Genomic DNA, 54,744 nt, shown 5'->3' on the forward strand with positions numbered 1-54,744 from the left:
AGCCGCCATCTTCCTCTTCTTCAATGGCGTCATCCTGCTCAGGCTCCGGGGCCGAGGTTTCTGCCGCGGAAGAAGCCGACTCCTGAGCCGGCGCGCTGCTGGCTGCGGCGGACTGTGACGGTGCCGAAGCGGCAACCTGAACCGATATCATACCCAAGGCTTCCTTGGTCGGATCGTCCAGATTTCCCGTGGCCTGAAGACCATTATCCTGCTGGAACCGGGTTAGGGCGGACCGGGTTGAGTCATCCATCTGCGGGCTGACATTGGTAATGTCGTATCCTGCTCCGTAGAGCGCGTTCTTGAGTGCAACGATCTCATCCGCGAAGGCTGCAGGGGCAAAGCCCAGTGTGACCGCCAATCCGGCCGCTGCGGCCAGGCGTCCCAATCGGGTTGTTGCGTTTCTCATGGTACTCACCTGCTAACTCCTGATATCTCATCGATATCCGTTTCTTTCTTGTTGTGTGGTGCCTATCTCCACAGGCTGGGGCAAACGGTTAAAAGACTACCATACTTTTGTCGCATGTCGCCTTACGGGACATCATGTCCCGTTTTCTTGCTTTGCGCAGGGGTCTCTTCGTCCGCAGAAGCGGCTGGGCGGTGGGCTTCTTCGCTGAATTCGCGGATGAAAATGCCCCAGAACGCCATAAACAGTGCAGCTACCAGCGGTCCCATTACGAATCCGTTGATGCCGAACATGACAATGCCCCCAAGGGTCGACAACAGAACAATGTAGTCCGGCAGTTTGGTATCACGACCAACCAGTACCGGGCGCAGCAGGTTGTCTGCCAACCCGATGACCACCACGCCAAAGGCTGTCAGCACCACCGCTTCGACAACATCGCCCACGGCCGCCAGGTAGATGGCTGCCGGCACCCAGACCAACGCCGCACCCACAGCCGGCAACAGCGATACGATCGCCATAACCACACCCCAGAGCAACGCACCGCTGATGCCCAGGATCCAGAAAATCAGCCCGCCCAGAGCCCCCTGGATGATGGCAATCAGCAGGTTGCCCTTGACGGTCGCGCGGGTCACCTCCGCAAACTTGGCAAACAGCAACCGCTCCCGCTCATCGCCCAGCGGCAGAGCCCGAATCATCAGCTCGACCAGCGCACGGCCATCCCGAAGCAGAAAGAACGCCAGATACACCATCAAGGCCAGGCCCAGGAAAAACTGGAAGGTATTCTGGCCCACGCCCAGCGCCTGCCTGCCCAGGAACTGGCTTCCTCCGACAAAGATACTCACGGCCCGGTCCCTCAGCTCGGCAAAGCTGATATCAAACTGTGCCAGAAAGGCCTGGATGGCGGGGAACGACTGGTTGACCCGATCTATGTATTCCCCGGGGCGTATTTCACCACTCTGGATCTGCTGATAAAGCGCGACGCCCTCGGCAACCAATGAGGTCACCAGTACCAGAACCGGGATAACCACGATGAACATGCAGATACACAGGGTAATCAGTGCATTTACATTGGGCCTGTCCCCGAGTTTCCGCTCCAGCAGTTGCTGCACCGGGTGGAAAATCAGGGCGATGGCGACCGCCCAGAATATGGGCCCGAAAAAGGGCTTCATAAGAAAAACAAAGGCAAGGGAAACGCCGACCAGCAACGCCAGAAAAGTCCGTGTTTCAAGTTTTGCGTACATAGATTATGCGATTCCCTGATGTTGGTTCTGCGATATAACGAGTCATTCTACCCTACCACGCTGGCGTGGCCACTGTAGCTGTCTTCGGGTTATAGTGGACGGTTGTTGATCAACTAATAGACAGGTCATGTTGTTGGAACTGGAAACCTTCACCATCGAAACAGCCCTGGATGCGGCCACCGAGTTGCGCAAGGTTCTGGCCGCCCGAACGCACCGGCGCAAAGTGATGGGTCAGGAAGTCATGGTGCCGGGTCAGCTAGGCGAGGCCCTGCAGCTACCACGCATTATCAACCGGCTCCAGAGCAAGCAGATGAAGCAGAGGGAGCTGGGCCTTGAGGACTTCCAGGAGCTGTGGCCTACCCTGTCGCCACAGACTCGGGAGAGAGTGCTGGGGGCAATCGGCTGGTATGACCCCAAGGAGCTTGACTGGGATGACAAGCGCTCCAACCGTCGGCCACTGGTCGATCCTGACAGTTAAGCCGTATAACACCGGCATCCCGACTTTGAAATGTCATACTTGGCCCATATGTTGGGCAGTATCAGGAGGATATTTATGACTGAACAACATCAATACACAGCACTTCTCGCTGAAGGCAGCGCGGTTCCCACACTCCTTTGTGGCCACTGCCACTCGATTCTCTCCAGGGCCCGGATTTTCCGGAATGAGGGCGACCAGCACCCGAACACGGAGTGCCAAACCATTGGCCTTTGCTCAGCCGACGATTGCGGCGCCGTCAATTGTTGCGATGACGCTCTGGCCCACGTTGACAACCCTGAACGCCTGTTTGGCATTGCGTCCTGATTCAAAGCCACAACGCTCTGTTACGCAACTCAAACACACAAAATTTCCATCTGCTTTATCCTGATATTCGACGATTGTAGTAGGGCACTATGAGCACCGGATGCCGCCCGGCAATCACGCAACCAATCAGTCAGGACAGTCGATGGCATGCGTATTCTGAGAACCGATGAAGCCCGCTTCGCAGGTCTTCCGGATTACCCCTTTGCTCCAAACCACGTTGACGTAGAACCGGGTCTCCGGATGCACTACGTTGACGAAGGCCCGAGAAACGCCTCGCCGGTTCTCATGCTCCACGGCGAGCCATCCTGGTCCTACCTGTACCGGCACATGATCCCTCTGGTGGCCGAGGCCGGTCACCGCGTGCTGGCCCCGGATCTGATCGGCTTCGGCAAATCCGACAAGCCTGCGTCGGTTGCAGACTACAGTTACAGCCGCCATCTCACCTGGCTGGCCAGTTGGCTTGAACAGCTCAACCTGACCAATATCACCCTTGTGTGCCAGAACTGGGGATCGTTGCTGGGCTTGCGACTGGCCGCGGAACACCGTCAGCGATTCAGCCGAATCATCGTCGGAAACGGCATGCTGCCGACCGGCGAAACGCCTGTTCCAGCGGTATTTTCCATGTGGAAGGCATTTGCCACCCACAGCCCCTGGTTCCCGGTCGGTCGTATCGTGCAATTGGGCACCGATCGAACCCTGAGCAAAGCTGAAATTGCCGCCTACGAAGCCCCATTCCCGTCAGCAGAGTTCAAGGCCGGAGCGAGGGCGTTTCCAAAACTGGTTCCGACTGAACCGGACACACCGGACAGCGACGCCAATAAGGCGGCCTGGCAGGTCCTGGAGAAGTGGAATAAGCCCTTCATTACCTGCTTCAGCAGTGGCGACCCGATTACCCGGGGCGGCGACAGACACATGCAGCGCCGGATTCCCGGTGCCCACGGACAACCTCATATCACACTCAGAGGCGGGCACTTTCTCCAGGAAGATTCACCGGAAGATTTCGCCCGCATCATCATCGATGCTTTGAAATCGGAAATGGCGGCCTGAGCCGCCATTTCCGTCAACCGAAGACCGTTACCGTCTGGCGACTCAGCGCCACCAGCTCGCCTCTAGCGGTCCAGATTCTGGCCTGGGTGTGGCCGTAACCGGCGCCCGCCTGATCAATGGAAACCTTGTACAGGAGCCAGTCACCCGGCTCCATAACCGGCCTCGGATGTACAATATCCAACGCCCAGCTCAGGGAGCTGGTCCTCACCCGCTGTTTTACATAGGGCAGAACCGCCGGTGGCCAGGCGTCCACCAGAGCAATAATGTGGGCATCGGAGAACGTTTCCGGCGGTGACCGGAACTGCATCCAGCCGCCAAGCTCCCGGCCTCCCTTACCGCTGAATGGCAGGTTACCGAAGGCCCAGCGCATCTCGATCTGCCGAATGAATTCCGGGGTAACACCCTCAATGTAGTCCAGCCCCGGGCACTGGCTGACCGGGTTTGCCTCGGGCGCCGGCAGGGCATCCACCTGCACCTGCGAGTCCCGGTCTCCGCCAAAGCTGGCCAGGCAGACCAGCCGGGTTTCACCCTTCTGGACAATGTGGCCCTGCACCTGACTGACCGCTTTTCCCTCGCGCAGAATCTCGGCCTCGAAACTCGCGGGGACTTCCGGCTCCACCGGCCCCACGAACGATACCTGCAATGACCGCATGGCACGGCCCTCGGCAACAAGCTTCTCCATCCGCTCGAACATCAACGCAGCCGTGAGACCACCAAATGTGGCTCTTCCCTGGGACCAGCCCCCGGGCATCACCAGTTCCTTGCTGCTACGCGCCGCCTGCAATAATTCATCAAAGGTCATTTTAAATTCCTGTTAGCAACCTATCGGGATAAATACGAAGCCTGCCCAAGATCGGACGGCAACGCAACGGCACGTCCCCGGCAACTACCTACAGCCCTGCCCGGGTTTTTGCGTATTAAAGCAGCAATAAAACCGCTATAATGCCCCCACACAATGCATTGCCCGGCAATGCTCTACCTCCCGAATTCCGAGTGAATCAATGTCTGAATTGTCCTTTGCCGAACTGGGGCTGGATCCAGCCGTACTTGAAGCTGTGTCCGCCGTTGGCTACGAAACCCCGTCACCCATCCAGGCCCAGTCTATCCCCGCGCTGCTGGCCGGTAACCATCTGCTGGGCGTTGCCCAGACCGGAACCGGTAAGACCGCGGCATTTGCGTTGCCCCTGCTGAGCCGGATTGACGCCTCTGTTACCGACCCCCAGATTCTGGTTCTGGCCCCAACACGGGAACTTGCCATCCAGGTGGCGGAAGCGTTTACCACCTACGCCAGTAAGTTCCGGAATTTCCACGTTCTGCCCATTTACGGTGGCCAGGACTTTTACCCCCAGATCAAGGGCCTGCGCCGCGGTGCCCAGGTAATCGTGGGCACACCGGGCCGGATGCTCGACCACCTGCGCAAAGGCACCCTGAAGCTGGACAGCCTGAAAGCGCTGGTTCTTGATGAAGCCGACGAAATGCTGCGCATGGGCTTTATCGACGACGTGGAAGCGATCCTGGCGAAGACGCCGGAGAACTGCCAACGGGCATTGTTCTCGGCCACCATGCCGCCGCAAATCAAGAAAGTGGCCCAGACCTACTTGCGCAACGCCACAGAAGTTCGCATTGAAAGCGAAACCCGCACTGTCGAGCGTATCTCGCAATTCGTTCTGCCGGTCTACGCTGAGCGCAAGCTGGATGCCCTGACCCGCATTCTGGAAGTTGAGCCGATTGACGCCGCCATTATTTTTGTGCGCACCAAAGCGGAAACCACCATGCTGGCCGAAAAGCTCTCTGCCCGGGGCCATGCGGTCGCGCCCCTGAGCGGCGACCTGAACCAACGCCAACGTGAACAAACGGTTGAAGACCTGAAGCGCGGGAAGAAAGACATTATCATTGCCACCGACGTGGCAGCACGCGGTCTGGACGTGTCCCGTATCACGCACGTCATCAACTACGACGTTCCCTACGACACTGAAGCGTACATCCATCGGGTTGGCCGCACTGGTCGTGCCGGTCGCGAAGGCAAGGCGATCCTGCTGGTAACACCCCGCGAGCGTAGTTGGCTGCGAACGCTTGAACGCGCAACAAACTCGCCGATGGAAGCTTACGAGTTGCCGTCTCCCGTCGAGCTCAAGAAAATGAGGGAACAGCAGTTCGAATCCCAACTGCTAGGCTTTGCGGAAGACAAGAAGTTGGCAAAGGCGATGTCGCTGCTGGACGAAATTGCCGAGCGCAATGACATGGACATGGCCATGGTAGCCGGCGCCCTCGCCTGCTGGATGGAAGCAGCTCAGCCAGGTTCTCTGCCCCTCGAGCAGCCAGAGGCCTTGCCAACCGTGTCGGCAACACCTCCCCGCCGTGATCGTAAAGGTGGCGGCGGCCGTCCCGGCGAGAATCGCAAGGGCCCGAAAGGCGGTTTCAAGAAAGGCGGTCCGAAGGGTCGTGGCGGCCCCGGTGGTCGAGGCAAACCGCCCGGCAAGAGCGGCAAGCCCGCAGGCAAGCGCCCGCCTCGTCAGGCCTAAGCCTGACGCTGATAGACCACGAAACTGTAGTCGTAAGGGTTGTTATCGGACGCGGAGAAATCCTCCCGTCCGATTTCTTCCCACTCATCCCAGTTTACTTCCGGAAAAAACGCATCGCCGTCCACCTCAGAGTGCACCTGGGTGATGTACATCCGATCAACCATCGGCAATGCCTCGGCGTAGATCTGCCCGCCACCGATAATCATCACTTCGTCACCACCTTCCAGCTCCGCCTGCGCCTCGGCCTTCACCAGCGCTTCGGGCAAAGACTTCGCAGCCACTGTTCCGGTTGGCGCTTCCCAGGCTTCATTGCGCGAGATCACCACGTTCATCCGCCCCGGCAGCGGCCGACCGATGGAATCCCAGGTCTTCCGACCCATGATGATGGGCTTGCCCATGGTGGCCTGCTTGAAATAACGAAGGTCACCCGGCAGATACCAGGGCAGATTGTTATTGCGGCCGATTACCCGGTTACGGGACATGGCAACGATCAGGGCTTTTCTCATGTACTGGCCTCTTCGGGGTTCGGTCAGATGGCAATCGGCGCCTTGATGCCCGGGTAGGGGTCATAGCCCTCAAAGTCGAAGTCTTCCAGTTCGTACTCGAAGATACTCGCGGGTTTGCGTTTGATCACCAACGTCGGCAACGCGCGGGGCTCGCGCTTCAACTGTTCGAAGACGATGTCATCGGTCAGATGGTTCTGGTAGAGGTGACAGTCGCCGAAGGTATGCACAAACTCACCGACATCCAGGTCACACTGATGGGCAATCATGTGCGTCAGCAAGGCGTACGAGGCAATATTAAAAGGCACGCCCAGGAACAGATCGGCGCTTCGCTGGTAAAGCTGGCAGGACAGCTTGCCGTCCACCACGTAGAACTGAAAAAGGCAGTGACAGGGCGCCAGCGCCATTCGGCCCTCGCGAACGTTATCCTGGGGACCGATGGATTCGTCCGGAAGCTCAGCGGGGTTCCAGGCGGACACGATCAGCCTGCGGGAATTCGGTTTGGTGCGAATCTGTTCGATCACGTCACTGATCTGGTCAACCACCTCGCCATTGGGGCACTGCCAGCTGCGCCATTGTTTGCCATAGATCGGCCCGAGATCACCATTTTCCAATGCCCACTCGTTCCAGATCGAGACTTTGCGCTCCTGAAGCCAGGTGTTGTCAGTGGAGCCACGGAGAAACCAGAGCAATTCGTAGATGATACTGCGCAGGTGGACCTTTTTGGTGGTTACCAGAGGGAAGCCCTCCTGCAGGTTGAAGCGAATCTGACGGCCAAACACCGACCGGGTTCCGACACCGGTGCGGTCTCCCTTGTCGAATCCGTTATCAACAACGTCTTGCATAAGGTCGAGATAGGCTTTCATCGGGCTTGTCTCCGGTAGGCAATAAACATCAGGGCGGCGCCGGCAATGATCATCGGGAAGGACAGTACCTGTCCCATGGTAAGCCAGTCAAAGGCAAGATAGCCCAGCTGCGGATCCGGCTGACGCACGAATTCCACCAGGAAGCGGAACACGCCGTAGCAGATGAGGAACAGACCGGAAACCGCCATGGTCGGGCGCTGCCGGGATGAGAACCACCACAGGATCACGAACAGGGCAACGCCTTCCAGGGCAAACTGGTAAAGCTGGGAGGGATGACGGGCGAGAGAATCCGGAGCCGTTCGAAACACCATACCCCAGGCAACGTCAGTGGGCTTGCCCCACAACTCGCCGTTAATAAAGTTGCCGATCCGCCCTGCACCGAGTCCAAGGGGCACCAGCGGCGCCACGAAGTCGGCCAGGCGCCAGAATCCGCTGCCCACCTTGCGGCCATACCACCACATGGCAAACATCACGCCCAGCAAACCGCCGTGGAAAGACATGCCCCCTTCCCAGACCCGCAGCAGCCAGAGCGGGTCCGCCAGGAAGGCGTCAAAGTTGTAGAACAGGACATAGCCGAAGCGGCCGCCCAGGATGACCCCCAGGGCCAGGTAAAACAGAAGGTCGCCCATCTGCTCTTCATTGATAGGCGACCAGGGCTTGCGGGTGCGAATGCGTCCAAGCCACCAGCCGGCTAGAAAACCGAACAGATAAGTCAGACCGTACCAGTGGATCTTGAGTGGGCCGATGGCAATGGCCACCGGATCAATCTGGGGATGCTGCAGCATCAACTACCTCTCAGCTCAGGAGAAAACGGAGACCCACCAGCAGGAGCATGATGGAGAACGTACGCTTGAGAATCCGCGGGTTCAGCCGATGGGCCAGATTGGCGCCAACCCGGGCAAAGAAAACGCTGGTGAGAATGATACCTATGAGCGCAGGCAGATAAATGAAGCCGGCGCTCAGTTCCGGCACTGCGGGATGATGCCACCCGGTCCAGATGTTACCCAGCGCACCGGACACGGCGATGGGCAGGCCACAGGCGGCAGATGTACCGACCGCCTGCTGCATCCGCACGTTACACCAGCTCAGGTAAGGCACTGTAAGGGTTCCCCCGCCGATTCCGAAAATCGCCGACCCCCAGCCGATAAAACCACCGGCGACGCCGAGGCCTGCCACCCCGGGAACGTCGCGACCCGGCTTGGGGTCAACCTGGAAAAACATTTTCAGCCCCACCAGAATGACAAAAATGCCGATGACCAGTTCGAGCGCGCGCCCGCTCATCAGGGATGCCGTCCAGGCACCAACCAGGGCACCGCCAATAATCCCGACCGTCATGGGCCGGAACAGATCCCAGCGCACGGCGCCGTGCTTGTTATGGGAGCGAATGGAGCTGACCGAGGTGAACACGATGGTCGCGAGCGAGGTGCCTACGGCCAGATGGGGAATGATATCCGGATCGATTCCCTGCAGACCAAAGGTGAACATCAACACGGGCACGATGATCAGCCCGCCACCAATGCCGAACAGCCCCGCCACGGTGCCTGCCAGGGCACCGAGGGCCAGATAAGAAGCTATTACGTAAAACAGAGTCATTGTTTGAGCCGCACCCGGGAAACCAAGGCTGGTATGATACACAGCGCAAGAGTCAACTTCATTAAATCCGGGAGCCCACACCTACACCATGTGCCTGATCGCTTTCGCCGTTGGCCAGAACCCTCATTTCCCATTGGTGGTTGCCGCCAATCGGGATGAATTTTTCCGCCGCCCGACGGCCGCCATGGACTGGTGGACCACCGAATCCGGTACCCGGGTGCTTGCCGGCCGTGACCTGCTCTCCGGTGGCACCTGGCTTGCGATTAATACCGCGGGCGAGGTCAGCGCCGTGACCAACGTCCGGGAAGGGGCACCGGAAACCGGCCGTATCAGTCGTGGTGAACTGCCTTTGCGGGCACTCACTGATTCCCGGGAGCATCTTGAACGCTATCTGCTCGACACCGCCGACCAGTTTTCCGGCTTCAACCTGGTGCAGCTCACCACAGCAGACGGATGGTATTTCAGCAATCGGGATGCCCATCCGGGCCGACAAATCCACCGTGGGGTTTACGGACTGAGCAATCATCTTTTGCAGACACCCTGGCCCAAGCTTCTACGCCTCCGGCAGGCTGCGGGAGATACCATTGCCGCCGCCGGACGGGATGCAGCAACACTGCACAACGAGCTGATTCCGCTGCTCCAGGACAGCACGCCCGCGCCAGACCATATGCTGCCCGATACAGGCGTTGGCCTGGAGACGGAACGCTTTCTGTCGTCGCCATTCATCGTGGGTTCGGACTACGGCACCCGGGCAACCACCGTGGTGACCGTTTCAGCCAGCGGTGAAATCGAGGTGACGGAACAGAACTGGGGTCCGGATGCCCGGACCGGTAAACGACGTCACTTCCACTGGCGGCGATAGCGATCTGGCTCTGGTATAATCCGCGAAATTCTGCCACCCGATCGGAGGGCCCCTGATGGCCGGTGAACAAGGCGCCACATCGATAGCTGATTTTGAGAAGTCTCTTGATGAACTGGAAAAGCTGGTTCGCGATCTGGAGCAGGGCGAGCTGTCCCTGGAACAGTCCCTGACGGCGTTCGAGCGGGGTGTAAAGCTGACCCGGGAATGCCAGCAGGCGTTGAAGAGCGCCGAGCAACGGGTCGAACAACTGGTCCAGAACAGCGACGGCACCCTGGAAACCCGCCCGTTCTCACCGGATGATGCTGACTGATGTCCGGAAAGAACCTGCTTGCCTCTGATTTTCTGGAAACCTGCCGGGCCCGTGTCGATGCGGAACTGGACCGGTGCATTACCCGTGATTCCGCCTCTGGCCGGCTGCAGGAAGCCATGCGCTACAGCGTGCTGGGCGGTGGCAAGCGAATCCGGCCGGCACTGTGTCTTGCAGCGGCAAAGGCAATGGGACAGACCGGTGACGAGGCCCTGATCCCGGCCTGCTCAGTGGAACTGATCCACGCTTACTCGCTGATCCACGATGACCTGCCGGCCATGGATGACGATGAATTGCGCCGCGGACGGCCCACTACCCACATTGCCTTCGACGAAGCCACCGCCATCCTTGCTGGCGATGCCCTGCAGGCACTGGCTTTTGGCTGGCTTGCCGAAGCGCCGGGACTGTCTGAGTCGGTGCGTCTGATCATGGTCCGGGAACTGGCCCGGGCCAGTGGCCACGGAGGAATGGTTGGTGGCCAGGCCATCGATCTGGAGTCCGTCGGCAAAACCCTGGCCCTGGCGCAACTTGAAACCATGCACCGCCACAAGACTGGCGCCCTTATCGAAACCAGCGTGCGAATTGGCGCCCTGACTGCGCCGTCGGTCGACGAACAGGCCCTGGCGTCCCTGACCCAGTATGCCAAAGCCCTGGGCCTGGCCTTCCAGGTTCAGGATGACCTTCTGGACATCGAAGGCGATACAACGGTCATTGGCAAACCCCAGGGCTCGGATGCCGCCCGCGCCAAACCCACCTACCCCGCCCTGCTTGGCCTGGAAGGCGCCAGGGAGCACCTGGCCAATCTGCTGGAACAGGCCCAGCAAAGTTTGCAGGCGTTTGGTCCCGAAGCAGACCTCCTGCGGGCAATGGCCGATTACGTGGTGGCAAGAACCCATTGAATCCCGGCGCTCCGAAGGCGCACACTGGCCGTAAATATTTTCGTAACAACTGGCCCGCTTTGTGTGAAACAGCTTCCCCTGTTCCCTTATAATGTCAGTCAGTTACTGAACGTACCGGAAAAGACCCGAGCAGATGCAGGACACTTATATTTTCAAGGAAATCCCGTCACAGCGGCCCAATACGCCGCTTCTGGACCGGATTGACGAACCGGCCCAGCTCAGAGAGCTGGCCCCGGAACAGCTGACCCGGCTGGCCCGGGAGCTCAGGGCCTTTCTGTTATGGTCAGTGGGCCAGACTGGCGGTCATTTCGGGGCCGGCCTGGGCGTGCTTGAGCTTACCGTCGCCCTTCACTACGTCTTTGATACGCCGAGCGACCGCCTTGTGTGGGACGTCGGCCATCAGGCCTACCCCCACAAGATCCTGACCGGACGGAAAGAGTCCATGGGAAGCATCCGCCGCAAAGGCGGTCTGGCCGGCTTCCCGAAACGAGCCGAAAGCGAGTACGACACCTTTGGCGTTGGCCATTCCAGCACCTCCATCAGTGCAGCGCTGGGCATGGCGATCGCAGCACGCTTGCAGCAGACCGGTCGAAAGAGCATTGCCGTCATTGGTGACGGCGCCATGACCGCCGGCATGGCGTTCGAGGCACTGAACCACGCCGGTCACCTGCACGCCGACATGCTGGTGATCCTCAACGACAATGACATGTCGATTTCCCGGAACGTTGGCGGGCTGTCCAACTACTTTGCCAAACTGCTGTCCAGTCGGACCTACAATCAGGTCCGCGATAGCAGCAAGAAGGTTCTGCAGGGAGCGCCACACCTGATGGCGCTGGCCAAGAAGACCGAGGAACACTTCAAGGGCATGATTGCCCCTGGCACACTGTTCGAGGAACTGGGGTTCAACTACATCGGCCCGATCGATGGCCACGATCTGCCCCTGCTGGTGGAAACCCTGGAGAACATCCGCGAACTTGAAGGTCCGCAGTTCCTGCATGTGGTGACCACCAAGGGCAAGGGTTTTGCCCCGGCCGAAGCGGATCCGATCGGCTATCACGCCATCAACAAGATCGAGCCGGTTCCACCCAGTAAACCCGAACCGGTCAAGCCGAAACCGAAGAAGCCCAAATATGCCAACGTCTTCGGGCAATGGCTGTGCGATTCCGCCGAACAGGATGAGCGCGTGGTGGGCATCACCCCGGCCATGTGTGAAGGCTCGGATCTGCTGGCATTCTCACAGCGCTTCCCGGAACGCTACTTCGATGTCGCCATCGCCGAACAGCACGCAGTCACGCTGGCCGCAGGGCTCGCCTGTGACGGCGCCAAGCCAGTGGTCGCCATCTACTCGACGTTCCTGCAGCGGGCTTACGATCAACTGATTCACGATGTCGCTATCCAGAACCTGGATGTGCTGTTCGCGATTGATCGCGCAGGCCTCGTCGGTGAAGACGGCCCGACCCACGCTGGCGCTTTCGACATCAGCTACCTGCGCTGCGTGCCGAACATGGTGGTGATGACACCGTCGGACGAAAATGAAACCCGCCAGATGCTCCAGACCGGCATGCTCTACGAAGGACCGGCATCGGTGCGCTACCCGCGTGGCACAGGCCCCGGTGCCGAAATTCAGCAGCAACTGACGCCGCTTGAGATTGGCAAGGGCCGCCGGATTCGCAACGGCAAAGGTGTTGCCATCCTCAACTTTGGCACCCTGCTGGCGCCTGCTCTGGAGGCCGCAGAAGCCATAGGCGCGACGGTCGCAGACATGCGTTTCGTCAAACCCCTGGATGAAGAACTGGTGCTGGAGCTGGCCGAGCAGCATGAACTGCTGGTGACCCTGGAAGAAAACGCCATTGCCGGTGGTGCAGGCAGCGCCGTGACCGAATTCCTGAACAGCCGCCTGGTTACCATGCCGGTACTTCAACTGGGCCTGCCCGATACCTTTATGGACCACGGCAAGCACGGGGAGCTGCTGGAAGAATGTGGTCTGGACGCCGCAGGTATTGAATCGTCTATCCGCACGCGGATCGAGACCCTGCGCCACCAGAACCTGAAAGCCGTCAAATAGACGGAACACAAACCTGAGAATGCAAAAAGCCCGCGGAGTTCGCGGGCTTTTTCGTATGTGGCAACAAACCCAGCTCAAATTTCGGGATCATCGTCCTGATGGGTCTCCAGCCAGTGGCCGAGCTTGCTCTGCTTGGTATCGAGGTAGTGTTCATTGTGCGGATTGCGGCCCACGTGCAGAGGCACCCTTTCCGTAATGTCGATGCCGTAGGAGGAGAGCGCTTTGACCTTGCGTGGATTATTGGTCATCAGCCTCAGGCTCCTGATACCGAGATGCTCCAGCATGTCCTTGCACATGCTGTAGTCACGAAGATCCGCCGCGAAACCCAAGCGCTCATTGGCCTCTACCGTATCAGCGCCCTGATCCTGCAGATGGTAGGCGCGGATCTTGTTCAACAGACCGATTCCCCGACCCTCCTGACGCAGATACATGAGGATACCCCGACCTTCCCGGGCAATGCTGCGCAGCGCCTCTTCCAGCTGGTAGCCGCAATCACACCGCATGCTATAGAGGGCGTCGCCGGTCAGACATTCGGAATGCGTGCGGGCCAGCATGGGTTCGTCGCTATCCAGGTCGCCGAGAGTCAGGGCAACGTGTTCCTTTCCGGTGTCCGGTTCTTCAAAGCCGTGCATATCAAATACCCCGAACGGGGTCGGCAACCGGCAGGTCTGGATGTAACGAACAGCCACAGTGTTTCCTCGTGGTTCAGTCAATCGGGCCGCGCATTCTATCACGGGCCCGCCCGCTTGGCGTAGTCTCGGCACTGTCGCTCCTCCGGAGTGGTCTTGGTAACCAACACTTACGAGCGCGGCGGTCCGCCAGATCAGGCTTTATCGGCGACCCAGTGGCCACTGCGGCCGCCTTTCTTCTCCAGCAGACGCACGGAATCAATCTCCATGCCACGATCGACCGCCTTGCACATGTCGTACAGCGTCAGTGCCGCCACGCTTGCCGCGGTTAACGCCTCCATCTCGACACCGGTCTGGCCGGAAAGTTTGCAGCGGGTCAGGATATGTACAGATGCCCCGTCGTCGCCCGGAGTCAGTTCAACTTTCACAGACGTCAGGTTCAGCGCATGACACAAGGGAATCAGATCATGGGTTTTCTTTGCGGCCATGATACCGGCGATGCGGGCAACAGCCAGGACATCCCCTTTGGGATGCTCACCCTCAATAATCATGTTCAGGGTTTCCGGCGCCATGCGGATGGTAGCTTCAGCGCGGGCCTCGCGTTCGGTGGCCGCCTTGTCGGTCACGTCCACCATGCGGGCTTCGCCCTTGTCGTCGAGATGGGTCAGTTTACTCACGGTCTCTCCCGGAATCGGTTGTGCAAGATGGTGAAAAATGCAGGAACGACAGCATAACAGACATGGCCACGGCGTCGCTGACAAGTATCAGCTTTGCGGCCACCAGAAGCGGATTCCGGCGATGCCCTGACCTCCCCGCTGGCGAGCCTCGCGGAGATCGCCGGGCGACAAACCGCCCAGGGCAAATACCGGAAGCACCGCTTCCGACACCAGGTCGGCAAAGACCGACCATCCCAGGGTCGGCGCACCCGGATGGCTTTCGGTCGGCTGAACTGGCCCCAGGGTCACGTAGTCCGCTCCGATAGCCGTCGCATGCTCGATCTCCTGCCTGTCATGGCAGGAAACCCCCAGCCAGACATCTTCCGGAACCGGTCTGGCCGAGAGCTTGGCCGCCTCGCGCCAGGGCAGGTGCAGCCCATGGGCGCCGGGTATGGCGCGGAATACCTCCGGTCCACCGTGCACAATCAGGGCAGCTCCGGTCTTTTCACAAACCGGCAACGCGTTCGCCGCCAACTCCCGATAGGCCAGCGGACTCAACGCCGGAGCCCGGAGCAGTACCAGCGGTGGTCGAGCGGCGCTCAGACCCTCCTGAAGGTTCGCAAGGGCTGGCTCCGGGCCATTCTCGGAACCGGTGATTGCCAACTGCCGGGGCAGACGCAGGGCGCGAATGATCGGCCGGTTGGCGGCGGGAAAATCCTCATCCCGAAGCTGCTCCGGGGTCAGCCATTCCACGGGCTGCCCCTCACATCCCCTTGCTTCGCCCTCGGCAGCGCTGGTTTCCCAGACGTCCAGGAAAACCCGCTTGTCGCCATAATCGTGCCGAATACCGATAACAGGCTCCAGGGAACCCTCCGGCACGTGAAGACCGGTTTCCTCGGCAATTTCGCGCACAAGCGCCACCTGAACCGTCTCGCCAGGCTCCACCTTGCCACCGGGAAACTCCAGTAAGCCCCCCTGGTGAACGTGGTCTGGCCGTCGGGCGATCAGCACCCGGCCATCACGGACGATGACCGCCACGGCAACGTGAACCTCTTTGACCGACGTCTCTCTGGCAGACATGCTCAGGTACGATACTCGGCGTTGATAGTCACGTAATCGTGGGAGAAATCACAGGTCCACACGGTTTCCCGAACATCACCCCGCTTGAGGTCGATGGCAATGGTGATCTCTTCCCGGTCCATCACGGCCTGCCCGCGGGCTTCCGAGTAATCCTCGGCCCGGCCACCGTTGCGGACCAGGCAGACATCGCCCAGATAGATTTCAAGGGCATTGAGGTCCAGTCCTTCGACACCGGCGCGACCAACCGCCGCCAGAATCCGGCCCCAATTCGGGTCCGAGGCGAACAGTGCGGTCTTGACCAACGGCGAATGCGCCACGGTATAGGCAACGTCCAGAGCCTCCTGCTGACCGGCCGCTCCGCTGACGTCGATGGTGACAAACTTGGTTGCTCCTTCGCCGTCGCGGACAATGGCGTGGGCCAGTTCCAGATAGATTGCCTGCAGGGCTTCCCGCAGCTTCGGCAGCGCCGCGCTGGAGGCCGTGATCTCGGGGCCGGAATACTGGCCGCTGGCCATCAGCATGCAGGCGTCATTGGTAGAGGTGTCGCCATCGATAGTGATGCGGTTGAAGGACTTTTCCCCCAGTTCCGAGGCAAGCGTCTGCAGCAGTGCCGGCGCAATCCGGGCATCGGTGGCAATAAAACCGAGCATCGTCGCCATGTTGGGACGAATCATGCCCGCACCCTTGCTGATGCCCGAGATGGTTACCGTGTGACCATCCAGCTCAATCTGACAGGAAGCGCCCTTGGGGCGGGTGTCCGTGGTCATGATGCCACTGGCCGCTTCAGCCCAGCGATTCTCTGCAGTGTTCGCCAAAGCCTCCGGAAGCGCGCCAACGATCTTCTGGACCGGCAACGGCTCGCCAATCACCCCCGTGGAAAACGGCAGAATTTCGGCTTCCGTGACGCCCGCCTGCTTTGCCAGGGCTTGGCAACAGGCCATAGCATCCCGCATACCTTGCTCACCCGTACCGGCGTTGGCATTGCCCGTGTTGATCAAGAGGTACCGGGGCGAGGTCTCGGCCAGATGCCGGCGGCTGAGGGTAACCGGCGCTGCACAGAACTGGTTTTTCGTGAAGATACCGGCAACCCGGCTTTCCGGGGCCAGCTCGAAAACAACCACGTCCTTACGTCCCGGCTTCTTTATACCGGCACTGGCTATGCCGACCTTGATTCCGGCTACCGGATAAAACTCAGGTAAGGTTCCCGGACCTACCGCCATTCTGCCACTCCTCTTGTCTGGGGGTGCGCTCGAGGTAACACACGACCCGCTGAAAACGAAAAAACCCGCATCCCACCAGTTGTGGCTGGCAGAGTGCGGGTTCCGATGGTGCGGTCAGTGCTCTGAATCAGCTGACCTTGCCATGACACTGCTTGTACTTCTTGCCGGACCCGCAGGGGCAGGGTTCGTTTCGACCCACCTTGCGCTCCTGTCGAACGAAGGTTTCCGGAGTCGACTGCCGGGCTTCGTCAGCCTCACCCTCACCCTGGCTCTGGGCCGTGGCGCTGGTTTCGTCGTGGCGCAGACGGGCCTTTGCGAGCTCTTCTTCCAGCTCCTGTTTGCGACGGCGCTCGACTTCTTCCATCTCCTCACGGCTCTGGACACGCACGTGGCAAAGTACCCGGGTAACATCCCGCTTCATGGTATCAAGCATGGTTTCAAACAGGTTGAACGCCTCGCGCTTGTACTCCTGCTTGGGGTTCTTCTGGGCATAACCCCGCAGATGGATACCACGGCGCAGATGGTCCATGTTGGAAAGATGCTCTTTCCAGAGGGTATCGAGCACCTGCAGGAACACCTGCTTCTCGAACTTGCGCATGGCCTCGGAACCGGCAATCTCTTCCTTGGCCTGGTAGGCAGCCACGATCTCGTCGAGAATCTTCTGGCGCAGGTTTTCTTCGTACAGCTTGTTGTCTTCTTCCAGCCACTTCTGAACCGGCAGATCAATCGCCATCTCCGACTGGAGCTGTGCTTCCAGCCCGGCGACGTCCCATTGTTCCGGCATACTCTGGGGCGGAATGTATTCACTGATCAGCGAGTCGACAACGTCTTCCCGAATGGTCGTCACCATGTCCGAAATGTCGTCGGAAGACATGACTTCGTTGCGCTGGTCGTAGATAACCGTGCGCTGGTCGTTGGCCACGTCATCGTATTCCAGCAGGGTCTTACGCATGTCGAAGTTGCGACCTTCCACCTTGCGCTGGGATTTCTCGATTGCGTTGGTCACCATCCGGTGCTCGATGGCCTCCCCCTTCTTCATGCCCATGGCCTGCATCAGGCTCTTCACCCGGTCTGGGGCAAAGATGCGCATGAGGTTGTCTTCCAGAGACAGGAAGAACCTTGAGGAGCCAGGATCACCCTGACGCCCGGCACGACCGCGAAGCTGGTTGTCAATTCGACGGGATTCGTGACGCTCGGTACCAATGATGTGCAGACCACCGGCCTCCAGCACCTGATTGTGACGCTCGGTCCACTCGGCCTTGGCCCGGGCAATCTCCTCTTCTGAGGGATTGTCCATGGCGGCAACTTCGTGTTCCCAGTTACCGCCCAGCACGATATCGGTACCACGGCCGGCCATGTTGGTGGCGATGGTGACCGCCCCGGGGCGGCCCGCCTGGGCAATGATATGGGCTTCGGATTCGTGCTGCTTGGCGTTCAGGATCTTGTGTTCGATCCGCGCCTTCTTGAGCAGCATGGAGAGCAGTTCGGAGGCCTCGATGGAGGCGGTACCGACGAGAATCGGACGTCCTTCGGCAGTGACATCCTTGATCTCGTCAATAATGGCGTGGAATTTCTCTTCCTGGGTCAGGTAGACCAGGTCGTTGTAATCGGTCCGCTGGATCGGTTTGTTGGGAGGAATGACCACCACATCGAGGCCGTAGATCTGGCGAAACTCGAAGGCTTCGGTATCTGCCGTACCGGTCATGCCGGCCAGTTTGTCGTACAGCCGGAAATAATTCTGGAAGGTGGTCGATGCCAGCGTCTGGCTTTCGGCCTGAATCTTGACGCCCTCTTTGGCCTCAACGGCCTGGTGCAGACCTTCACTCCAGCGACGACCCGGCATGGTACGACCGGTATGCTCGTCGACGATGACCACCTGGCCGCCCTGGACGATATAATCCACGTCTTTCTGGAACAGGTGGTGGGCCCGCAATGCTGAGTGCACATGGTGCAACAGGCTGAGGTTGGCGGCGGAATAGAGGCTTTCACCTTCCTTCAGAAGGCCACGCTCAAGCAGCAGCTCTTCAACCTTCTCGTGACCGCTCTCTGTCAGCTCGACCTGGCGGGATTTCTCATCGATGGTGAAGTCACCGGTCGGCTCTCCTTCCTCAGGCACTTCGCCCTTTTCGAGGTTGGGGATCAGTTCATTGATGGCCTGGTACAGCTTTGAACTGTCCTCGGCTGCCCCGGAGATAATCAGCGGCGTTCTGGCTTCGTCGATCAGGATGGAGTCCACCTCGTCCACGATCGCATAGTTCAGCCCGCGCTGGACCTTGTCTTCGGTACTGAACGCCATGTTGTCGCGCAGGTAGTCGAAGCCGAATTCGTTGTTGGTACCGTAGGTAATATCGGCCTGGTAGGCTGCCCGCTTTTCCTCCGCTGGCTGGCCCGAGGCCACGACACCCACCTGCATGCCCAGGAACCGATAGAGCTTGCCCATCCAGTCGGCATCACGACGGGCCAGGTAATCGTTCACGGTAACCACGTGGACACCCTTGCCGGACAACGCGTTGAGGTACACGGAAGCGGTAGCAACCAGCGTCTTGCCCTCACCGGTCTTCATTTCCGCGATCCGGCCTTCGTGCAGGGTGATACCACCGATCAGCTGGACGTCGTAATGACGCATGCCCATAACCCGGCGGCCCGCTTCACGCACGGTTGCGAAGGCTTCCGCAAGAAGCGCATCCAGGGATTCGCCTTCGTCGATCCGACGACGGAACTCCGCGGTCTTGCCCTGCAACTCGGAGTCGGACAGATTGCCATATTGCTCTTCAAGCTCGTTAATGCGCATGACCGTCTTGCGCATTCTCTTGATTTCTCTGGCGTTTTTACTGCCGAACATCTTGGTTGCAAGCTTTGTGAACATAGACCACTGCTTCTTTGATTAAACGGAGGAAGCCGGCATTCTAACCTTATTTTGTAACAGGACAAAAGGTAGGCCTCACACAGGCGCAATAAGTCGCTGATGAGGCACCGGATTCACGGATAAAAACTGGCCGGAGGCCGACTGGCGGGAAAGTGCTGACAACGGCTTGCGGGCCGGAACCGGATTAGCGGCTCGCCCGCTTGATATAGGTTTCCGGGTTTTCAGACTTGCCATTCCGGATGACTTCAAAGTGCACGTGAGGCCCGGTGGAACGCCCTGTGCTGCCCATCAGCGCGACTACCTGGCCTTTCTGGACAACATCGCCCACCTTCACCTTGATAGTCTTGCAGTGGGCATAGCGGGTTATCAGACCATCACCATGGTCGACTTCCACGAGGTTACCGTAGCCATAGCGCTCTCCGGCATAGGTAACGACACCGCCGGCGACCGAAATAATGTCGCTGCCATCCTTGCCGGCCAGATCAACACCGGCATGCCAGGTCCGCTTGCCGGTAAACGGATCGGACCGGTAACCGTACTTCGAAGACAGCCAGCCCCAGGTGATCGGGCGGCCTTCCAGGTACAGCTCATCTTCGAGCCGCTTGCTGGAGGCCAGCTGATCGAGCAACCGCAGTTGCTGCTCGCGGTCTTCGATTCGCCATTCCATTTCCTCAATCATCCGGGTCAGCTCAGGTGCGGAGAAGGAATCCCCGGACAAGGCATCTTCTGGCCCGCCGACTGCAGCCGGCTGATCGAAGTTGAATTCGTCACTGGCCACCAGGCCGGATTCCACAAACCGCTGGCCCAGCGCATCCAGCCGCAGGAGACGGCCCTGGATCTCGCCGAGACGAAGAGTCAGCGCATCCACCTGTTGCTGGACGTTCTCCTCGATACTGGCCAGTTCTGCCTTCTGGTCTGCCAGCTTCTGCTTCCACTCGGCGACCAGCTCGGAGTTGGTGGGCTCTCTGGCCTCTACCTGCTGCACAGCCATTTGATACCCTGCCCAGCCGGCCGCGACCAGCAGGGAGAGTACGAGGAACAGCAAGCCGGCAGCAAGCGTGCTGTTAATCGACAGCACACGGGACTTTCCGTGGCGTTTGCCAACGAGAATAATGTTCATATCATCATCTGGTTTCATCGTTGAGCCGCAACCGCATCCTGTAGTGTTGCGCCCCGGAAAAATCCGAAGGGGGTCTGCCATCCTTTGGCAACAGCTACATACTGAAAAAATTGCAGCGCCCGGTAGACATACTCATTTATCACAATGTAAAACGAGTGTAATACAGGCACTACGCATAAACCGTGCCGAAGTGTAACCAATCGTAAACGCAGCCGTCGAGTAAAAACGCCGCCATGAAACGCAAAAGCGAGCAAAAAATGACCTTCGACAAGCTTGGCAGAACCCCGGTACTGAAGGATCTTGTGGCAAAGGCCGAGCTCCATCGACAGGCGGAAGGAGAAGTCCTGGCCGCCCTGCCGAGTGAGCTGGTCAACGGGACACGCTTTGTCAGCTGCAAGGACGGAGAGCTGGTCCTGACCACGGAAACCGCGGGTAAAGCCAGTCAGATCCGGTTCCGCCAGCACGAAATTATGGAAAAGCTGCGAGAGAACGAACTGTTCCGGTTCGTCTGGAAACTGAAGGTCAAGGTTGCACCGCCCAGATTTCGGGAAAAACCGGTGTTCAAAAAAGAACCCTTGAGCAAAGAAAATGCCCGGCTCCTCAAAGAGGAGGCCGGGCACACGAAGGATAAAGCATTACGCGAGGTTCTCGAAAAACTCGCTAGCCACGTCCGGGATTAAAGCGTCCTGCTTCAGCCCGCCGCCAGCACAGGCTTCATGTAGGAAATCGGGGCAGTGGCCTCGTCATCAAAGGTAACCACTTCCCAGGCATCCTCTTCTGCCCTGAGCTTGCGCAACAGCTTATTGTTCAGATCGTGGCCGGATTTGATCCCCCGGAACTCACCAATCAGGCTGTTGCCCAACTGATAGAGATCGCCGATGGCATCAAGCAGCTTGTGCTTCACAAATTCGTCGTCATAGCGCAGACCGTCTTCGTTGAGGATCTTGTAGTCATCAACAACGATGGCGTTGTCCACACTGCCGCCGAGAGCAAGGTTCATGGCACGCAATTTTTCGATGTCACGCATGAACCCGAAAGTCCGAGCGCGACTCACTTCCTTTACAAAGGAGGTGCTGGAAAAATCGACGGTTGCTGTCTGGGCGCGACCCTTGAACACGGGGTGATCAAAGTCGATACCGAAGCTCACCTTGAAGCCTTCGAAAGGCAGCAGGGTAGCCTTCTTGTCACCTTCCTCAACCGTTACCTCACGCTTGATGCGGATGAAACGCTTGGCTGCATCCTGCTCGGCAATGCCGGCGGACTGCAGAAGGAACACAAAAGGACCGGCAGAGCCGTCCATGATGGGCACTTCCGCGGCACTTAGTTCGACGAAACAGTTATCAATCCCGAGACCAGCCATGGCCGAGAGCAAATGCTCCACAGTCGCCACACGGACACCGTTTTTTACCAGCGTCGTGGACAGCATGGTCTCACCTACATTCTCCGCGCAGGCACGAATCTCAACCATCGGGTCAAGATCGGTACGGCGGAAGATGATACCGGAGTCCACCGGGGCAGGCTTGAGGGTCAGGTAGACCTTCTCACCCGAGTGCAAGCCAACACCGGTGGCACGGATGGTGTTTTTAAGTGTCCGTTGTCTGATCATCGGTACATAATTCCGTCACAAAAAGGCGATATTCTAGGCAAAAATCTGCCCGGAGAATATCAGAAAATAAGACTGAATACCATTTAACCAATCCGTTGTTGCTGAATGTTCATCCAGCATCCAACCCATGGCAATCAGTGCACGTATTTACCGGATACCGGGTTCCATGTTTCGCACAAGAACCACAACCGGATCACAATTGCACCAGATTATCAGTCAGCCTGGCGACGGAGGAATGCGGGAATATCGAGATAGTCGACACCCTGCTCCTCGCTATCCTTGCTCTGGTCGATAGCCACGTTTCCATGGGAAACGGCCCGGCGACGCAGAACAGCGGGACGATCCAGCTGGTTGTAATCGGTTTTTCCATCCAGAGTGCGGGTATTGTCCACCACCTTGGTCGGCTTCTCACGATCACCACCCAGGCCGGTCGCAACAACCGTTACCTTCAGTTCGTCGGTCATTTCCGGATCAATAACGGTACCGACAACAACGGTGGCAGAGTCAGAAGCAAACTCACGCACAATGTCGCCAACCTCGGAGAATTCGCCCAGGTTGAGATCCATGCCCGCGGTAATGTTGACCAGAATACCCTTGGCACCCTGCAGGTTGATGTCTTCGAGCAGCGGGCTGCGAACGGCCGCTTCGGCGGCTTCCCGCGCACGATTTTCACCCGTGGCACGGGCGGTGCCCATCATCGCCATACCCATTTCGGACATGACCGTCTTCACGTCGGCGAAGTCGACGTTGATCATACCGTTGCGGGTAATCAGATCAGCGATGCCCTGAACTGCGCCCAGAAGCACATCGTTAGCTGCGGCAAATGCGTCCAGCAGGCTGGTTTTCTTGCCCATGACCGCCAGCAGCTTTTCATTGGGAATGGTAATCAGGGAGTCGACGCTTTCTTCCAGCTCTTTCAGACCGGATTCAGCAACGCTCATGCGCTTGCCGCCTTCGAACATGAAAGGCTTGGTGACCACGGCAACGGTCAGGATGCCCAGTTCGCGGGCTACTTCCGCTACGATCGGCGCGGCACCGGTACCGGTACCACCGCCCATGCCCGCGGTAATGAAGACCATATCCGCGCCCTTGATGGCTTCGGCGATACGATCGCGGTCTTCCAGGGCAGACTGGCGACCGACTTCCGGATTGGCGCCGGCACCCAGCCCCTTGGTGATGTTGCCACCGAGCTGGATGATCTGACGCGCGTCCATATCGGTCAGCGCCTGGGCGTCCGTGTTGGCGCAGATGAATTCCACACCTTCGATGTCGCTGTTAAGCATATGGCGAACGGCGTTGCCGCCACCACCGCCTACACCGACGACTTTAATGACAGCGTTTTGCTGGACATTATCGACGAGTTCAAACATTTCCCCTACTCCTTCGTGCTGTTTTCAGCCCTTGTTCCGGGCTGTTTGTTCGAGATTGTGTTTTCGAGATACCTTCGTGTACTGCCCGCCCGGCCCCGTCAGAAATGACCGGTGAACCAGGCTTTCATGCGCTCAAACAGCGAGGGTGCATCTTCACCCTTGAGCACCGGTGCCCGCCCCAGATCCATCTGGCGGAAACCATGAATCAACAACCCAACGCCAGTGGCGTAGATCGGATTGTTGACCACCTCCGTCATGCCGGAAACCGCCTGCGGACAGGCCAGCCTTACCGGCATGTGGAAGATCTCTTCGGCCAGCTCCACCACGCCTTCCATGGTGGAGGAACCGCCGGTTATCACGATGCCTGCCGGAATGAGGTCTTCAAAGCCGGACCGGCGCAACTCTGACTGAACCAGGGTGAACAGCTCCTCGTAGCGCGGTTCCACCACCTCGGCCAGGGCCTGCCTGGAAAGGTCCCGTGGCGCGCGATCGCCAACACTGGGCACCTTGATGGTTTCATCCGCACCGGCCAGCTGGGTCAGTGCACAGGCATACTTGATCTTGATTTCTTCGGCATTCTGGGTCGGTGTGCGCAGCGCCATGGCAATGTCGTTGGTCACCTGGTCGCCGGCGATCGGAATCACCGCCGTGTGCCGGATAGCACCGCCGGTAAACACCGCAATATCCGTGGTGCCACCACCGATATCCACCACGCAGACACCCAGCTCTTTCTCATCCTCGGTGAGAATGGCGTGGCTGGATGCCAGCTGCTCCAGGATGATGTCATCCACCTCAAGCCCGCAGCGCTTCACGCATTTCTCTATGTTCTGGGCAGCATTGACCGCGCAGGTCACCAGATGCACCTTTGCTTCGAGGCGCACACCGGACATGCCCATGGGTTCCTTGATGCCTTCCTGGCTGTCGATCACGAACTCCTGGGGCAGAATATGGAGAATCTTCTGGTCTGCAGGGATCGCAACCGCCTGGGCGGCGTCAATGACCCGGTCTATGTCGGCCTGGGTGACCTCACGGTCACGGATTGCAACAATGCCGTGGGAATTCAGGCTCTTGATGTGGCTGCCGGCAATACCCGCATACACCGAGTGAATGCGGCACCCGGCCATCAATTCCGCCTCTTCCACCGCGCGCTGAATTGCCTGGACGGTGGTTTCAATATTCACCACCACTCCACGCTTTAGGCCCCGGGAAGGATGGGAACCGATGCCCACCACTTCGATGGTGCCGTCCATCTTGCGCTTGCCGACAATCGCAACCACCTTCGAGGTTCCGATATCGAGGCCGACAATCATGTTTTCCGTTTCAACCGATGACATGTGTTCCACCAAACCGTAGGTCTGAATTAACCGTTGCTATGATTTTGGGCTGGAGGCTGTCTCGACAGCCTTCCACTTGACCGCCACACCGTTGGTGTAGCGGGCATCTACCCGACTGACTTCGTCCGACCTTGCTGCCAGTCGGTTTTCATAAACCGTGATAAACCGATCAAACCGTTGCGCCACCTGATCGCGGCCAAGCACCACCTCGATGCCGTTGGCCAGCTGCAGGGTCCACGCACCCCGGTGTTCCAGCGTCAGGCCTGAAAATCCAAGCCCCCGGGCGACCAGCTTGTCGCTCATGTCCCGCGCCATATCGATCACATCCCGCACCCTTTCATCCGGCCCTGCGAGTCGCGGCAACCGCCCCGCAACTTCGGGATTCGCCGGCGCGAACAGCTCACCGGTGCGGCTTACGAGACGTCCATCGGTCCAGTAAGCCAGGGGTTTCTTCTCCCTGATATCGATCACCAGGCGATCCGGCCATACCCGACGCACCGCCGCGGACTCAACCCATGGCCGATGCTCCAGGCTGTCTTTGATTTCCGAAAGATCCGTGGCGAAATAGCTCTTGCCGATCCAGTCGCCAGCGGCGCGCTCAATAGCGACCCGGCTATCGCCCACAAATTCTCCTTTCACATCGACGGCAAGGATCTGCTGATCCATAGCACCCAACACCTTGCCAGTGCCCCAGGGCACCAGTGCAGCCAACAGCACAATCACCGCGCCCATGCCCACCTGGAGCCAGGGTACAGCTGCCAGCACACCCTTCAACACGCCAAACCGGTCCCGCTCGGGACCGAGGGACGTTGCCCCCCGGCGTCGCGGGAGCTCGGACGGAGTCGCCCGGCTCCGGATCAGCAGTGTTTCAAGCATTGGCGTCCTCCAGACTGTCTTTCAGTATCCGGACCACCAGCTCTTCGAAGCTGATGCCTGCGGCCTTCGCGGCCATGGGCACAAGACTGTGGTCGGTCATACCGGGCACGGTATTGACCTCCAGCAGCCAGAACTTGCCGTCGCTGTCCTGCATGATGTCGACCCGGCCCCAGGTCCGACAGCCAACAACCCGGAAGGCCTCCAGTGCCAGGTGCTGAAGACGGACTTCGTCTTCAGGCGCCAGACCACAGGGAATGCGATACCGGGTATCGTCTGCCAGGTACTTGGCCTCGTAATCGTAAAAAACGTGCTCGGTGCTTGCGCTCAGGCCAATGGCCGGAAGCGCCCGATCCTGCAACAGACTGACGGTGAACTCCGGCCCTTCGATCCACTCCTCCACCAGCACCAGATTGTCCAGCGCGGCGGCGGCTTCGTAGGCGTCAGCCAGTTCGGCCGCCGTGTGTACCTTGCGGATGCCGATGCTGGAGCCTTCCCGGGAAGGTTTCACACTCAAGGGCGCCCGCAGTTCACCAATGATCTGTTCGGCCTGATCTGCTCCGGACATGGTGCGGAACTTCGGCGTTGGCAGGCCACAGCCTTCGAACACGTACTTGGTTCTCAGCTTGTCCATGGCCAGTGCCGAGGCCAGCACATCGCTGCCGGTGTAGGGAATACCGGCCTGCGAGAGGATGGCCTGCAAGGTACCGTCCTCGCCTCCACGACCATGCAGCGCGATGAACACCCGGTCAAAATCAGGGTTGTCGACGGTTCTCAGCAGGCAGCCGCGGACGTCCACGGCAAACGCATCCACGCCGGCTGACACCAGCGCCGCCAGTACCGCCTTGCCGCTTTTCAGGGACACTTCCCTTTCAGCGGAATCTCCACCCATGAACACGGCCACCCGACCGAGCGACCGAACGAGCTCCGGGTCGGCCTGATAAGCCTGTGGTTCCCCATGATGCATGTCACTCACCAGCTATCACTCCCGCGGCTGCCAGCCGCGCTGCCACGCCGCCAATATCGCCGGCGCCCTGGGTTATCAGCAGATCACCGTCCTGCAGCACATTGGCCAGCAAGGACTCGATTTCCAGGTTGTCCTCAACAAATACCGGTTCCACCTGCCCCCGCTGGCGAATACTGCGGCACAGGGCCCGACCATCGGCACCCGGAATCGCCGGTTCGCCGGCGGAATACACGTCCATTAAAAGCAGGCCGTCCACTTCCGAAAGCACCCGGACAAAGTCTTCATAAAGGTCGCGGGTCCGCGTAAAGCGGTGCGGCTGGTAAAGCATGACCAGACGCCGGTCGGGCCAGGCATCATGTGCAGCCCGGATAACAGCCTCTACCTCCGTCGGGTGGTGACCGTAATCGTCCACCAGGGTGACCGTGCCCTTGGGGGTCTGGTAATCGCCGTAGACCTGGAACCGGCGACCGACGCCGGCAAATCCGGCCAGCCCGCGGCAGATCGCATCATCGGCAACGCCTTCGTCTGTGGCCACGGCTATGGCCGCCAGCGCGTTCAGCACGTTATGACGGCCCGGCATTTTCAGCTCGACCGCAAGGTCGCTGCGCCCGGCCGGACGCTTCACCACAAAGTGGGTCCGCAAACCGTCGGAATTGATACTCTCGGCCCGGTAATCCGCCTCCGGGTTGTCAATTCCGTAGGTGATGATGGCCCGGGATATCCGGGGGATGATCTCCTGAACGTAACCGTCATCGACGCACATCACCGCAACACCGTAAAACGGCAGGTTGTGCAGAAAGTCCACAAAGGTCTGCTTCAGCTTCTCGACATCGCCGCCATAGGTATCCATATGGTCCGCTTCGATGTTGGTCACCACTGAAATCACCGGCGTCAGATGCAGGAAGGACGCATCACTCTCGTCAGCCTCCGCCACCAGATAGCGGGAACCGCCCAACTGAGCGTTGGTGCCGGCGCTGTTCAGCTTGCCGCCAATCACGAAAGTCGGGTCCAGGCCCGCCTCACCCAGAATGGATGCGATCAGGCTGGTGGTTGTGGTCTTGCCATGGGTTCCAGCGACGGCGATGCCGTGGCGATAGCGCATGATTTCCGCCAGCATTTCTGCCCTGGGTACGATCGGCACCCGACGACTGCGGGCCGCCACGACTTCCGGGTTTTCCACAGACACCGCTGAAGACACCACAACCACATCGGCACTGGCGCTGTTCTCTTCCCGGTGACCGATCTGCACTTCTACGCCCATACCCTTGAGACGATCGGTAACCGCCCCTTCTTTCAGATCCGATCCGGAAACGTCGTAGCCCTGATTCTTGAGAACCTCGGCGATGCCGCTCATCCCCGCACCACCAATCCCCACAAAGTGGATGTGACGGATCCGGCGCATTTCAGGCACCTGATAGACCAGGGGCGGATTATTTGCATCAGCCATTGGCGGCCTCCAGACAGTAATTCACGACTCTCTCCGTTGCATCGGGGCGGGCCAACGTTCGGGCGGCCTTCGCCATTTCGTTTACCCGGTCACGATTCCGGGCCAGATCACCCAGGGTTTCCGCAAGCACCGCCGGGGTCATTTTTGCCTGTGGAATCAGAATGGCTGCCTTCGCCGACACCATTTGTTGCCCGTTTTTCGTCTGGTGGTCATCCACGGCGTGGGGAAAAGGCACCAGCACAGCGCCGATACCCGCGGCGCACAATTCCGAAACCGTCAGTGCGCCTGCCCGGCACAGCACCAGATCGGCCCACTGATAGGCCTCGGCCATGTCCTTGATGAACGGCTCAACGGCCGCCTCCACGCCATGCTCCTCATAGGCCTGCTTCGCCGCCTCGGCATGGCGCTCACCACACTGGTGGCGGACCACGGGCCGATCACCTTCCGGCAACATGGCCAGCGCCTCGGGGAGCTGCTCATTAAAGACCTGCGCGCCGAGACTGCCGCCGATCACCAGCAGCCTGAGAGCACCTTCACGGTCCGCCAGGCGCTTTTCCGGAACGGGCAAGGAGGCGAGGTCTTCCCGCACCGGATTGCCGGTACAGCGGGTAACCACTTTCGGCCCGAAGCTACCCGGAAAAGCCTCGAGCACGGTTTCTGCAAACCTGACCAAGATGCGGTTGGTCATTCCGGCGATCGCGTTCTGTTCATGAATCACCAGCGGCGTACGGTTCAGCCAGGCGGCAACACCACCGGGCCCGGTAACAAATCCGCCCATGCCTACAACGCAATCCGGGCGAATCCGGCGCAGGATGGTGAAGGCTTCACCCAGCGCCCGCATCAGCCGGAACGGCGCCAGCAAGAGAGCGAGCTTACCCTTGCCCCGCAAACCGGAAATATGAATCAGTGACAGCGGGATATCGGTTTCGCCGATCAGTCTCTGTTCCATTCCGCCACTGGCTCCGAGCCAGTACACCTGGTGACCACGAGCCTCAAGCGCCCGAGCCGTTGCCAGGGCCGGGAACACGTGCCCGCCGGTACCGCCGGCCATCATCAGGAAGCGACGCTGTTCAGTCATACACCGCACCTCCCCGCGCCTTCGGACCGGTTTTCTCTCGGGCCAGCTTTTCCTGATCCAGGCGCTCCATTTCCACACGGGCAAGAACGCCAATGCAGATACAGGTAATCATCAGACTGGATCCACCGTAGCTCACCAGCGGCAGAGTCAGCCCCTTGGTTGGCAGAAGCCCGGTGCTAACCGCCATGTTGATGCCTGCCTGCAGGCCAATCAGCAGGGTGAGCCCATAGGCAAAACAGGCGCCGAACGGCATGTCCGCCTTCTCGGCCCGGCGGGCAATGACGAATCCGGTCACCACCAGCAGGGTGAACAGACTAAGTACCAGCAAGGATCCCAGGAGACCGAATTCCTCGGCGATAATGGCGAAGATAAAGTCGGTGTGGGCCTCCGGCAGATAGAACAGCTTCTGGATGGAGTTACCCAGGCCGACACCACCCCAGTCTCCGCGACCGAAGGCAATCAGGGACTGGGTCAACTGGTAACCGCTGTCGAACTGGTCTTTCCAGGGATCGAGATAGCTGACAACCCGTTTCAGACGGTAAGGCTGGGTAACGATCAGAATGGCACCCAGGACCACCAGCGTGCCGATCAGGGGCACGAACCGGCTCAGCCGGACACCGCTCAGGAAGATCATCCCCGCCGCTGCCGTCACCAACACCACAGTGGCACCGAAGTCCGGCTGAATCACCAGCAGAACCGATGCCAAACCGAGGACGACCAACGGCTTCAGGAAACCAAGCCAGGTATTGAGCAGTTCATCCCGACGACGGACCACGTAGCCGGCCAGGTAGGCAATCAGGCAGAGTTTCGCCACTTCCGAGACCTGGACGTTGAACAGGCCGAACGGAATCCAGCGGGTGGAGCCGTTCACGGTACGGCCCAGGGGCGTCAACACCAGAACCAGGACCAACAGACCGATGCCCAGCAGCAGCCAGCCGCTGCGCTCCCACCAGGCCACCGGCACGTTCACCGCTACCAGGGCCAGCAGGCAACCAAGACCGGCAAACATCAGCTGACGGATCACATAGTGGTAGCTGTTACCCATGGTTTCGGCAGCCATATCCATGGACGCCGAGGAAATCATGACCACACCCATCACCAGCAATGCCACGGAGCTGATCACCAACATCGGCAGGGGCTGTATCTCGCCCAGCCACGGGTTCCGGTTCTGGAGTGGAAGATCTGCGTGCATCACAGGGCCTCCACCAGAGAACGGAACTGGTCACCGCGATCAAGATAGTCGCGGAACATGTCAAAGCTGGCGCAAGCCGGCGACAGCAACACCCGGTCTCCGGGCATGGCCAGTTCGACAGAGCGGGAAACCGCCTCGGCAAGGCTACCTACCCGGTGTACCGGAATACCGCTGCCCAGCACATCGGCGATGGCCGGCGCATCACGCCCGATCAGCAGCACGGCCCGGCAATGCAGGGCGATGGGCGCTTCCAGGGCGGTAAAATCAGCCCCTTTGCCATCACCACCGGCAATCAGCACCACTTTGCCTTTGTCCGGGGCGAGGCTCTCAATAGCGGCTACCGTGGCGCCGACATTGGTTCCCTTGGAATCGTTGATGAAGTCCACATCGTTCAGCCGGCGCACGAATTCACAGCGATGCGGCAGCCCCGGAAATTCCCGCGCTACCCTGAGCATCACATCCATGGGCAGCCCGGCGGCATGGCCCAGTGCCAGAGCAGCCATCACGTTGCTGATGTTGTGATGCCCCATCAGCTTCAACTCGCTGGCCAGCAAGAGGTTATCAAACCCGAAGGTAATCCAGGTGCCCTGGTCATCGTCCCGGGTGCTGAACGTCTCGGGATTCACCCGGTGAAAGCCGAAACACAGGAACCTCAGGTTGTCCCTTGCCATGGGGGTGCTCAGGGCATCGTCCAGATTGACAATGGCGTTCTTGCACCCCCGGAATATCCGCTGCTTGGCCTGGAAATACGCCATCTTATTGGGGTAACGGTCCATGTGGTCGTCACTGAGGTTGAGCACCGTTGCCGCAAGGGCGTTCAGCTCGTCCGTGGTCTCAAGCTGGAAACTCGAAAGCTCGAGCACATACAGGTCTGCGCCCTGGCCAAGAAGATCAAGGGCCGGGGTACCGATATTGCCGCCAACGGCGACGTTCCGGCCCGCCGCTCTGGCCATCTCACCCACCAGTGTGGTGACGGTGGTTTTGCCATTGGAGCCAGTGATCGCGACGATCGGCGCATCGGCAGCCTCGGCGAACAGATCAATGTCACCCCGGATTCTTGCTCCCTGGCGGGCGGCAGCTGCAATGGCTGGTTCGGCAATGCTGATTCCCGGGCTGACCACCAGTTCGTTGAAACCGGCAAACAGCTCTGCGTCAAAGGTCCCGAGGTGTACCGGAATATCCGGCCAACCGGCCTTCAGTTGATCAAGACCCGGAGGAGCCGTGCGGCTATCGGCCACAGCAACGTCCCGCCCCTGTTCGGACAGGTAGCGCACGCAGGAAAGCCCGGTTTTACCGAGCCCTACGACCAGTGTGCGACGATCCGAAACAATGACACTCATAGTTGCAGCGCTTTCCTATCTCAGTTTCAGACTGGCAATGCCAATCAGGACCAGAACGACCGTGATAACCCAGAACCGGACAATCACTCGTGGCTCCGGCCAGCCTTTCAGTTCAAAGTGGTGATGCAGCGGCGCCATGCGGAATATCCGCCGCCCGGTCAGACGGAAGGACGCTACCTGCAGGATCACCGACACGGTTTCCATCACGAACACACCGCCCATAATGAACAGCACAATTTCCTGGCGAACAATCACCGCGACCACACCCAGGGCGGCACCGAGGGCCAAGGCGCCCACATCCCCCATGAAAACCTGAGCCGGGTAGGTGTTGAACCAGAGGAAACCAAGCCCGGCGCCAACGAGTGCGCCGCAGAATACGATAAGCTCCCCGGTGCCCGGGAGATGCGGGATCAACAGGTAATTGGCGAACTGGGCGTGCCCGGACAGGTAAGCGAAGATACCAAGCGCTCCGGCGACCATCACCGTCGGCATGATTGCCAGACCATCAAGGCCGTCCGTCAGGTTGACGGCATTGCTGCTGCCAACGATCACGAAATAGGTGAGCAGAATGAACAGCACCGGGCCAAGGGTGAGGGATACCTGCTTTACGAAGGGCACATACAGGGACGTCTCCTGGGGCAAGGCGGAACTGAAGAACAACACAACGGCCGCCGTAGCGCCGATAACCGACTGCCAGAAATACTTCCAGCGGGCCGGCAGGCCCCGCGGGTTGCGTTCCACCACTTTGCGATAGTCATCAACCCAGCCGATTGCGCCGAACAGGAGCGTCACCAGCAGGGTGACCCAGACGTAGCGGTTACCAAGATCCGCCCAGAGCAGCGTACTGATGCCAATGGCCACCAGGATCAGTGCGCCACCCATAGTCGGGGTGCCAGCTTTGCTGAGATGGGTTTGCGGACCGTCATCTCTCACCGCCTGACCAATCTGGTACTGGCTCAGCTTGCGGATCATCACGGGGCCGATGATCAGCGAAATCAGCAGCGCGGTGAGTGTGCCCAGAATTCCACGCAGGGTCAGGTACTGAAACACCGTCAGTGCGGAGAAATACTGTGATAGGACCTCTGTCAGCCAGAGCAGCATGAGTTATTCACCTTTTCTTTAATTCCCTCCACCACACGCTCCATGGCGGAACTGCGAGAACCCTTGACCAGCACTGTCAATGGTGTGTTTTTATCCCCAATCGCCGATTCAACGGCCTGCTCATGGCTCAGCCCGAGTTCCGTGGACTCGCCAAACCCGTCGGCATAACCTTCACAACCCGGCCCCACGGTAATCAGTCGATCGATACCATGCTCCCGGGCGCACACTCCAACTTCCCTGTGCAACGCATTTGCCTTGGCGCCAAGCTCTGCCATGGCACCGAGTACAGCAATCTTCTGACCTGCACGGCCGGCCAGCACGCCGAGCGCAGCTTTCATGGACGACGGGTTGGCGTTGTAACTGTCGTCAATCAGCGTCATTTCCGGCGACAACTCCAAGACCTGAAGCCGCCCTTTCACCGGCGCAACACTTGCCAGCCCTGCAACAATCGCCTGATCACTGGCACCCAACTCACGGGTTGCCGCGATGGCAAGCAGCATGTTGGTGATGTTGTGATCGCCCTCCAGGCCCAGCGTGACCCTGCATAGCCAGCCGTTCGGGCCGCTGACCTGAAAGGTTCTAGTTCCGGCCTCCTGGCCCTCAATGACTGCGTGATAATCCGCCTCGGCGCCGAGACGGCTGACACCTGCGACGCGGCGGGCCCCGGCTCGGGTGCGCCACTGCGCGAAGGCCGGATCGTCACCGTTGAGCACCATCAGCCCGTCTGACGCGACGCCGTCAATGATTTCGCCCTTGGCCAGGACAATGTTCTCATAGCTGCCAAACCCTTCCAGATGGGCCTCGCCAGCATTGGTGAGAATGGCAACACGGGGCTTTGCCAGGGCGACGGTATGGGCAATTTCACCCAGCCCACTGGCACCCAGTTCAATCACGCCGTACTGGTGTTCCGGAGAAAGGCCGAACAGCGTAAGCGGAACGCCGATGTGATTGTTCAGGTTGCCTTTCGTTGAAAGCGTCTTGCCCATCTGCGACAGAATGGCGGCGCACATTTCCTTGACGGTGGTCTTGCCGCTGCTGCCAGTGATCGCGAGGATGGCCGCTGTGCTTTCTTCACGGTTGGCGGCCGCTAACCGGGCAAGGGCCTCCAGTGTGTCATTCACTACCAACTGAGGCAGAGCCAGGTTGGTATCAGGCGTATCGACCACCAGGCCAACTGCGCCTTTATCCATGGCCTGTTGCAGGAAACGATGGCCATCGAAATTTTCGCCGCGCAGGGCCACAAAGAGCTGGCCAGGCTCGAGGGTGCGGGTATCAGTGGAAACTCCGGCGAAGCTCACCGACGCAAGGTCGCCCGAAGCGCAATGGGCGCCCAGCCAACCCTTGGCTTCCGCCAGCGAAAAGGCGCGCATCATGCCACACCCCCATTGAGTTTCGAGACGTGGCGAACCTGCTCCGCATCGCTGAACGGGTATTTCTGGCCGGCGATTTCCTGATAAGCCTCGTGGCCTTTCCCTGCGATCAGAACTACGTCGTTTGGCGTGGCCGAGCGGATCGTCGACTGAATGGCCTCGGCCCGGTCATGGATAACAGAGACCCGGGCAGCGTCCGTGAAACCGGCGAGGATGTGCCGTGCAATTGTTTCGGGGTCCTCACTGCGGGGATTGTCATCAGTAACGACCACCCGATCTGCAAGCCTCTCGGCTTCCCGGGCCATTTCCGGACGTTTACCGGCATCACGGTCACCGCCGCAACCAAACACGCACACCAGTTCACCGGTAACGTGCGGACGCAGTGCTGTCAGAGCATTGGCGAGGGCATCCGGGGTGTGGGCGTAATCGACCACCACCCTGACACCATTAGCACCCACAAACCGCTCCAGCCTGCCCGGTGGCGGTGTGAGCCGACCGACAGCCTGCTGCACGCGCTCAATCGGCACGCCAAGCGTCAGAACCGTTGCCATAGCCGCCAACACATTGCTCGCGTTGAAACTTCCCATCAGCGGAACCGAGACAACAAACCGGCCCCACTCGCCATCGACCTCAGCTTCAAAGCCTTCGTCGGTTGGTCGGAATTCCCGCAACCAGAGCTCGGTCTGGGCCTCGTGCAGGCTGTAGCGCACGCGATCGCATTTGCCGTCCAGCTGTTCGAAGAGCTGTCGACCAAATGGATCGTCAAAGTTGATTACCGAAAAATGCAGCTCTTCGCGCTGGAAAAGCTGAGCCTTGGCGGCACCATAGGCTTCCATGGAACCGTGGTAATCCAGATGATCCCGGGTCAGATTCGTGAATACAGCGCCGGTCATCGAGAGGTTATCCACGCGACCCTGATCAAGGGCATGGGAGGACACCTCCATCACGGCTGCCCGACCTTCCTGTTTCACGATCCGGGACAGCACCCGGTTAACCTGAACCGCATCCGGTGTCGTATGCGTCGCAGGCTGCAGGGCGCCGGGCATGCCATAGCCCAGGGTGCCGAGGATGCCGCAGGGCGTTCCCGTTTCCTTGAGCAGCTGTGCGACATACTGGCAGACCGACGTCTTGCCATTGGTTCCGGTCACGCCAATCAGGCGAAGCCGTTGCGACGGATGCTCGAAAAAGCGGTCTGCGATTCGCCCCACCAGACCGCGCAGGCCAGCAACAGGTACGATCAAGGCACCGTGGTGTTCGGTGCACTCTCCCGCGTGCTGCGCTTCCAAGAGGATGACCGTTGCGCCCGCTGCAATGGCCTTATCGACATAGAAGTCAGCCGGCGTTCGGGCGCCCGAGAGGGCGATAAAGGCATCGCCGGAGGCGACTTCCCGACTGTCGGTTTTCAGTCCGTGGATGGTCACGTCGAACACCGACGGAACCGCTACGATACCCTGCAATAACGTGCTGAGAGATGTGATGCACATAGGCCTACCCTCGCTCTCCGGATGCAGAAGCAGCCATTTCGGCCTCTCCCACTTCCAGTTCAGGCTTCACATTCAACAGTCGCAGTGCGTCACTCATTACCCGTGAGAATACTGGCGCGGCCACTTCACCACCGTAGTATTCTCCGGACTGCGGCGCATCAACGGCCACAACCGTAACCAGCCTGGGGTTATCAATAGGCGCCATACCGGCAAAAATCGCCTTGTACTGGCTATCCTCGTAACCCTGGGCCCCAACAAGATGAACAGTCCCGGTCTTGCCGCCAGCCGAGTAGAATCCAGGCTGGGCCCGCTTACCGGTACCCCTTGAAACGGCCTCGCGCAGCATATTGCGAACCTGGAGGGTGACCTGCTCCGAGAGCACTCGCTGCCCCTCCGGCTTCTTATCCTGCCGGACCAAGCTCAGGGGATAACGCACGCCACCATTGGCGATCACCATATAGGCCTGGGCCAATTGAAGAGCGTTCACGCTCATACCGTATCCGTAGGACAGTGTCGCCTCTTCCACGGGGCGCCACTTGGGTGGCGATGGCAATACGCCCACGGCTTCGCCGGGAAAACCGATCCCCGTTGGCTGGCCAAGCCCCAGACGGGCGTAAAGATCACGAATCACATCGCCGCCAAGGTCGGTAGCAATCCGGCTGATTCCGACGTTGCTGGACTTGACGATGATCTCGGTCATATCCATGACGCCATAGTTGCGATGATCCCGGATGGTGAAACGACCGAAACGGCGAAAACCCGGGTTGGTATCAATGGTGCTGTTAACCGAGTAGCTGCCGGACTCCAGAGCCGCCGCCATGGTGATCGGCTTCATGGTTGAGCCTGGCTCGAACAGGTCGGTGATAGCCTTGTTTCGAAGATTTTCCGCTGCGAGCTGACTGCGGTCATTGGGGTTATAGGACCCCTGGTTGACCATCGCCAGGACCTCACCGGTATCCACGTCGAGCATGACCAGCGTACCCCCTCTGGCATTATGAGCCGCCACCACAGCCTTGAGTTCCCGATAGGCCAGGTACTGGAGGCGCAGGTCGATGCTGAGGGCGAGGTTCTGGCCGGGGCTGGCATCGCGAATCAGGGTCAGATCCTTGATAACCCGGCCGCGGTTGTCTTTCAGGACCCGCTTCCGGCCGGTTTCACCGGACAGCCACTGGTTGTAGGCGAGTTCGATCCCTTCCTGCCCGCGCTCGTCGATGTCGGTGAAGCCCACAACGTGAGCAGTCACTTCGCCGGCGGGGTAATAGCGACGGTACTCCTGACGGGTGTATATCCCGTCAATCTCCAATTCGAGAACCTTTCTGGCCAGATCCGGCTGAACCTTGCGGCGCAGATAGATGAATTCCCGCCCGGAGTATTCTTCGAGACGCTGCCGGAGAGAGGCTTCATTGATATCGAGCAGCCGCGCAAGGTTGGTGAGTCGCGCCTCGGAGGGATTGGCTTCAGAAGGATTCGCCCAGATGGTCTGCACTGGCGTGCTGACGGCCAGAGGCTCGTCATAACGATCGGTGACAACACCACGATGAGCATCAATACTCTCAACCCGGATCGTACGGACATCACCCTGCTTGCGCAGGAAATCATTATCCACGACGTGGAGGTCGACCAGGCGCCAGCCAAGCACACCCACCACCAGGAGGAAGACGCCCACGACGGAGCCAAAACGCCAGGCTGCCAGCCCGGACGCCAAACGCTGCCCCCATGTTGTCTTCTTTCCCTGATCGGACACGTCGATCACCCTGAATCGTTGTTATTCTCGTTGATTACCGGCTGGTAACCGGCGACATCAGTGGCACCAGCACAATATCCTGACGTCCCGGCACCACCATGCCGAAACGCTCAGCCGCCAGCTTTTCGACCCGGCCATGAGCGCTTAACGCACTCTGCTCGAGCAGAAGCTGGCTCCATTCGCTCTGATAACGGTCGCGCTCGGACTGAAGTTGCGACAGCGTGTTGAAAAGCTCCCGGTTCTCGTGGGCACTGACCACCACGCCAATAGAGGAAGCCAGCAACACGGCGACCAGACCAAGCGAGACAAGCACCTTGCCCTGCTTCGTGGCAGCGAAAACCTGCCTTGAGATACGGACCGCGGTTGCAACACCGTCCCGGACCTTCTGCTTGTTGAGCTTCGCCGTTTTTACCGGCTCTTCAATGGCAACAGCGCCCATGGTTACGCGCTCCCCTGCGAGTTTTTCCTGATATCGGTGCGTTCGAGCACCCGCATGACTGCGCTGCGGGCACGTACGTTGTCACTTACTTCTTCGGCGCCGGCCTTGCTGGCTTTGCCAACGAGCCGGAAATCCGAGGCTTCCTGTTCCGCGGTTACGGGCACCCCTTTGGGCAGCTGTGGCCCGCGCGCCAGATCCCTCATGAACCGCTTGACCAATCGGTCTTCCAGCGAATGAAAACTGATGACCACCAGACGCCCTCCAGGAGCGAGGTGGTCAACAGCAGACTGAAGACCCACTTCGAGATCTTCCAGCTCCCGGTTGATAAAAATCCGGATTGCCTGGAAGGTCCGGGTAGCCGGATGCTTGTGCTTTTCCTTTTTCGGGACCGCCTCGCTGACCAACTCTGCCAACTGGCGAGTGGTTTCGACGGGCGCTTCCTGCCGACGCTCGACCAGTAGCCGGGCAATGCGCCGCGAGAATTTCTCTTCGCCATAACGGAAAATCACGTTTGCGATATCCGACTCGTCCGCTGTTGCAAGCCACTCGGCGGCACTGGGCGATTGTTCGGTATTCATGCGCATGTCCAGTGGACCATCACGCATGAAACTGAATCCACGGGAGGCATCATCAAGCTGCGGCGATGACACGCCGAGATCCAGCAACACACCATTCACTGTCTGCCAACCCTGACCGACCACCGCAGCGCCCAGCTCCGCAAACGAACCGTGGAAACTGTGGAACCGGTTATCCTGGGCTTCCAATTCCTTCGCCGCGCGTATCGCCTCGGGATCCTTGTCGATACCCAGCAACCGCGCCGACGGGCCGAGGCGATCGAGAATCAGGCGGCTGTGACCACCCCGTCCAAAGGTGCCATCCACGTAATAACCGTCGGGGTCGTTGACCAGATAGTCGACCGCCGAATCCAGGAGCACCGAGCGATGCGAGTACGCCGCCCCGGCCTCCTGGTTGCGATCGGTGGTCATAAGGACAGCGCCTCCATCTCGGGCGGCATGTCTTCGTCATCAGAGGATTCATCCAGCCAGGCAAACCAGCGCTCTTCACTCCAGAGCTCTAGCTTCTTGCCTTGCCCGATCAACATCAGCTTTTTCTCCAGATGGGCATAGCTTCTAAGAGTTGGCGGAATCAGAATGCGCCCGGCCGAATCCAGCTCCATGGGAGCAGCATTACCCAGGATCAGACGCTGCAGCCGCCGGGCCGCCTTATTCATGTTGGGAAGCGCCTCGATTTTAGGCCGTAGAACTTCCCACTCGGGCTCCGGATAGACCAGCAGACACCGCTCCTCGTCAGCGTTTGCTGTCAATACAATGCGCCCACCACAGGCCTGCGCGAGCTCTTCGCGCACCTTGGAGGGGATCGCCAGGCGACCCTTCGCATCCATATTGATGGCATGACTGCCGAGAAAATTACTCATTTACGCTGTCTCTGGGTGCCCGATATCCACAAAAAACCACTAGAAACCACTTTTTCCCACTTCTGCACACTATAGAAACACGCAATACACAATGCAAGCGCCGCAAACAGCGCCACACTTGCAAAAGTTCCTTTTATGACAAGAGGTTACGGAGGCGGATTCGATGAAATGGTGAGATTACGGAAAAGAAAAGAAGTAAAATCAAATACCTGCAAAAAAGTCTGAAGACTGCAAGTGAGGTTTAAGATTTTTTGGCTATAAAGGACATCTGTTGAGAATGACGAATGTCACAGGAAGGGAAAAGAGCGAGCTCGCCGATAAGCCGGGTTCTGTCTTGGACAGTCATTCATCTAGGGTCTGCGTCACCACAGACCTCAAGCAACCTACCCGAATCCAGCGCGGGCCACGCCATTGGATTCCTATTTGGTCTTGCTCCAGGTGGGGTTTACCATCGCCGTGGACTGTTGCCAGCCACGCGGTGCGCTCTTACCGCACCGTTTCACCCTTACCGGCGCCCGAGGGCGCTTAGGCGGTATACTTTCTGTTGCACTTTCCGTCGGCTCGCGCCGCCCAGGCGTTACCTGGCACCTTGCCCTATGGAGCCCGGACTTTCCTCCCCCGGAAAACCGGCGGCGACTGTCTGGCGAGCTCGGGCGAGACAATACTCCTGCGCCCAAAGCCTTGCAAGGGAAAACGCCACTGTACTCAGTTGTCTTTGAGCGCCAGTGCGCGCTGGTACAGCTCATTTTTCGACAGACCGGTCAGTTCTGAGGCCATTTTGGCGACCTTCTTCACCGGAAGCTCTGCCAGCAAAACCCGAAGCACACGGTCCACATCCATGGTAGCCGCGTCATCATTACCAGGTTGCGCCATCGCACCTCGAACCATGACCACGAACTCCCCACGGGTTCCGTGGGGATCCTGCTCCAACTCTGCCAGAACCTCCGCAACCGAACCGGAATAGAAGGTTTCGAAGGTCTTGGTGATTTCCCGCCCCAGAACCATCTCACGATCCTCGCCCAGCACCTCGGCAATATCCCGTACCGACTCTAGAATCCTGTGCGGCGATTCATAGAACACAAGAGTGGCCGACTCACTGGCCAGGGGTTCAAGACTGGCCCTGCGACCCGAGCGCTTGGCAGGCAGAAACCCCACGTAGAGAAAGCGGTCCGTCGGCAGGCCGGCCGCGCTCAGAGCCACTACCAGTGCACAGGGCCCCGGAATCGGGCTCACCCGATACCCCGCAGCCCTGGCGTCTCGCACCAGCACGTATCCGGGATCGGAGATAAGCGGTGTACCGGCGTCGGAGATCAGCGCCACATCGCGCCCGGCCTTAAGCTCAGCGAGGATCCCGGCTGCGCGATCTTTTTCGTTATGGTCATGCAATGCGATCATTCGCTTCTGAATGCCCAGATGGCTCAATAGCCGGCCACTGTGGCGCGTATCCTCTGCCGCGACCACATCCACGTGGGCCAGGGTCCGGGTTGCTCTTGGAGATAGATCATCAAGGTTGCCAATCGGGGTGGCCACAACATAAAGAGTGCCGCCCTGTTCATCCCTGCGGCTATCGGACGACGGGTAATCGCTGACCTCGTTTTTCAAAGCGTGTGCCTCTGTGATGGGGTATCCGGGAGCGTGACAGTTACGTCATGTGAATTAACCCCGGAGCTGTTAAACTTGCCAGCGTTAGTCTGGCGCTACAAGCCCAATCATCCGGAGTATGTCGAGCCTGCCATGTTAAATATCCGTATTCATCAACGAGCCCTGGCCAGCGTATTTACTGCCGCCCTTTTGTCGGCGGGCTGCGCCACCGTCAATCTCGAAACCCACGTCGCGCAAACGGCCGACCAGGCCCTCGAGCTTGCCGGCAACGAAGATAATATCGAGACCGCCCAGGCCTACCTCCTCCGGATCGCCAGCAGGTTCCAGGACCAGGGCAACCACGTGGCAGCACGAACGCTACTTCAAAGTTCGCAGCTGGCGCAACCGGCTGCGGACCTTAGCAACCAGAAACTCCTGCTAGCCATGGCAAGCGCCAAGGCCCTTGAGGACGAATCCTGGGCAGCGGCGCTTGCCGCCGAACTCACGCCGTCGACCTTTATAGAGTACCCGGCCGACCTGATGGCCCGGGCCGCCAACCTGCAGGCGGACGCTTATGACCTAGCGGGCAAGCCGATGCCTGCGGCCATGACCCTTATCCTGCTGGCCCAGACGGATAACACCGCGGATGCGCAACAGATTCATAACCGCATCTGGTCCCTGCTGGAGAAGGTACCGGGCACCGAGCTGAGCTCGGCCTCTGCCGAAGCGATTGGCTATGAGGCCCAGGGCTGGCTGGAGCTGGCAAACCTGGTGCGCACTGCAGAAACCGGCATAGACGAGCAGGGCCGACTCATCCGGGGTTGGCAAAACAACTGGCCCGGCCATCCTGCCGCCCAGGTTCTGCCCTCGGAACTCCAACTGATCGCCACACTGGCGGACAGCCGTCCGGAAAAAATCGCTCTTGCCCTGCCTCTCCAGGGCCCGCTGGCAACGGCGGGCAAGGCCATCCGGGATGGCTTTCTGGCAGCGTACTACCTGGATGACACTGCTGACCGGGGCAAAACCGACATTCGGATCTTTGATACCGCCGGCACGTCTTTCAGCGAACTTTACAAGCAGCTATCGGAACAGGATATCGACCTGATTGTCGGCCCCCTGGAAAAAGAGGCTCTGGCCGGACTGGGTTCAATGAATACGCTGCCCGTACCCGCTCTCGGGCTGAATTACCTGCCTGCGGATACCAAGCCTGCTGACGGACTCTACCAGTTCGGTCTCTCGGCAGAGGACGAGGCCCGGCAAATTGCCGACCGGCTTGCCGCAGAACAACTGCGCCAGGTTCTGGTGCTTATCCCCGGCGGCGAGTGGGGCGATCGCGTTGAGGCTGCGTTGCTGAAACGCATGGCGTCCCATGAAGGCGTTGCCCTGGATATCGAGCGCTTCTACCGGGAAGACAACCTCAGGGCGGTAACGGCTGACCTGCTGGGCATTACCGTTTCCCGCGACCGGGCCATCCAGGTTGAACGCACCATTGGCATGAATGTCGAATTCGAGCCGCGTCGCCGGCAGGATGCCGACGCCATCGTCATGGTGGCAGAGCCCACTGTCGCCCGACAGTTCAAACCGCTTTTCGCCTTCTATTTCGGCGGGGACCTGCCTGTGTACTCGCCTTCCATTATCTATGAGGGCACACCCGCACCTTCACGGGACCGTGACCTGAACGGCGTTATTTTCACTGATATTCCCTGGGTACTGGGCGACGACAATGAGCTGCGTACGCGAGCTACCGAAAATCTGTCCGGAACCCGTGGCCAGCCCGGGCGCCTTTTCGCCATGGGCGCCGATGCGTGGCACCTGAGCAAACGCCTGCCGTTGCTGAAACAGGTTGAAAGCGCCTCGATATCAGGCCAAACAGGTGTGCTGACCATGACGCCCGAGGGCAGCATCCATCGGGAACAACTCTGGGCCCAGTTCCGCAACGGCGCCCCTGAACTCATTCCTGAACCGGTAACCGAAGAGGGAGAGATGGAAGGCGCTCAAGAGGAAGCCCCACCTCTCAGCGAATAACACCAACGGAGAAAAACAGTAGCCATGGATGGCACCAAAACCCTGGGTAACCACTTCGAGGGCGTTGCAGCCCGTTACCTCGCCAGTCGGGGCGTCCGGATTATTGAGCGCAACGTCTACAATCGCGGCGGCGAGATTGATCTCGTCGGACAGGAAGGTGAGACTCTCGTATTCTTCGAGGTCCGCTATCGGGGCGCTGGCAGCCTTGTAGATCCTGCAAGCTCCATCAATTACCCCAAACAGAAACGCCTGATTCGTGCAGTCTCGTTTTACCTGCACAGGCACGGGCTCTGGAACAGTCTCTCACGGATAGATGTGGTTGCCATCAGCCCGGGTACCGTCAAAAAATACCGGGTACAATGGATCAGGAATGCAATTCTGGCAGGATAGTGATACCGAAAATGACCGACACCGAACACCAGATCAACCAGTGGTTCGCAAGCCATATGGAGCATACCGCGCAGGCCGCGAGTACGGCCGGCCCTGCTATCGAGGAGGTTGCCAATGCCTTCGTGGAAACTCTGCTCCAGGACGGGAAAATAGTTACCTGCGCCAACGGTAATGCCAACATTCTGGCCCAGTACTTCTGTACCGCGCTTCTGAACCGTTTCGAACAGGACAGGCCGGCACTGCCCGCCATCAATCTCGGCGCCGACGCAACGACCTATTCGGCCATCTGCCGGGATAACCGTTTCAACGATACCTTCTCGCGTCAGGTCCGGGCGATTGGCAAACCCGGGGACCTGTTGTTCGTGATCGTCGACGATGGCCACAAGGCAAATCTTATCCAGGCTATCCAGGTTGCCCATGATCGGGAAATGAGTGTTGTGGTTCTCAGTGCCAGGGAGAAATCGGACATAACCTCTTTGTTGCATCCAGAGGACCACGAAATCGCCCTGAACGATCTCAGTCCCACGGAGGCTACACCTCTGCTGCTGCTCATCATCAATGCCCTTTGCGGGCTTATCGACGCAAAAATCTTCGGGGGATAAAAAAAGCCAGCGTAAGCTGGCTTTTTCAAAACCAGTGCGCTGGCGTTATTTCACAACCTTGAGGGTAGGCCTGCCAGAGGGGCGATCCTCCTGACCAGGTGACGCCTGCTCACCATCGCGCTCCTTCGAGGTACCGTCAGGATCGGGAGAGCCCGGCTCACTGCCGAAGACCATGCCCTCGCCGTTTTCCTTGGCGTAGATTGCCATCACCGCCTGCAACGGAATAAACACCTGCATGGGCACGCCACCGAAACGGGCACTGAATTCCAGCGCTCCATTCCCGATGACCAGGCCGCGCACGGCGCCCGGGCTGATATTCAGCACAATCTGCCCGTTCGCGACATGCTCTGTCGGCACCTGCACACCCTGAATGCCTGCGTCCACTACAATGTAGGGGGTACAGTCATTGTCCAGAATCCACTCATTGAATGCTCGTACCAGGTACGGACGGCTGGACGTCATGGTGTTTTTACTCTCAGCCACTGCCACTCTCCTGCTCCGGCAAGCGGAACGTTACCAAATCAGCTGCGAATGTCTTCTTCCAGATCTGACAGGCTTGCCTTGAAGCCATCCCGACTGAAGATGCTCTCCATGTACTTCTGCAGCGGCTTGGCCTGCTTCTCATTCAGCTCAATACCCAGCGACGGAAGACGCCACAGGATGGGAGCAATGCAACAGTCCACAATGGTGAACTCTTCAGACAGGAAAAACGGCATCTCACCAAACAGCGGCGCCGTTGCCAACAGACTTTCCTTCAGCTCTTTGCGAGCTGTGTCGGACGCCTTGGCGTTCGGCTGAGCCAGAATCTGGTCGACCAGGCCACACCAGTCTTTCTGGATCCTATGGATCATCAGACGGCTGTTGGCTCGCGCCACAGGATACACCGGCAATAAAGGCGGATGCGGGAAACGCTCGTCGAGGTATTCCATCATGATGTTGGGCTCATAGAGCACAAGATCACGATCTACCAGCGTCGGCAGGGCGTTGTATGGGTTCAGGTCCGCCAGTTCAGCCGGCGGGTTATCCGGATCCACATCAACGATATCGACGGTAACGCCCTTCTCTGCCAGAACAATACGCACCCTGTGGCTGTAATGGCTGGCCGGATCCGAGAAAAACGTCATTGATGACCGCTTGGTCACAACGCCCATAGAACTACCTCACGAGTAAACAAACCGAAATGATCCTGAAAAAACGCAAAAATCCAGCGGGCCGGTTATGCCCGCTGGAACTCAGGGGACGGGATTATACCCTATTTCTCAGTGTACGTCCTTCCAGTACTCACGATTGAGCAGGTAAGCGAACACGAAGAAGATGGCCACAAAGATCAGAACAAAGATCCCCAGACGCTCACGCTCGAGCTTGACCGGATCCGCCATGTACGACATGAAGTTGGTCAGGTCGTACATCGCCTGGTCGAAGTCGGCTCCAGACATGCTGCCTTCGATTGCGTACTCCGGGCAAGCGTCCGCGTTGTTGATATTCCCACTCAACGGTTCAACGCTGGCCGGCGTTCCGATTTTCGGTTCAACGGCGCAGAGGCCCTGCAAACCAACCAGAACATGGGGCATACCGACATTCGGGAATACCACGTTATTGACGCCCAGCGGACGGGACTCGTCCTTGTAGAAACCGCGGAGGTAGGAGTATACCCACGCTTCGCCACGCAGACGGGTTTCGAGCGTAAGATCCGGTGGCGGAGCACCGAACCAGTCAGCCGCCATGTCTTTGTTCATGGAGTTTTTCATCAGCTCGCCAATTTTGGCGCCGGTGAAGATCAGGTTTTCCTCATACAGCTCATCGGGAATTTCGAGATCCTCAGCCACACGCTTGTAGCGCGCGTACTCCATGGAATGACAACCCATGCAATAGTTGGTAAAGGTTACCGCTCCGCGCTGGAGAGATGCCTTGTCAGAGTGATCTGACTCGAAGCTGTCCAGCGGCACGGTTGAACCCGCTGCCAGCCCGAGAGCTGGCAGGACCGCGATGAAAAGACCAAAAATCAGCTTTCTCATTATCCTGTCACCCTCTCTGGAACTGGCTTGGTTTTCTCCATGCGCGTGTAGAACGGCATGAGGATAAAGTAGAGGAAGTACAGCACCGTCAGAACCTGAGCAACCATTGTGCGGCCTTCGGTAGCGGGTACAAGACCGAGGTAGCCGAGGATCACAAAGCTCACCACGAAGATGGCCAGTGCAATACGGCTCAGCCAGCCTTTGTAACGCATGGACCGTACCGGGCTCTTGTCCAGCCAGGGCAGTACGAACAGGATGGCAATTGCCGCACCCATTACAACAACACCCCAGAACTTGGCGTCAAGACCGAACAGGTCGATCGTCACCGCACGCAGCATTGCGTAGAACGGAGTGAAGTACCAAACGGGCGCAATATGATTCGGTGTTTTCAACGGGTTTGCCGGCTCGAAGTTCGGCTTCTCGATGAACAACCCGCCACCTTCCGGGAAGAAGAATACAACAATAAAGAAGATGAAGAAGAAAACGCCCACGCCGAGCAGATCGTGCACGGTGTAGTAAGGATGGAACGGAATTCCGTCTTTGGGGATGCCGTTTTCGTCCTTGTTCTTCTTGATATCGATACCGTCGGGGTTGTTGGAGCCCACTTCGTGCAGTGCCAGGATGTGAAGCACTACCAGGCCCAGCAGAACGATCGGCAGTGCCACTACGTGCAGCGCGAAGAATCGGTTGAGGGTAATACCGGAAATCAGGTAGTCACCACGAATCCAGAGAGAGAGGTCCTCACCGATCACGGGGATAGCCCCGAACAGGTTAACGATAACCTGCGCACCCCAGTAGGACATCTGGCCCCACGGCAGGAGATAGCCCATGAACGCTTCAGCCATCAGGATCAGGTAGATCAGCATACCGAAGATCCAGATCAGCTCACGCGGCTTCTGATAGGAGCCGTACATCAACCCCCGGAACATGTGGAGATAGACCACAATAAAGAAGGCCGAGGCACCGGTAGAATGCAGGTAACGCAGCAGCCAACCCCACTCGACATCACGCATGATGTATTCAACGGATGCGAATGCGCCTTCCGCCGAAGGGTTGTAGCTCATGGTCAGCCAGATTCCCGTGACCAACTGATTCACGAGAACCAGCATCGCGAGGGAACCAAAGAAGTACCACAGGTTGAAGTTTTTCGGCGCGTAGTACTTGCCAAGGTGCTTGTTCCAGGCATCAATGACCGGAAGCCGTTCGTCTACCCAGTTGAGTAACTTGCTCATTACGCTGCCTCCGGATCAAGACCAATCGTGAGGGTCACATCATCGTCGTAACGATAGGGCGGCACCTCCAGGTTCAGGGGAGCAGGCTGCGCTTCGAAAACCCGGCCAGCCATATCGTATCGTGAACCGTGACAGGGACAGAACAGGCCGCCCAGCCACTCGTCACCCAGGTCTGCCGGAGCAACTTCCGGGCGATAGGATGGAACACAGCCAAGGTGGGTACACAGACCTACAAGCACGGCAAATTCCGGCTTCAGCGAGCGCAGGATGCCATCGATATACGGCGGCTGCTGCGGCGCTTCGGACTGGGGATCTTTCACCCGGTCATTCAGCTTCTCGATATTTGCGCGCATTTCTTCGGTACGGCGGATGATCCAGACCGGCTTGCCTCGCCATTCAACAGTAATCTGCTGGCCCGGCTCGATCTTGCTGATATTGACGGTTACCGGTGCACCGGCCGCTTCCGCTTTTGCACTGGGATTCCATGACCCCAGGAACGGAACCGCCGCACCGACGACGCCGACTCCACCCACCACAGACGTAGCACCGATCAGAAACCGGCGCCTGCCTTGGCTCACGTCGCCATTACTCATTATGGTTTTCTCCCATCAGGCGATGTCACAGCCCGCAACGCAGCCGGCAATGTGCATCTAAAAGGACTTCACAACCCAAAAATATAAGCGCCCAAATGGTAATGAAATTACCAAGGGCTTACAAGTCGGAAAGCCGCCACTGGCGCTCCATCCCTGTTCCAGATCAATTTGCTGACAAATCACTGGAACATAAAAAAACCCGACCGAAAAGGGCCGGGTTTTCCAGGATCTGCTCCAGCGGAATTAACGCTTGGAGTACTGAGGACGCTTACGCGCCTTGCGCAGACCCACTTTCTTACGCTCAACTTCACGTGCATCACGGGTGACATAACCCGCTTTACGCAGCGCCGGGCGCAGAGTTTCGTCGTAATCCATCAGAGCGCGGGTCAGACCGTGGCGAATTGCGCCGGCCTGGCCACTGATACCACCACCCTTAACGGTAATGTTGATATCAAAACGATCGGTAGACTCGGCAACCACCAGGGGCTGACGAACGATCATACGCAGCGTTTCGCGACCGAAGAAATCTTCGATGGTGCGACCGTTGATGGAGATGTTACCGCTTCCCGGCTTGATAAAAACCCGAGCCGTGGATGTCTTGCGGCGACCAGTACCGTAATTTTGTGCTACAGACATATCCGCCTTCCGTTAAATGTCGAGTTCTTTGGGCTGCTGGGCTGCGTGAGGGTGCTCAGCGCCGGCATAGATTTTCAGCTTCTTGAACATGGCGCGACCGAGCGGTCCCTTGGGAAGCATGCCTTTGACAGACTTCTGGATGATTTGCTCGGGCGCCTTGTCGACCAGCTTCTCGAAGTTGATGGATTTGATTCCACCCGGAAAGCCGGTATGACTGTAGTACATCTTGTCAGATGCTTTCTTGCCGGTAACCCGCACCTGGCTGGCGTTGATCACTACAATGTAATCGCCAGTGTCTACGTGGGGGGTGTACTCAGGCTTATGCTTGCCCCGCAGACGAAGGGCGATTTCGGTTGACAGACGACCCAGCGTCTTGCCGGCTGCGTCTACAACGTACCAGTCACGTTTTACTGTTTCTGGTTTCGCACTCAGAGTCTTCATTGATTCCGCCTTGAACGCTATATAAGAAACGTTAAAAACCACCGCCGGTAAATGCAAGGCATCCGGAGGGGGTTCCATACCTGTGTTGCGTTGCCATCATTCGGGGCTGAGATAATGACATCGCCTTGAAAAGCCAGGGCGCGAAGTATACTCGAACCACCCAGGAAAGCCAACCCTGTGTGGATTCGTTTCGTTATTCCCCTATACCGGCAGTCGCCCAACCGTAAAGCCGCGACACGTTATCCAGAAGCGCCGGCGCCAGATGCTCCGGCGACGTGCCACGGAGCTCCGCGAGCGCGTCCAGAATATCCGGCAGATAGCGGGGGGAGTTCGCTCCCTGTGGCACGCCTTCCGGCGCCATGTCCGGGGCGTCGGTCTCAAGCACCAGCGCCTCCAATGGCAATTTTGCGACTGCGTCGCGGGTCTTTCGGGCCCTGGGATGGGTAATCACGCCCCCTACCCCGATAAAGCACCCAAGATCGACCAGCTTTGCGGCCTGCTGGAAGCTTCCGCTGAATCCGTGAATCAGTGCTCGACCCTGCCACTGGCGACGATTGAGCACACCGTGAACTTCGTCATGGGTCTTGACGGAGTGGATCACCAGCGGCAAATTCAGTTCGTCAGCCAGCGCCACCTGGGCTTCAAACCAGGGCAACTGCGCTTCGAGACTTCCCCGGATTCGATCGAGTCCGCATTCACCGATTGCCACACAGCGGTCGGGACGACCCTCCAGCAATCGGCGGAGCCGAGTCAAGTCTTCTTCAGAATGCTCTTCCACAAACCAGGGGTGAATGCCGAGACAGTAAAACAGACCATCATGAGCCAGCGCTGTCTCGCGGACGCGGTCCCAGTCCGGTCGCCGGACACCGGGTATCACCAGCCCCCGGAGTCCGCGCGATCGGCCCTGCTCAAGCTCTTTATCGCGGCGGCCATCGAACTGGGGAAAATCGAAATGGCAATGGGCGTCGATCAGCTGCACAGTCACCTCCGCCCGGAACCGTTAATGCTCCCGGGTCTTGTGGAACTGGATGTCCGGATACCGCTCCTGAGCCAGGTTCAGGTTGACCATGGTCGGAGCAATGTAGGCAAGCCTGTCACTCCCATCAAGGGCCAGGTTGTCGTTGTTCTTGCGCTGGAACTCGTCAAGCTTGCGCTCATCGCTGCAGGTGACCCATCGCGCAGTGGCCACGTTAATTGGCTCGTAGATGGCCTCCACCTTGTATTCGCTTTTCAGGCGACTGACCACCACATCGAACTGCAGCACACCGACCGCCCCGACGATGAGATCGTTATTCCGAAGCGGCCTGAACACCTGCACGGCGCCCTCTTCGGACAGCTGTATCAGCCCTTTCTGGAGCTGCTTGGCCTTGAGCGGATCCTTCAGGCGAATCCGGCGGAACAATTCGGGCGCAAAGTTGGGGATGCCGGTGAACTTCATCTCGTCGCCGGCGGTAAAGGTATCACCCAACTGAATGGTGCCATGGTTGTGCAGGCCGATAATATCGCCGGCAAACGCCTGCTCGGCGTGTTCGCGGTCGCCGGCCATGAACGTCAGCGCGTCGGAAAACCGGACTTCCTTGCCAATACGGACATGACGGGCCTTCATACCCTGGTTGTAACTGCCGGAGACAATGCGGAGGAAGGCAACACGGTCACGATGCTGTGGATCCATATTTGCCTGAATCTTGAATACGAAGCCCGAGAACCCGTCCTCGGCCGGCTGGACCAGTCTCTGGTCGGTTTCCCGCGGTTGCGGCGCCGGGGCCCACTCCACCAGACCATCGAGCATGTGGTCCACGCCGAAGTTACCCAGTGCGGTACCAAAGAAGACTGGCGTCAGTTCGCCGGCAAGAAAAGCTTCCTGATCAAACTCGTGGGACGCGCCTTTGACCAGCTCAATTTCATCACGCAGATCGTCGGCGTAAGCACCAATCGCCTGATCAAGCTCGGGATTGTCCAGCCCCGAGATAACGCGCTTGTCCTGAATCATATGGCCCTGGCCGGACTGATACAGAATAACCTCGTCCCGAAGCAGGTGATAAACCCCTTTGAAGCTCTTGCCCATACCGATGGGCCAGGTGATCGGTGCACAGGCAATTTTCAGAACTTCCTCAACCTCGTCCATCAGCTCCACCGGATCCCGGGTGTCCCGATCCAGCTTGTTCATGAACGTGATAATCGGCGTATCCCGCAGCCGGGTAACCTCCATCAGTTTGATGGTCCGTTCCTCGACACCCTTGGCGCTGTCAATAACCATCAGACAGGAGTCCACCGCCGTGAGCGTGCGGTAGGTGTCTTCCGAGAAGTCTTCGTGGCCCGGCGTATCCAGCAGGTTCACCAGCTTGCCACCATAAGGAAACTGCATGACGGAGGTGGTTACCGAAATACCCCGCTCTTTCTCCATTTCCATCCAGTCGGACTTGGCGTGCTGGCCAGACTTCTTTCCCTTGACGGTACCGGCCTTCTGGATTGCCTGCCCGAACAAAAGCACCTTCTCGGTAATCGTGGTCTTACCGGCATCCGGGTGCGAGATAATGGCGAAGGTGCGGCGCTTGGCCACTTCCTGGGAAAGGTTAGACATAATCGAAAAGCAACCTGAATCTGAAGTTCTGGAAAAGGCGGCCATTATAGGCCCTATGCCGCTGTGACGCTAACTCGCACTGCAGTGATCACTGGCCGAGGGCAAGCATCAGGACCCGGGCATCCTCCCGCCCACTGGCAGACGGATAATACCCGGGGCGCTGGCCGATCTCGTGAAAGCCTTCATTCTGGTACAACGCGATAGCGGCATGATTGCTGTCCCTGACTTCGAGCAACAGCTGAGCCATACCTTCATGAGCTGCGGTTGCCAGAACATGCCTCAGAAGATAGCGCCCCACCCCCTCACCGCGGGCTCTCGGGTGGACGCAGATATTCAGCAAATGCGCTTCATCAACCATGTAGGCCACGACAGCGTACGCGGTGAGTTTGCCCCCATGGCAGGCACCCCAGAGCCGGTAGTTGTCCTTGAAACAATCCAGAAACACCGATTCGCTCCAGGGGTGCGAATAACCCTGGCGCTCTATATCGAGCACATCCGGGACATCCTCGGGCACCAGGGGGCGCACAATAAGATCGGCATCAAGAACTTTTTGGTAGGTTTCCGGATAAGGCATTAACGGGCGACCAGAGGCCGTATCTGTTGCCACAGGGAGCGCTTCAATGTCGGGTTGCCGGCAATCTCAGCAAGGGTGTGCGGAAACCGGACTGCTGCGTCGTGTCCAAGGGCTTCGCTCAGCCAGCTTTTTTCTGCATCCTCTCCACCCTGCAAGACGACAACCTGCTGACTTTCCAGGCCCGACAGAACACTGCGCATCACCTCAACAAAGTCATGGCCGGAGTTCCCGGGCACCAACAGATTGTTGAAGATAGGCCAGGAGACTTGCCCGAGCACTTGAGGCTGCTCCTCACCAAGGCTCTTGAGAATATTCAGTGCGAGGGTTTCCTGCAGTCGACTGCTGGCATCCGCAGACATGCCTCCGATGAGCACTGCTCCGGTTCCCGCCCAGATCATGACGTTAACGCTCTCAGAGGGAATCCCGGCAGGCTGCGCTGCCATCTCTTCTGGCGCTGCGGGCTCCGGAGCGTTCGCAGCGTCATCCGACACGGCAGGCGATTGGCGAGGCTGTCGGGAGGCGTTGCCTGGCGCGACAGCCTCACCTTCCATCAAGGCCTGAAGATCCGCTATTCGGGCCACGCCTTCAGTTCTATCTGGTCCCGTCGGTTTACGCGGCGCAGGCCGACCGGCATCTCTTACCGGACTGGGTATGGTCTCAGAAGTTCCAGGCATTGGCTCCGGAACCTGACTCTCCTCGGGAAACTCAAAATCCGGGCTTGGCGCCGCGCCGGGCAACGGTTGCCGGGCATACCACATTCGTATCCCCGCTGCTCCCAGATAAAACTGACGCTCTGCTTCCGATCCAATCATTGCCTTCGCCTGTCGCGACTCACCGAATAACCATTCTCACACATCCGCGACCTGGGGATGCTGTCGAATTCCGCCCTTGCTGATCAGGTTCAGGGCCTCAATGTAAGCCTTGGCGGACGCGATGATGATATCAGTATCAGCACCCACGCCGTTAACGATGCGGCCACCGCGCTCCAGGCGTACCGTTACCTCGCCCTGGGCATCGGTGCCGCTGGTAATGTTGTTTACGGAATACAGCTGGAGATTGCAGCCGGAATCCACCAGAGATTCGATTGCCTTGAACGTGGCATCGACCGGCCCGCTGCCCTCGGCTTCAACCTTGTGCTCTTTGCCGTCTACGCTCAGCGTGAGATTGGCTTTGGGCACGACTCCGGTCTCCGAGCAGACCTGCATACAGACCAGGCCATAACGGCCGTCTTCCTCTTTCTGCCGGGTATCGCTGGCAATCGCCTGAAGATCCTCATCGAAAATCTCATGTTTCAGATCTGCCAGCGCCTTGAACCGTGTAAAGGCCTCATTCAGCTCGGTCTCGGTCTCAAACTGAATTCCGAGCTCCAGCAAACGGGTACGGAAGGCGTTCCGACCGGAGTGTTTGCCCAGGACGAGGCTGTTGGTATGCCAACCAACGTCCTGCGCCCGCATGATCTCATAGGTCTCCCGGTGCTTCAGAACCCCATCCTGGTGTATCCCGGATTCATGGGCAAAGGCATTGGCGCCGACGATAGCCTTGTTGGGCTGTACCGGAAAACCGGTGATTGTAGAAACAAGACGAGACGCCGGCACGATGTGCTGGGCATCAATGCGGGTATCGATATGGAACAGATCCTGGCGGGTACGAACCGCCATGACAATTTCTTCGAGCGCCGCGTTACCGGCCCGCTCACCCAACCCATTGATGGTGCACTCTACCTGACGGGCTCCCTGGGAAACCGCCGCCAGGGAGTTCGATACAGCCAGTCCCAGGTCGTTGTGGCAATGCACCGAAAAAATAGCTTTGTCCGCGTTCGGAATCCGGTTCAACAACTGACGGATGGTTTCACCGAACTGCTCGGGAATGGCGTAACCGACCGTATCCGGGATATTGATCGTGCTGGCACCGGCATCGATGGCGGCCTCAATGATCCGGCAGAGGAAGTCCAGTTCGGAACGTCCGGCGTCCTCGCAGGAGAATTCGACGTCGTCGACATGACTCCGCGCGCGCTTCACAGAGCGAACCGCCTGCTCAATCACTTCATCGGGCTGCATCTGCAGCTTGTGCTTCATGTGAATGGGCGACGTGGCTATAAACGTATGAATACGCCCGCGCTGTGCCGGCCGGATAGCTTCTGCCGCGCGATCGATATCCTTGTCGAGCGCCCGAGCAAGACTGCAGATCGTTGAGTCCTTGATGGACTCGGCGATCGCTTTCACCGCCTCGAAATCACCCTGGCTGGCAATCGCGAATCCTGCCTCAATAACATCCACCCGGAGCTTTTCCAGCGCTTTCGCAATGCGGAGCTTCTCGGCTTTGTTCATGGTGGCACCGGGGCTTTGCTCGCCATCACGGAGCGTTGTATCGAAGATAACCAGGTGATCAGTGGCAGGCATTGGCAGGCTCCATTCTGAGATGTCGTTCGTTATGGGGAGAGTATATCACCGGCCTGCCGTGAGTGAGGCCGTGAATTTCAGGCAATAAAAAACCCCAACATCAAGGATGCTGGGGTTTTGGTATTAGGAGCCTGACGATGACCTACTCTCACATGGGCAACGCCACACTACCATCGGCGCTGGTCTGTTTCACTTCTGAGTTCGGGATGGGATC

54 protein-coding genes, 1 rRNA gene and 1 other RNA gene (1 of these 56 running past the window's edge) are annotated in these 54,744 nt (G+C 58.9%); 12 read left to right on the forward strand and 44 right to left on the reverse strand.

All coding sequences use genetic code 11. The annotated features are described in order from the left end of the window. Together EDB94_RS16520 and EDB94_RS16525 are read right to left on the reverse strand one after the other, a co-directional pair. Positions 1–406, reverse strand: partial view of a peptidoglycan-binding domain-containing protein gene (locus EDB94_RS16520; RefSeq protein WP_008176454.1) — the 5' portion only. 14 nt of this gene lie to the left of the window's left edge; only the first 406 of its 420 coding nucleotides appear in the window; its start codon is at positions 404–406; its stop codon lies beyond the left edge, outside the window. Between the two features lie 122 nt (positions 407–528). Then, positions 529–1,644 carry an AI-2E family transporter gene (locus EDB94_RS16525; RefSeq protein ID WP_008176456.1) on the reverse strand — a complete coding sequence of 372 codons (1,116 nt, stop codon included), beginning with the start codon at positions 1,642–1,644 and terminating at the stop codon, positions 529–531. A 127-nt stretch (positions 1,645–1,771) separates the two neighbouring features. On the opposite strand from EDB94_RS16525, the gene EDB94_RS16530 reads away from it, so the two are divergent. The 3 genes from EDB94_RS16530 to EDB94_RS16540 all read left to right on the forward strand — a co-directional run bounded on the left by EDB94_RS16530 (position 1,772) and on the right by EDB94_RS16540 (position 3,493). Beyond that, positions 1,772–2,122 (forward strand): hypothetical protein, encoded by a 351-nt coding sequence (locus tag EDB94_RS16530; protein WP_008176458.1) that lies wholly within the window; start codon positions 1,772–1,774, stop codon positions 2,120–2,122. A 75-nt stretch (positions 2,123–2,197) separates the two neighbouring features. After that, on the forward strand, positions 2,198–2,446 hold the full coding sequence (locus tag EDB94_RS16535) for a hypothetical protein (protein ID WP_108018754.1): 249 nt from the start codon (positions 2,198–2,200) through the stop codon (positions 2,444–2,446). A 147-nt stretch (positions 2,447–2,593) separates the two neighbouring features. Next, complete coding sequence (locus EDB94_RS16540) at positions 2,594–3,493, forward strand: haloalkane dehalogenase (protein WP_108018753.1); 900 nt, start codon at positions 2,594–2,596, stop codon at positions 3,491–3,493. Positions 3,494–3,506: 13 nt separating this feature from the next. Here the strand turns inward: EDB94_RS16540 and EDB94_RS16545 are convergent, their stop codons facing one another. After that, a complete protein-coding gene (locus EDB94_RS16545) occupies positions 3,507–4,295 on the reverse strand; it encodes an acyl-CoA thioesterase II (RefSeq protein WP_108018752.1) in 789 nt (262 codons plus the stop codon). 199 nt (positions 4,296–4,494) lie between these two features. On the opposite strand from EDB94_RS16545, the gene EDB94_RS16550 reads away from it, so the two are divergent. Beyond that, positions 4,495–6,015, forward strand: coding sequence for a DEAD/DEAH box helicase (locus EDB94_RS16550; RefSeq protein WP_108018751.1), 1,521 nt, complete (start codon positions 4,495–4,497; stop codon positions 6,013–6,015). Here the strand turns inward: EDB94_RS16550 and EDB94_RS16555 are convergent. Genes EDB94_RS16555 through EDB94_RS16570 form a run of 4 tightly spaced genes read right to left on the reverse strand, consistent with a single transcriptional unit; the run spans position 6,012 to position 8,977 of the window. Then, complete coding sequence (locus EDB94_RS16555; RefSeq protein ID WP_108018750.1) at positions 6,012–6,521, reverse strand: dihydrofolate reductase; 510 nt, start codon at positions 6,519–6,521, stop codon at positions 6,012–6,014. The two genes, EDB94_RS16550 and EDB94_RS16555, sit on opposite strands and share 4 nt — an antisense overlap. 23 nt (positions 6,522–6,544) lie before the next feature. After that, positions 6,545–7,384, reverse strand: a complete 840-nt coding sequence (locus tag EDB94_RS16560) for a thymidylate synthase (RefSeq protein WP_108018749.1) — start codon at positions 7,382–7,384, stop codon at positions 6,545–6,547. Then, entirely contained in the window at positions 7,381–8,169 is a 789-nt protein-coding gene (gene lgt, locus EDB94_RS16565; RefSeq protein ID WP_108018748.1) for a prolipoprotein diacylglyceryl transferase, read from the reverse strand. The genes EDB94_RS16560 and lgt overlap by 4 nt, the downstream gene beginning before the upstream one ends. 10 nt (positions 8,170–8,179) lie before the next feature. Further along, entirely contained in the window at positions 8,180–8,977 is a 798-nt protein-coding gene (locus EDB94_RS16570; RefSeq protein ID WP_108018747.1) for a sulfite exporter TauE/SafE family protein, read from the reverse strand. An 88-nt stretch (positions 8,978–9,065) separates the two neighbouring features. Between EDB94_RS16570 and EDB94_RS16575 the strand changes: the two genes are divergently transcribed. The 4 genes from EDB94_RS16575 to dxs all read left to right on the forward strand — a co-directional run bounded on the left by EDB94_RS16575 (position 9,066) and on the right by dxs (position 13,110). After that, positions 9,066–9,839 (forward strand): NRDE family protein, encoded by a 774-nt coding sequence (locus tag EDB94_RS16575; RefSeq protein WP_108018746.1) that lies wholly within the window; start codon positions 9,066–9,068, stop codon positions 9,837–9,839. 55 nt (positions 9,840–9,894) lie between these two features. Next, complete coding sequence (locus EDB94_RS16580) at positions 9,895–10,149, forward strand: exodeoxyribonuclease VII small subunit (RefSeq protein ID WP_008176478.1); 255 nt, start codon at positions 9,895–9,897, stop codon at positions 10,147–10,149. Beyond that, a complete protein-coding gene (locus EDB94_RS16585) occupies positions 10,149–11,045 on the forward strand; it encodes a polyprenyl synthetase family protein (protein ID WP_108018745.1) in 897 nt (298 codons plus the stop codon). The genes EDB94_RS16580 and EDB94_RS16585 overlap by 1 nt, the downstream gene beginning before the upstream one ends. A gap of 133 nt (positions 11,046–11,178) precedes the next feature. Beyond that, positions 11,179–13,110, forward strand: a complete 1,932-nt coding sequence (dxs, locus tag EDB94_RS16590; RefSeq protein ID WP_108018744.1) for a 1-deoxy-D-xylulose-5-phosphate synthase — start codon at positions 11,179–11,181, stop codon at positions 13,108–13,110. Between the two features lie 74 nt (positions 13,111–13,184). Here dxs and ribA read toward each other — a convergent pair whose 3' ends face one another. From ribA to EDB94_RS16620, 6 genes are all read right to left on the reverse strand, one after another. After that, entirely contained in the window at positions 13,185–13,799 is a 615-nt protein-coding gene (gene ribA, locus EDB94_RS16595) for a GTP cyclohydrolase II (RefSeq protein ID WP_008176485.1), read from the reverse strand. Positions 13,800–13,933: 134 nt separating this feature from the next. Then, complete coding sequence (gene moaC / locus EDB94_RS16600; RefSeq protein WP_008176486.1) at positions 13,934–14,416, reverse strand: cyclic pyranopterin monophosphate synthase MoaC; 483 nt, start codon at positions 14,414–14,416, stop codon at positions 13,934–13,936. Positions 14,417–14,503: 87 nt separating this feature from the next. Next, positions 14,504–15,475 carry a Nudix family hydrolase gene (locus EDB94_RS16605; protein ID WP_108018743.1) on the reverse strand — a complete coding sequence of 324 codons (972 nt, stop codon included), beginning with the start codon at positions 15,473–15,475 and terminating at the stop codon, positions 14,504–14,506. A 2-nt stretch (positions 15,476–15,477) separates the two neighbouring features. Next, complete coding sequence (gene argJ / locus EDB94_RS16610) at positions 15,478–16,695, reverse strand: bifunctional glutamate N-acetyltransferase/amino-acid acetyltransferase ArgJ (protein ID WP_108018742.1); 1,218 nt, start codon at positions 16,693–16,695, stop codon at positions 15,478–15,480. A 127-nt stretch (positions 16,696–16,822) separates the two neighbouring features. Then, positions 16,823–19,561: a preprotein translocase subunit SecA gene (gene secA / locus EDB94_RS16615; RefSeq protein WP_008176491.1), complete on the reverse strand. Its 2,739-nt coding sequence runs from the start codon at positions 19,559–19,561 to the stop codon at positions 16,823–16,825. A 184-nt stretch (positions 19,562–19,745) separates the two neighbouring features. Further along, positions 19,746–20,699 (reverse strand): M23 family metallopeptidase, encoded by a 954-nt coding sequence (locus EDB94_RS16620; RefSeq protein WP_014576111.1) that lies wholly within the window; start codon positions 20,697–20,699, stop codon positions 19,746–19,748. A gap of 215 nt (positions 20,700–20,914) precedes the next feature. Here EDB94_RS16620 and EDB94_RS16625 point away from each other — a divergent pair, with 215 nt between their 5' ends. Next, positions 20,915–21,361, forward strand: a complete 447-nt coding sequence (locus tag EDB94_RS16625; RefSeq protein ID WP_008176496.1) for a DUF721 domain-containing protein — start codon at positions 20,915–20,917, stop codon at positions 21,359–21,361. Between the two features lie 11 nt (positions 21,362–21,372). On the opposite strand, the gene lpxC is transcribed toward EDB94_RS16625, so the two are convergent. From lpxC to rsmI, 18 genes are all read right to left on the reverse strand, one after another. After that, a complete protein-coding gene (lpxC, locus tag EDB94_RS16630) occupies positions 21,373–22,287 on the reverse strand; it encodes a UDP-3-O-acyl-N-acetylglucosamine deacetylase (protein ID WP_008176497.1) in 915 nt (304 codons plus the stop codon). A gap of 212 nt (positions 22,288–22,499) precedes the next feature. Further along, the gene (ftsZ, locus tag EDB94_RS16635; protein WP_008176500.1) at positions 22,500–23,657 is read right to left on the reverse strand and encodes a cell division protein FtsZ; all 1,158 of its coding nucleotides are present in this window, start codon (positions 23,655–23,657) and stop codon (positions 22,500–22,502) included. Between the two features lie 98 nt (positions 23,658–23,755). After that, entirely contained in the window at positions 23,756–24,991 is a 1,236-nt protein-coding gene (gene ftsA, locus EDB94_RS16645; protein WP_008176504.1) for a cell division protein FtsA, read from the reverse strand. 36 nt (positions 24,992–25,027) lie between these two features. Next, positions 25,028–25,867: a cell division protein FtsQ/DivIB gene (locus EDB94_RS16650; RefSeq protein ID WP_108018741.1), complete on the reverse strand. Its 840-nt coding sequence runs from the start codon at positions 25,865–25,867 to the stop codon at positions 25,028–25,030. Next, entirely contained in the window at positions 25,860–26,831 is a 972-nt protein-coding gene (locus EDB94_RS16655) for a D-alanine--D-alanine ligase (protein ID WP_050898345.1), read from the reverse strand. Before EDB94_RS16655 ends, EDB94_RS16650 begins: the two co-directional genes overlap by 8 nt. Before the next feature lies 1 nt (position 26,832). Beyond that, entirely contained in the window at positions 26,833–28,278 is a 1,446-nt protein-coding gene (gene murC, locus EDB94_RS16660) for a UDP-N-acetylmuramate--L-alanine ligase (RefSeq protein WP_108018740.1), read from the reverse strand. Beyond that, positions 28,271–29,356, reverse strand: a complete 1,086-nt coding sequence (gene murG, locus EDB94_RS16665; RefSeq protein WP_108018739.1) for an undecaprenyldiphospho-muramoylpentapeptide beta-N-acetylglucosaminyltransferase — start codon at positions 29,354–29,356, stop codon at positions 28,271–28,273. Before murG ends, murC begins: the two co-directional genes overlap by 8 nt. Next, the gene (gene ftsW / locus EDB94_RS16670) at positions 29,349–30,548 is read right to left on the reverse strand and encodes a putative lipid II flippase FtsW (RefSeq protein ID WP_014576103.1); all 1,200 of its coding nucleotides are present in this window, start codon (positions 30,546–30,548) and stop codon (positions 29,349–29,351) included. The genes murG and ftsW overlap by 8 nt, the downstream gene beginning before the upstream one ends. After that, on the reverse strand, positions 30,548–31,888 hold the full coding sequence (gene murD, locus EDB94_RS16675) for a UDP-N-acetylmuramoyl-L-alanine--D-glutamate ligase (RefSeq protein ID WP_108018738.1): 1,341 nt from the start codon (positions 31,886–31,888) through the stop codon (positions 30,548–30,550). Before murD ends, ftsW begins: the two co-directional genes overlap by 1 nt. A gap of 15 nt (positions 31,889–31,903) precedes the next feature. Continuing rightward, on the reverse strand, positions 31,904–32,989 hold the full coding sequence (mraY, locus tag EDB94_RS16680; protein WP_008176520.1) for a phospho-N-acetylmuramoyl-pentapeptide-transferase: 1,086 nt from the start codon (positions 32,987–32,989) through the stop codon (positions 31,904–31,906). Beyond that, on the reverse strand, positions 32,974–34,362 hold the full coding sequence (gene murF, locus EDB94_RS16685; protein ID WP_108018737.1) for a UDP-N-acetylmuramoyl-tripeptide--D-alanyl-D-alanine ligase: 1,389 nt from the start codon (positions 34,360–34,362) through the stop codon (positions 32,974–32,976). The genes mraY and murF overlap by 16 nt, the downstream gene beginning before the upstream one ends. Further along, positions 34,359–35,843: a UDP-N-acetylmuramoyl-L-alanyl-D-glutamate--2,6-diaminopimelate ligase gene (locus EDB94_RS16690; RefSeq protein WP_108018736.1), complete on the reverse strand. Its 1,485-nt coding sequence runs from the start codon at positions 35,841–35,843 to the stop codon at positions 34,359–34,361. Before EDB94_RS16690 ends, murF begins: the two co-directional genes overlap by 4 nt. Before the next feature lie 4 nt (positions 35,844–35,847). Then, positions 35,848–37,587 (reverse strand): penicillin-binding protein 2, encoded by a 1,740-nt coding sequence (locus tag EDB94_RS16695; protein WP_041644965.1) that lies wholly within the window; start codon positions 37,585–37,587, stop codon positions 35,848–35,850. A gap of 34 nt (positions 37,588–37,621) precedes the next feature. Continuing rightward, on the reverse strand, positions 37,622–38,026 hold the full coding sequence (ftsL, locus tag EDB94_RS16700) for a cell division protein FtsL (RefSeq protein ID WP_014576098.1): 405 nt from the start codon (positions 38,024–38,026) through the stop codon (positions 37,622–37,624). Positions 38,027–38,028: 2 nt separating this feature from the next. Then, a complete protein-coding gene (rsmH, locus tag EDB94_RS16705) occupies positions 38,029–39,012 on the reverse strand; it encodes a 16S rRNA (cytosine(1402)-N(4))-methyltransferase RsmH (protein WP_108018735.1) in 984 nt (327 codons plus the stop codon). After that, positions 39,009–39,461 (reverse strand): division/cell wall cluster transcriptional repressor MraZ, encoded by a 453-nt coding sequence (gene mraZ, locus EDB94_RS16710; RefSeq protein ID WP_008176533.1) that lies wholly within the window; start codon positions 39,459–39,461, stop codon positions 39,009–39,011. Before mraZ ends, rsmH begins: the two co-directional genes overlap by 4 nt. Before the next feature lie 302 nt (positions 39,462–39,763). Further along, positions 39,764–40,113, reverse strand: an RNA gene (gene rnpB, locus EDB94_RS16715) — RNase P RNA component class A. 53 nt (positions 40,114–40,166) lie between these two features. Continuing rightward, complete coding sequence (gene rsmI, locus EDB94_RS16720; RefSeq protein ID WP_108018734.1) at positions 40,167–41,063, reverse strand: 16S rRNA (cytidine(1402)-2'-O)-methyltransferase; 897 nt, start codon at positions 41,061–41,063, stop codon at positions 40,167–40,169. A 75-nt stretch (positions 41,064–41,138) separates the two neighbouring features. Between rsmI and EDB94_RS16725 the strand changes: the two genes are divergently transcribed. The 3 genes from EDB94_RS16725 to EDB94_RS16735 are packed head-to-tail and all read left to right on the forward strand — an operon-like array spanning position 41,139 to position 44,059. Next, positions 41,139–43,067, forward strand: a complete 1,929-nt coding sequence (locus tag EDB94_RS16725; RefSeq protein WP_260312615.1) for a penicillin-binding protein activator — start codon at positions 41,139–41,141, stop codon at positions 43,065–43,067. A gap of 24 nt (positions 43,068–43,091) precedes the next feature. Beyond that, the gene (locus EDB94_RS16730) at positions 43,092–43,457 is read left to right on the forward strand and encodes a YraN family protein (protein WP_008176539.1); all 366 of its coding nucleotides are present in this window, start codon (positions 43,092–43,094) and stop codon (positions 43,455–43,457) included. A gap of 11 nt (positions 43,458–43,468) precedes the next feature. After that, on the forward strand, positions 43,469–44,059 hold the full coding sequence (locus tag EDB94_RS16735; protein WP_008176542.1) for an SIS domain-containing protein: 591 nt from the start codon (positions 43,469–43,471) through the stop codon (positions 44,057–44,059). 45 nt (positions 44,060–44,104) lie between these two features. Here EDB94_RS16735 and EDB94_RS16740 read toward each other — a convergent pair whose 3' ends face one another. The 13 genes from EDB94_RS16740 to rrf all read right to left on the reverse strand — a co-directional run. Beyond that, positions 44,105–44,521, reverse strand: a complete 417-nt coding sequence (locus EDB94_RS16740) for a ClpXP protease specificity-enhancing factor (RefSeq protein ID WP_169702205.1) — start codon at positions 44,519–44,521, stop codon at positions 44,105–44,107. Between the two features lie 59 nt (positions 44,522–44,580). Next, positions 44,581–45,210, reverse strand: a complete 630-nt coding sequence (locus EDB94_RS16745; RefSeq protein ID WP_014576091.1) for a glutathione S-transferase N-terminal domain-containing protein — start codon at positions 45,208–45,210, stop codon at positions 44,581–44,583. Between the two features lie 108 nt (positions 45,211–45,318). Continuing rightward, on the reverse strand, positions 45,319–46,074 hold the full coding sequence (locus tag EDB94_RS16750) for a cytochrome c1 (protein ID WP_108018732.1): 756 nt from the start codon (positions 46,072–46,074) through the stop codon (positions 45,319–45,321). Then, positions 46,074–47,306: a cytochrome bc complex cytochrome b subunit gene (locus EDB94_RS16755; protein WP_014576089.1), complete on the reverse strand. Its 1,233-nt coding sequence runs from the start codon at positions 47,304–47,306 to the stop codon at positions 46,074–46,076. The genes EDB94_RS16750 and EDB94_RS16755 overlap by 1 nt, the downstream gene beginning before the upstream one ends. Continuing rightward, positions 47,306–47,899, reverse strand: coding sequence for a ubiquinol-cytochrome c reductase iron-sulfur subunit (petA, locus tag EDB94_RS16760; protein WP_014576088.1), 594 nt, complete (start codon positions 47,897–47,899; stop codon positions 47,306–47,308). The genes EDB94_RS16755 and petA overlap by 1 nt, the downstream gene beginning before the upstream one ends. A 243-nt stretch (positions 47,900–48,142) precedes the next feature. Beyond that, complete coding sequence (gene rpsI / locus EDB94_RS16765; protein WP_008176554.1) at positions 48,143–48,535, reverse strand: 30S ribosomal protein S9; 393 nt, start codon at positions 48,533–48,535, stop codon at positions 48,143–48,145. Positions 48,536–48,547: 12 nt separating this feature from the next. Next, on the reverse strand, positions 48,548–48,976 hold the full coding sequence (gene rplM / locus EDB94_RS16770) for a 50S ribosomal protein L13 (protein WP_008176556.1): 429 nt from the start codon (positions 48,974–48,976) through the stop codon (positions 48,548–48,550). Between the two features lie 193 nt (positions 48,977–49,169). After that, the gene (locus tag EDB94_RS16775; protein WP_108018731.1) at positions 49,170–49,955 is read right to left on the reverse strand and encodes a TatD family hydrolase; all 786 of its coding nucleotides are present in this window, start codon (positions 49,953–49,955) and stop codon (positions 49,170–49,172) included. Between the two features lie 21 nt (positions 49,956–49,976). Beyond that, a complete protein-coding gene (prfC, locus tag EDB94_RS16780) occupies positions 49,977–51,557 on the reverse strand; it encodes a peptide chain release factor 3 (protein WP_108018730.1) in 1,581 nt (526 codons plus the stop codon). An 88-nt stretch (positions 51,558–51,645) separates the two neighbouring features. Next, positions 51,646–52,131 (reverse strand): ribosomal protein S18-alanine N-acetyltransferase, encoded by a 486-nt coding sequence (rimI, locus tag EDB94_RS16785; RefSeq protein WP_008176564.1) that lies wholly within the window; start codon positions 52,129–52,131, stop codon positions 51,646–51,648. Beyond that, entirely contained in the window at positions 52,131–52,712 is a 582-nt protein-coding gene (locus EDB94_RS16790) for a 2-isopropylmalate synthase (RefSeq protein WP_260312616.1), read from the reverse strand. Before EDB94_RS16790 ends, rimI begins: the two co-directional genes overlap by 1 nt. 267 nt (positions 52,713–52,979) lie before the next feature. Then, the gene (locus tag EDB94_RS16795; protein ID WP_014576083.1) at positions 52,980–54,530 is read right to left on the reverse strand and encodes a 2-isopropylmalate synthase; all 1,551 of its coding nucleotides are present in this window, start codon (positions 54,528–54,530) and stop codon (positions 52,980–52,982) included. Between the two features lie 129 nt (positions 54,531–54,659). Further along, positions 54,660–54,744: ribosomal RNA gene (rrf, locus tag EDB94_RS16800) — 5S ribosomal RNA — on the reverse strand; the annotation flags it as partial.

The organism is Marinobacter sp. 3-2 (assembly GCF_003751355.1).
Taxonomy (GTDB): Bacteria; Pseudomonadota; Gammaproteobacteria; order Pseudomonadales; family Oleiphilaceae; genus Marinobacter; species Marinobacter adhaerens.

Bases quoted from the DNA above. Each gene is read 5' to 3' on its own strand.
- prfC (WP_108018730.1), bottom strand. From the start codon at position 51,557: ATGTCTAACCTTTCCCAGGAAGTGGCCAAGCGCCGCACCTTCGCCATT.
- lgt (WP_108018748.1), bottom strand. From the start codon at position 8,169: ATGCTGCAGCATCCCCAGATTGATCCGGTGGCCATTGCCATCGGCCCA.
- EDB94_RS16605 (WP_108018743.1), bottom strand. From the start codon at position 15,475: ATGTCTGCCAGAGAGACGTCGGTCAAAGAGGTTCACGTTGCCGTGGCG.
- EDB94_RS16735 (WP_008176542.1), top strand. From the start codon at position 43,469: ATGACCGACACCGAACACCAGATCAACCAGTGGTTCGCAAGCCATATG.
- rpsI (WP_008176554.1), bottom strand. From the start codon at position 48,535: ATGTCTGTAGCACAAAATTACGGTACTGGTCGCCGCAAGACATCCACG.
- petA (WP_014576088.1), bottom strand. From the start codon at position 47,899: ATGAGTAATGGCGACGTGAGCCAAGGCAGGCGCCGGTTTCTGATCGGT.
- EDB94_RS16745 (WP_014576091.1), bottom strand. From the start codon at position 45,210: ATGGGCGTTGTGACCAAGCGGTCATCAATGACGTTTTTCTCGGATCCG.
- EDB94_RS16535 (WP_108018754.1), top strand. From the start codon at position 2,198: ATGACTGAACAACATCAATACACAGCACTTCTCGCTGAAGGCAGCGCG.
- EDB94_RS16545 (WP_108018752.1), bottom strand. From the start codon at position 4,295: ATGACCTTTGATGAATTATTGCAGGCGGCGCGTAGCAGCAAGGAACTG.
- EDB94_RS16570 (WP_108018747.1), bottom strand. From the start codon at position 8,977: ATGACTCTGTTTTACGTAATAGCTTCTTATCTGGCCCTCGGTGCCCTG.
- secA (WP_008176491.1), bottom strand. From the start codon at position 19,561: ATGTTCACAAAGCTTGCAACCAAGATGTTCGGCAGTAAAAACGCCAGA.
- rplM (WP_008176556.1), bottom strand. From the start codon at position 48,976: ATGAAGACTCTGAGTGCGAAACCAGAAACAGTAAAACGTGACTGGTAC.
- EDB94_RS16580 (WP_008176478.1), top strand. From the start codon at position 9,895: ATGGCCGGTGAACAAGGCGCCACATCGATAGCTGATTTTGAGAAGTCT.
- ftsZ (WP_008176500.1), bottom strand. From the start codon at position 23,657: ATGTTTGAACTCGTCGATAATGTCCAGCAAAACGCTGTCATTAAAGTC.
- EDB94_RS16650 (WP_108018741.1), bottom strand. From the start codon at position 25,867: ATGCTTGAAACACTGCTGATCCGGAGCCGGGCGACTCCGTCCGAGCTC.
- dxs (WP_108018744.1), top strand. From the start codon at position 11,179: ATGCAGGACACTTATATTTTCAAGGAAATCCCGTCACAGCGGCCCAAT.
- EDB94_RS16730 (WP_008176539.1), top strand. From the start codon at position 43,092: ATGGATGGCACCAAAACCCTGGGTAACCACTTCGAGGGCGTTGCAGCC.
- argJ (WP_108018742.1), bottom strand. From the start codon at position 16,695: ATGGCGGTAGGTCCGGGAACCTTACCTGAGTTTTATCCGGTAGCCGGA.
- EDB94_RS16585 (WP_108018745.1), top strand. From the start codon at position 10,149: ATGTCCGGAAAGAACCTGCTTGCCTCTGATTTTCTGGAAACCTGCCGG.
- murG (WP_108018739.1), bottom strand. From the start codon at position 29,356: ATGACTGAACAGCGTCGCTTCCTGATGATGGCCGGCGGTACCGGCGGG.
- EDB94_RS16655 (WP_050898345.1), bottom strand. From the start codon at position 26,831: ATGCATCATGGGGAACCACAGGCTTATCAGGCCGACCCGGAGCTCGTT.
- EDB94_RS16755 (WP_014576089.1), bottom strand. From the start codon at position 47,306: ATGAGCAAGTTACTCAACTGGGTAGACGAACGGCTTCCGGTCATTGAT.
- EDB94_RS16550 (WP_108018751.1), top strand. From the start codon at position 4,495: ATGTCTGAATTGTCCTTTGCCGAACTGGGGCTGGATCCAGCCGTACTT.
- mraZ (WP_008176533.1), bottom strand. From the start codon at position 39,461: ATGAGTAATTTTCTCGGCAGTCATGCCATCAATATGGATGCGAAGGGT.
- EDB94_RS16560 (WP_108018749.1), bottom strand. From the start codon at position 7,384: ATGAAAGCCTATCTCGACCTTATGCAAGACGTTGTTGATAACGGATTC.
- EDB94_RS16525 (WP_008176456.1), bottom strand. From the start codon at position 1,644: ATGTACGCAAAACTTGAAACACGGACTTTTCTGGCGTTGCTGGTCGGC.
- EDB94_RS16625 (WP_008176496.1), top strand. From the start codon at position 20,915: ATGAAACGCAAAAGCGAGCAAAAAATGACCTTCGACAAGCTTGGCAGA.
- EDB94_RS16740 (WP_169702205.1), bottom strand. From the start codon at position 44,521: ATGACGTCCAGCCGTCCGTACCTGGTACGAGCATTCAATGAGTGGATT.
- EDB94_RS16750 (WP_108018732.1), bottom strand. From the start codon at position 46,074: ATGAGAAAGCTGATTTTTGGTCTTTTCATCGCGGTCCTGCCAGCTCTC.
- ftsW (WP_014576103.1), bottom strand. From the start codon at position 30,548: ATGCACGCAGATCTTCCACTCCAGAACCGGAACCCGTGGCTGGGCGAG.
- EDB94_RS16575 (WP_108018746.1), top strand. From the start codon at position 9,066: ATGTGCCTGATCGCTTTCGCCGTTGGCCAGAACCCTCATTTCCCATTG.
- mraY (WP_008176520.1), bottom strand. From the start codon at position 32,989: ATGCTGCTCTGGCTGACAGAGGTCCTATCACAGTATTTCTCCGCACTG.
- lpxC (WP_008176497.1), bottom strand. From the start codon at position 22,287: ATGATCAGACAACGGACACTTAAAAACACCATCCGTGCCACCGGTGTT.
- murC (WP_108018740.1), bottom strand. From the start codon at position 28,278: ATGGCTGATGCAAATAATCCGCCCCTGGTCTATCAGGTGCCTGAAATG.
- EDB94_RS16555 (WP_108018750.1), bottom strand. From the start codon at position 6,521: ATGAGAAAAGCCCTGATCGTTGCCATGTCCCGTAACCGGGTAATCGGC.
- rsmH (WP_108018735.1), bottom strand. From the start codon at position 39,012: ATGACCACCGATCGCAACCAGGAGGCCGGGGCGGCGTACTCGCATCGC.
- ftsA (WP_008176504.1), bottom strand. From the start codon at position 24,991: ATGTCATCGGTTGAAACGGAAAACATGATTGTCGGCCTCGATATCGGA.
- rimI (WP_008176564.1), bottom strand. From the start codon at position 52,131: ATGCCTTATCCGGAAACCTACCAAAAAGTTCTTGATGCCGATCTTATT.
- EDB94_RS16530 (WP_008176458.1), top strand. From the start codon at position 1,772: ATGTTGTTGGAACTGGAAACCTTCACCATCGAAACAGCCCTGGATGCG.
- EDB94_RS16620 (WP_014576111.1), bottom strand. From the start codon at position 20,699: ATGAAACCAGATGATGATATGAACATTATTCTCGTTGGCAAACGCCAC.
- murF (WP_108018737.1), bottom strand. From the start codon at position 34,362: ATGATGCGCGCCTTTTCGCTGGCGGAAGCCAAGGGTTGGCTGGGCGCC.
- ftsL (WP_014576098.1), bottom strand. From the start codon at position 38,026: ATGGGCGCTGTTGCCATTGAAGAGCCGGTAAAAACGGCGAAGCTCAAC.
- murD (WP_108018738.1), bottom strand. From the start codon at position 31,888: ATGAGTGTCATTGTTTCGGATCGTCGCACACTGGTCGTAGGGCTCGGT.
- EDB94_RS16690 (WP_108018736.1), bottom strand. From the start codon at position 35,843: ATGTGCATCACATCTCTCAGCACGTTATTGCAGGGTATCGTAGCGGTT.
- EDB94_RS16795 (WP_014576083.1), bottom strand. From the start codon at position 54,530: ATGCCTGCCACTGATCACCTGGTTATCTTCGATACAACGCTCCGTGAT.
- EDB94_RS16540 (WP_108018753.1), top strand. From the start codon at position 2,594: ATGCGTATTCTGAGAACCGATGAAGCCCGCTTCGCAGGTCTTCCGGAT.